At 64.7% G+C, this 56768-nt stretch carries 51 protein-coding genes and 1 riboswitch (2 of these 52 only partly in view); of the genes, 24 read left to right on the plus strand and 27 right to left on the minus strand.

Going from position 1 to position 56768, the window contains the following annotated elements:
• From QCE62_RS04590 to QCE62_RS04620, 7 genes are all read left to right on the plus strand, one after another.
• Positions 1-805 carry the 3' portion of an O-antigen ligase family protein gene (locus QCE62_RS04590; protein WP_309914844.1) on the plus strand. 473 nt of this gene lie to the left of the window's left edge, so 805 of the gene's 1278 nt are visible here — the last part of the coding sequence; the start codon falls outside the window, past its left edge; the stop codon is at positions 803-805.
• A gap of 180 nt (positions 806-985) precedes the next feature.
• Positions 986-2704 (plus strand): lipid A export permease/ATP-binding protein MsbA, encoded by a 1719-nt coding sequence (msbA, locus tag QCE62_RS04595; protein WP_404987350.1) that lies wholly within the window; start codon positions 986-988, stop codon positions 2702-2704.
• A gap of 112 nt (positions 2705-2816) precedes the next feature.
• Entirely contained in the window at positions 2817-3041 is a 225-nt protein-coding gene (locus tag QCE62_RS04600; RefSeq protein ID WP_309914849.1) for a hypothetical protein, read from the plus strand.
• 27 nt (positions 3042-3068) lie between these two features.
• Complete coding sequence (locus QCE62_RS04605; RefSeq protein WP_309914852.1) at positions 3069-3803, plus strand: hypothetical protein; 735 nt, start codon at positions 3069-3071, stop codon at positions 3801-3803.
• 9 nt (positions 3804-3812) lie between these two features.
• On the plus strand, positions 3813-4292 hold the full coding sequence (locus tag QCE62_RS04610; protein WP_309914855.1) for an Imm50 family immunity protein: 480 nt from the start codon (positions 3813-3815) through the stop codon (positions 4290-4292).
• Positions 4293-4683: 391 nt separating this feature from the next.
• Complete coding sequence (locus QCE62_RS04615) at positions 4684-5367, plus strand: RES domain-containing protein (RefSeq protein WP_309914857.1); 684 nt, start codon at positions 4684-4686, stop codon at positions 5365-5367.
• 3 nt (positions 5368-5370) lie between these two features.
• A complete protein-coding gene (locus QCE62_RS04620; protein WP_309914861.1) occupies positions 5371-5919 on the plus strand; it encodes a hypothetical protein in 549 nt (182 codons plus the stop codon).
• A 79-nt stretch (positions 5920-5998) separates the two neighbouring features.
• Here QCE62_RS04620 and rng read toward each other — a convergent pair whose 3' ends face one another.
• The 9 genes from rng to upp form a co-directional block, all read right to left on the minus strand.
• Complete coding sequence (gene rng, locus QCE62_RS04625) at positions 5999-7468, minus strand: ribonuclease G (RefSeq protein ID WP_309807836.1); 1470 nt, start codon at positions 7466-7468, stop codon at positions 5999-6001.
• Between the two features lie 7 nt (positions 7469-7475).
• A complete protein-coding gene (locus QCE62_RS04630; protein ID WP_409017786.1) occupies positions 7476-8093 on the minus strand; it encodes a Maf family protein in 618 nt (205 codons plus the stop codon).
• A 66-nt stretch (positions 8094-8159) separates the two neighbouring features.
• Positions 8160-8630, minus strand: a complete 471-nt coding sequence (gene rlmH / locus QCE62_RS04635) for a 23S rRNA (pseudouridine(1915)-N(3))-methyltransferase RlmH (RefSeq protein WP_309914864.1) — start codon at positions 8628-8630, stop codon at positions 8160-8162.
• Between the two features lie 40 nt (positions 8631-8670).
• Entirely contained in the window at positions 8671-9120 is a 450-nt protein-coding gene (rsfS, locus tag QCE62_RS04640; protein WP_309807839.1) for a ribosome silencing factor, read from the minus strand.
• Positions 9121-9133: 13 nt separating this feature from the next.
• Positions 9134-9862 (minus strand): nicotinate-nucleotide adenylyltransferase, encoded by a 729-nt coding sequence (locus QCE62_RS04645; protein WP_309914866.1) that lies wholly within the window; start codon positions 9860-9862, stop codon positions 9134-9136.
• A complete protein-coding gene (gene hemF, locus QCE62_RS04650) occupies positions 9853-10812 on the minus strand; it encodes an oxygen-dependent coproporphyrinogen oxidase (protein WP_309914870.1) in 960 nt (319 codons plus the stop codon). The genes QCE62_RS04645 and hemF overlap by 10 nt, the downstream gene beginning before the upstream one ends.
• A gap of 138 nt (positions 10813-10950) precedes the next feature.
• Positions 10951-12246: a phosphoribosylamine--glycine ligase gene (purD, locus tag QCE62_RS04655; protein WP_309807842.1), complete on the minus strand. Its 1296-nt coding sequence runs from the start codon at positions 12244-12246 to the stop codon at positions 10951-10953.
• Positions 12247-12529: 283 nt separating this feature from the next.
• Positions 12530-13258, minus strand: coding sequence for a YebC/PmpR family DNA-binding transcriptional regulator (locus QCE62_RS04660; protein ID WP_309807843.1), 729 nt, complete (start codon positions 13256-13258; stop codon positions 12530-12532).
• Between the two features lie 350 nt (positions 13259-13608).
• Positions 13609-14262, minus strand: a complete 654-nt coding sequence (upp, locus tag QCE62_RS04665; protein WP_309914871.1) for a uracil phosphoribosyltransferase — start codon at positions 14260-14262, stop codon at positions 13609-13611.
• A 313-nt stretch (positions 14263-14575) separates the two neighbouring features.
• On the opposite strand from upp, the gene QCE62_RS04670 reads away from it, so the two are divergent.
• The 5 genes from QCE62_RS04670 to QCE62_RS04690 all read left to right on the plus strand — a co-directional run bounded on the left by QCE62_RS04670 (position 14576) and on the right by QCE62_RS04690 (position 21277).
• A complete protein-coding gene (locus QCE62_RS04670) occupies positions 14576-15355 on the plus strand; it encodes an SDR family oxidoreductase (protein ID WP_309914874.1) in 780 nt (259 codons plus the stop codon).
• A 53-nt stretch (positions 15356-15408) separates the two neighbouring features.
• Positions 15409-15798, plus strand: coding sequence for a methylglyoxal synthase (locus QCE62_RS04675; RefSeq protein WP_309807847.1), 390 nt, complete (start codon positions 15409-15411; stop codon positions 15796-15798).
• 29 nt (positions 15799-15827) lie between these two features.
• On the plus strand, positions 15828-16802 hold the full coding sequence (locus QCE62_RS04680; RefSeq protein WP_309914878.1) for a quinone oxidoreductase: 975 nt from the start codon (positions 15828-15830) through the stop codon (positions 16800-16802).
• 43 nt (positions 16803-16845) lie between these two features.
• On the plus strand, positions 16846-17544 hold the full coding sequence (gene kdpE, locus QCE62_RS04685) for a two-component system response regulator KdpE (RefSeq protein WP_309914881.1): 699 nt from the start codon (positions 16846-16848) through the stop codon (positions 17542-17544).
• Positions 17545-17713: 169 nt separating this feature from the next.
• The gene (locus tag QCE62_RS04690) at positions 17714-21277 is read left to right on the plus strand and encodes an enterotoxin A family protein (protein ID WP_309914884.1); all 3564 of its coding nucleotides are present in this window, start codon (positions 17714-17716) and stop codon (positions 21275-21277) included.
• A 31-nt stretch (positions 21278-21308) separates the two neighbouring features.
• Here the strand turns inward: QCE62_RS04690 and QCE62_RS04695 are convergent, their stop codons facing one another.
• The 5 genes from QCE62_RS04695 to QCE62_RS04715 all read right to left on the minus strand — a co-directional run bounded on the left by QCE62_RS04695 (position 21309) and on the right by QCE62_RS04715 (position 31224).
• A complete protein-coding gene (locus QCE62_RS04695) occupies positions 21309-24644 on the minus strand; it encodes an efflux RND transporter permease subunit (protein ID WP_309914887.1) in 3336 nt (1111 codons plus the stop codon).
• A gap of 3 nt (positions 24645-24647) precedes the next feature.
• Positions 24648-27779: an MdtB/MuxB family multidrug efflux RND transporter permease subunit gene (locus QCE62_RS04700; RefSeq protein ID WP_309914890.1), complete on the minus strand. Its 3132-nt coding sequence runs from the start codon at positions 27777-27779 to the stop codon at positions 24648-24650.
• A 27-nt stretch (positions 27780-27806) separates the two neighbouring features.
• The gene (locus tag QCE62_RS04705; RefSeq protein ID WP_309914894.1) at positions 27807-29198 is read right to left on the minus strand and encodes an MdtA/MuxA family multidrug efflux RND transporter periplasmic adaptor subunit; all 1392 of its coding nucleotides are present in this window, start codon (positions 29196-29198) and stop codon (positions 27807-27809) included.
• Between the two features lie 381 nt (positions 29199-29579).
• A complete protein-coding gene (locus tag QCE62_RS04710) occupies positions 29580-30413 on the minus strand; it encodes an IclR family transcriptional regulator (RefSeq protein ID WP_309914896.1) in 834 nt (277 codons plus the stop codon).
• Between the two features lie 511 nt (positions 30414-30924).
• Positions 30925-31224, minus strand: coding sequence for a hypothetical protein (locus QCE62_RS04715; RefSeq protein WP_309914898.1), 300 nt, complete (start codon positions 31222-31224; stop codon positions 30925-30927).
• A 404-nt stretch (positions 31225-31628) separates the two neighbouring features.
• On the opposite strand from QCE62_RS04715, the gene QCE62_RS04720 reads away from it, so the two are divergent.
• Together QCE62_RS04720 and QCE62_RS04725 are read left to right on the plus strand one after the other, a co-directional pair.
• Positions 31629-32105, plus strand: a complete 477-nt coding sequence (locus QCE62_RS04720) for a hypothetical protein (RefSeq protein WP_309914900.1) — start codon at positions 31629-31631, stop codon at positions 32103-32105.
• Between the two features lie 145 nt (positions 32106-32250).
• Positions 32251-34959 carry a mechanosensitive ion channel family protein gene (locus QCE62_RS04725; protein ID WP_309914902.1) on the plus strand — a complete coding sequence of 903 codons (2709 nt, stop codon included), beginning with the start codon at positions 32251-32253 and terminating at the stop codon, positions 34957-34959.
• A 30-nt stretch (positions 34960-34989) separates the two neighbouring features.
• Here the strand turns inward: QCE62_RS04725 and QCE62_RS04730 are convergent, their stop codons facing one another.
• Positions 34990-35613 (minus strand): cysteine dioxygenase, encoded by a 624-nt coding sequence (locus QCE62_RS04730; protein WP_409017787.1) that lies wholly within the window; start codon positions 35611-35613, stop codon positions 34990-34992.
• Between the two features lie 92 nt (positions 35614-35705).
• Here QCE62_RS04730 and QCE62_RS04735 point away from each other — a divergent pair, with 92 nt between their 5' ends.
• Positions 35706-36176 (plus strand): Lrp/AsnC family transcriptional regulator, encoded by a 471-nt coding sequence (locus QCE62_RS04735; protein WP_309807861.1) that lies wholly within the window; start codon positions 35706-35708, stop codon positions 36174-36176.
• A gap of 117 nt (positions 36177-36293) precedes the next feature.
• Positions 36294-36500, plus strand: coding sequence for a hypothetical protein (locus QCE62_RS04740; RefSeq protein WP_309914905.1), 207 nt, complete (start codon positions 36294-36296; stop codon positions 36498-36500).
• Between the two features lie 30 nt (positions 36501-36530).
• Here QCE62_RS04740 and QCE62_RS04745 read toward each other — a convergent pair whose 3' ends face one another.
• On the minus strand, positions 36531-39071 hold the full coding sequence (locus tag QCE62_RS04745; RefSeq protein ID WP_309914907.1) for an FUSC family membrane protein: 2541 nt from the start codon (positions 39069-39071) through the stop codon (positions 36531-36533).
• A gap of 985 nt (positions 39072-40056) precedes the next feature.
• On the opposite strand from QCE62_RS04745, the gene arfB reads away from it, so the two are divergent.
• A complete protein-coding gene (arfB, locus tag QCE62_RS04750) occupies positions 40057-40470 on the plus strand; it encodes an alternative ribosome rescue aminoacyl-tRNA hydrolase ArfB (RefSeq protein ID WP_409017788.1) in 414 nt (137 codons plus the stop codon).
• 26 nt (positions 40471-40496) lie between these two features.
• Here the strand turns inward: arfB and QCE62_RS04755 are convergent, their stop codons facing one another.
• The 7 genes from QCE62_RS04755 to thiC all read right to left on the minus strand — a co-directional run bounded on the left by QCE62_RS04755 (position 40497) and on the right by thiC (position 47521).
• Entirely contained in the window at positions 40497-41024 is a 528-nt protein-coding gene (locus QCE62_RS04755; protein ID WP_309807869.1) for a hypothetical protein, read from the minus strand.
• 85 nt (positions 41025-41109) lie between these two features.
• Complete coding sequence (locus QCE62_RS04760) at positions 41110-42057, minus strand: DMT family transporter (RefSeq protein ID WP_309914912.1); 948 nt, start codon at positions 42055-42057, stop codon at positions 41110-41112.
• A 119-nt stretch (positions 42058-42176) separates the two neighbouring features.
• Positions 42177-43778, minus strand: a complete 1602-nt coding sequence (locus tag QCE62_RS04765; protein ID WP_309914916.1) for an L-lactate permease — start codon at positions 43776-43778, stop codon at positions 42177-42179.
• Positions 43779-44035: 257 nt separating this feature from the next.
• Positions 44036-44161, minus strand: coding sequence for a hypothetical protein (locus QCE62_RS04770; RefSeq protein ID WP_309914919.1), 126 nt, complete (start codon positions 44159-44161; stop codon positions 44036-44038).
• 259 nt (positions 44162-44420) lie between these two features.
• Positions 44421-44936 (minus strand): hypothetical protein, encoded by a 516-nt coding sequence (locus QCE62_RS04775; protein ID WP_309914922.1) that lies wholly within the window; start codon positions 44934-44936, stop codon positions 44421-44423.
• Between the two features lie 206 nt (positions 44937-45142).
• Positions 45143-45355, minus strand: a complete 213-nt coding sequence (locus tag QCE62_RS04780; protein WP_309914925.1) for a glycine zipper 2TM domain-containing protein — start codon at positions 45353-45355, stop codon at positions 45143-45145.
• Positions 45356-45589: 234 nt separating this feature from the next.
• Positions 45590-47521, minus strand: a complete 1932-nt coding sequence (gene thiC / locus QCE62_RS04785) for a phosphomethylpyrimidine synthase ThiC (protein ID WP_309914928.1) — start codon at positions 47519-47521, stop codon at positions 45590-45592.
• A 179-nt stretch (positions 47522-47700) separates the two neighbouring features.
• A riboswitch (TPP riboswitch) is annotated at positions 47701-47842 on the minus strand.
• 262 nt (positions 47843-48104) lie between these two features.
• Between thiC and QCE62_RS04790 the strand changes: the two genes are divergently transcribed.
• Complete coding sequence (locus tag QCE62_RS04790) at positions 48105-49046, plus strand: EamA family transporter (protein ID WP_309914931.1); 942 nt, start codon at positions 48105-48107, stop codon at positions 49044-49046.
• Between the two features lie 342 nt (positions 49047-49388).
• The gene (locus QCE62_RS04795) at positions 49389-50171 is read left to right on the plus strand and encodes a DUF4397 domain-containing protein (RefSeq protein ID WP_309807879.1); all 783 of its coding nucleotides are present in this window, start codon (positions 49389-49391) and stop codon (positions 50169-50171) included.
• Between the two features lie 323 nt (positions 50172-50494).
• Here the strand turns inward: QCE62_RS04795 and QCE62_RS04800 are convergent, their stop codons facing one another.
• The gene (locus tag QCE62_RS04800; RefSeq protein ID WP_309831493.1) at positions 50495-50629 is read right to left on the minus strand and encodes an entericidin A/B family lipoprotein; all 135 of its coding nucleotides are present in this window, start codon (positions 50627-50629) and stop codon (positions 50495-50497) included.
• 236 nt (positions 50630-50865) lie between these two features.
• Entirely contained in the window at positions 50866-52401 is a 1536-nt protein-coding gene (locus QCE62_RS04805) for a sensor histidine kinase (protein ID WP_309914933.1), read from the minus strand.
• Positions 52402-52548: 147 nt separating this feature from the next.
• On the opposite strand from QCE62_RS04805, the gene QCE62_RS04810 reads away from it, so the two are divergent.
• The 5 genes from QCE62_RS04810 (at position 52549) to QCE62_RS04830 (ending at position 55007) form a co-directional block, all read left to right on the plus strand.
• A complete protein-coding gene (locus tag QCE62_RS04810) occupies positions 52549-52725 on the plus strand; it encodes a DUF1328 domain-containing protein (protein ID WP_309807883.1) in 177 nt (58 codons plus the stop codon).
• 62 nt (positions 52726-52787) lie between these two features.
• Positions 52788-52949: a DUF1328 family protein gene (locus QCE62_RS04815; RefSeq protein WP_309914936.1), complete on the plus strand. Its 162-nt coding sequence runs from the start codon at positions 52788-52790 to the stop codon at positions 52947-52949.
• A 182-nt stretch (positions 52950-53131) separates the two neighbouring features.
• The gene (locus QCE62_RS04820) at positions 53132-53707 is read left to right on the plus strand and encodes a ferritin-like domain-containing protein (RefSeq protein WP_309914940.1); all 576 of its coding nucleotides are present in this window, start codon (positions 53132-53134) and stop codon (positions 53705-53707) included.
• 136 nt (positions 53708-53843) lie between these two features.
• Entirely contained in the window at positions 53844-54476 is a 633-nt protein-coding gene (locus QCE62_RS04825) for a response regulator transcription factor (protein WP_309807885.1), read from the plus strand.
• A gap of 90 nt (positions 54477-54566) precedes the next feature.
• Entirely contained in the window at positions 54567-55007 is a 441-nt protein-coding gene (locus tag QCE62_RS04830) for a response regulator (protein ID WP_309914943.1), read from the plus strand.
• 7 nt (positions 55008-55014) lie between these two features.
• Here the strand turns inward: QCE62_RS04830 and QCE62_RS04835 are convergent, their stop codons facing one another.
• Together QCE62_RS04835 and QCE62_RS04840 are read right to left on the minus strand one after the other, a co-directional pair.
• The gene (locus tag QCE62_RS04835) at positions 55015-56274 is read right to left on the minus strand and encodes an MFS transporter (protein ID WP_309914945.1); all 1260 of its coding nucleotides are present in this window, start codon (positions 56272-56274) and stop codon (positions 55015-55017) included.
• 65 nt (positions 56275-56339) lie between these two features.
• Positions 56340-56768 carry the 3' portion of a phosphodiesterase gene (locus QCE62_RS04840; protein WP_309914949.1) on the minus strand. It continues 372 nt past the right edge of the window, so 429 of the gene's 801 nt are visible here — the last part of the coding sequence; the start codon falls outside the window, past its right edge — the gene reads right to left on this strand; the stop codon is at positions 56340-56342.

The following is a 56768-nucleotide window of genomic DNA, read 5'->3' on the forward strand; positions in this document are numbered from 1 at the left end:
GCTGCTGCTCGGCTTCCTTTCGGCGATGACGATCCGCTGGGACGACTATCCGAATGCGCTCGTCCGGCGTCTGGGTATCGCGGTGAAGCTGCTGGGGCTGGCGGGCGGCGTCTACGCATCCTATCTGTCGGGCACGCGCGGCGGCTGGCTGGCGATTCCGCTGTTTCTCGCGCTGTGCTCGCTGAATTTCGGCTGGGTGAAGCACGCGAAGCACTGGCTCGTTGCGCTGCTGGTCGTGGCGCTGGCGATGGCCGCGCTCTTCGCGTCGCCGCTGGGACGCGAGCGCGTCCTGGCCACGCAGTCGGATGTCACGCAACTGGCGGAAGGCTCGACCGCCTACAGCTCGATCGGGGCGCGTCTGTTGCTGTGGCGCGCGTCGATTCACCTGTTCGAAGCGCATCCGCTGACGGGCGTCGGCAAGGGGCATCTGGAGTCGTCCTTGCGCGATCTGGCGAAGCAGGGCGAAGTGCCGGCCTATATCGTCAACCAGCGGGCCCACAGCGAGTTCTTCTCGACCATCGCGGAACTGGGCGCGCTGGGCGTCGTGTGCCTGGGTTTGCTGTATGCCGGGCCGCTGCTGTACTTCGTGCGCTACCGGAGATCGCCGCACCGCGATGTATCGACGGCCGCTTACTGCGGAATGGCCGTGTCCGGGTCGGTTATCATCTTCGGTTTGAGCATCGACGTGTTCACGGTGGTGATGAGCACCGCACTCATCGCGCTCATCTGGGCCGTGCTGCTCGCGGTCATCACGCACGATACGCGCGAGCCGCGCGGGAAACCGGGACGCGGTCCGATCGGTTGAGCGGGTTGAGCGGCATCGGGCCCGGCGGCCTTCGCTCACAGACACCTACACCACACACCAACACGCGCCGCGCGGCAGGACGAGTCAGCCGCCGGGCGAAGTGGAGATACGCTCTTGAACAAGCAAGCAAGTTTGCGCAAGCCGATCGGCGGCACGGAAAGTTCGTCGCCGACGGCAGTCATGAAACGGCTATGGCCGTATATCCGCCCGCTGATGGGCATGGTGCTGCTGGGCCTGCTCACGATGGGCATCGTCGCGGCGAGCGAGGCCGGCATTCCGATGCTGCTCAAGCCGCTGCTCGATCACGGCTTCGGTTCGAAGGGCAGCGACCACGCGAAATGGCTCGTGCCGGCGGCCGTGATCGGCCTCGCGCTCGTGCGCGGCTCGGCGCAATATGCGTCGGGCTACTTCCTCTCCTATGTGACGAACAAGATCCTGCTGCAGCTGCGGCTCGAAATGTTCAACCGCATGATCCACACCAGCGCGGGCTTCTTTCAGCGCGAAACGGCGAGCACGATCATCAACGCCGTCGTCTTCGAGGTGAACCAGATCCTGAGCGTGCTGTCGAGCGTCGTCGTGACGCTGGTGCGCGATTCGCTGACGGTCGTGTTTCTGCTCGGCTATCTGTTCATCCTGAACTGGCGCCTGACACTGATCGTCGCGGTGATCCTGCCGGCCATCGGCTGGCTCGTCAGCAAGATCAACCGGCGTCTGCGCCGCCTGAATCGCGAGCATCAGACGCTCACCAACGAGCTCTCGTATATCGTCGAGGAGACGGTCGGCGGCTACAAGGTCGTGAAGGTGCATAACGGCGAGCCGTATGAGATCGGCCGCTTCACCGAGATGAGCCACCGTCTGCGCGGCTATGCCATGCGCATGCAGGTCTCCGGCGGACTCGCGCAGCCGTTGACGCAGTTTCTCGCGTCGATCGCGCTCGCCATCGTCATCACCATTGCAGTGGTGCAGTCAGCGAGCGACCAGACGACGGTGGGCGGTTTCGTGGCCTTCGTCACGTCGATGCTGCTTGTGATCTCGCCGCTCAAGCATCTGATCGACATCAATCAGCCGTTGCAGCGCGGCATGACCGCGGCGGAGCTGATCTTCGGGCTGATCGACGAGCCGGCCGAACCTGCGGGCGGCGGCAAGCCGCTCGAGCGCGCGCGCGGCGAAGTGGAGTTTCGCGACGTGACCTTCGCGTATGGCTCGTCCGACCGGCCGACGCTCGATCGCGTGTCGTTCAAGGTCGCGCCGGGCGAGATGGTGGCGCTGGCGGGTCCGTCGGGCAGCGGCAAGACGACGCTCGTGAACCTGTTGCCGCGCTTCTTCGATCCGCGCGGCGGACAGGTGCTCGTCGACGGCGTGCCGCTCTCCGATTACAAGCTGCACGACCTGCGCGGCCAGCTTGCGATGGTCAGCCAGGATGTCGTGCTGTTCAACGACACGATTGCGGCGAACGTCGCGTACGGGCAGACGCCGGATCGCGACCGGGTGATGTCGGCGCTGACGGCGGCCAATCTTGCGGATGTGGTGAATGCGTTGCCGGAGGGGATCGATACCTTGATCGGCGGCAATGGCATGCGCTTGTCGGGTGGGCAGCGTCAGCGTCTGGCGATTGCGCGCGCCATCTACAAGGACGCGCCGATCCTGATTCTCGACGAGGCGACGTCGGCGCTCGACTCGGAGTCGGAGCGGCATGTGCAGTCGGCGCTCGAGACGCTGATGAAGGGGCGCACGACGCTGGTGATCGCGCATCGGCTGTCGACCATCGAGCGCGCGGACCGTATTCTCGTGATGGAGGCGGGGCGCATTGCCGAGCAGGGCAGTCATGCCGAATTGCTGCGCAAGGATGGCTTGTATGCACATCTGCACCGGATCCAGTATCAGCAGCAGGCGGCTTGATCGGGTGGGATGAGCGTGGAAATTTGCTGCGTAGAAACATAAGAAATATCGCGTTCACACGCGACGCGGCAAACGGGATGATGACGGCTTTTACACGGGTCGGATCAATCCTATGGCTTATTACCGGTTCCCTCAGTATCTGGATCAGAGCGACCACGCGGCATTCGGCGCGCTCTACGATCCCGGCCACGCGACGCCGTTTTCCGGCATCTACCGATGTGAAACGTGCGGTCACAATGCCGTGTCCACCGAAGGGCATCCGCTGCCGCCGCAGAATCATCATCAGCATCCGAGCTGGGAGGAGATTCGCTGGCGGTTGATCGTGGCGGCGCATTGAGGGGTAGCGGTGAGGACTGAAGTCAGATTGTGGGATCTGGCCTTGACCGTGTGTCGTCGTCGCGATGCGCGCTTGATCGCTCGTAGCGATGAGGAACTCGCCAGCGTCAGCGCGCGATTGTTTCTTGCCGACAAATTCAGATGGTCGAGCGATCCAGAGGTTGTTGCCCAACTGTGTGAGTTGCTTGACTTGCGCAAACAGGATCAGTTTCGTGCCGTGCTTGAGATAGAGTTGGCAGTCGAGTCGGGTGAGCTTGTGACAATTCCCGATGCGCCCAGCAGTGCGCTGAGTGCGCACCGCGACTCAGCCAACGAGCCTCGTCCGCGCTCCGTCACATTCACGCCTTCCCAGTTGTTTCCGAAGCGGCAAAGCGTGCCCGTGAAAGTTGCAGCGTATGAGCCGCCTCCACCGCGCCGATATTCAAGGAATGATTTCTTCGCGATTATGGCGGCGAATCCGGGTGATGTACTTCCTGATGGGACGATCGCAACGGCGTTCAGCGAGGCGGAGCCATTCGGCTTTGTGCCAAGAGCTCCGAGCGATGATGTATTTGAGGTGACCGCACGCGGAATGCGAATCACGGGGAATGAGCCGGGCGGATTCCGCGTGAATCTGAATGGTCTCGACGTGGACTATTTCGATTCCAATGGCAATCTGTGCGCGCAATATCATGGTAGCCATGGCGGACCGCATGGCCATAATTTCTCCGGCGGGGTTCGAGACGACGCACATCTTCCGATGTCATCGATCAAATGCGAGTGAGGTACGCCGATGAGTCAATCAGGAAACAAGACTTGGGGTTGGGAACTGGCAACGAATGCGGACGCGTTGGTGACGCATCTGGGAGGGTATCCGTCTTTCCATGACGCAGCAGTACGTTCTTTATGTATGAGAAGGTGGCGCAAGACGCGCAAGGGGCTCGATGGTCGAGACCTTCCTGACGGGATCATGCGGACCATGGTGGACGTGCGGCTCGAAGTGCTTCACAACTGCTATGGGCCGCCGCCTACCACCGGGCGCGTGGATCGAATGGTTGTGATCGATTGTCTCGATGTGCGGCAATCGGAGATTGATGTCGACGCCATGCTCGAAGAAGCGACGATCATGGAGATGACGTTGTCGCGCGTGGACGGATTGATCAAGCTCGATCTGCTGCCGAACGTCGGCCTTGATGTGAGATTGACATGCGTGCAGGTCTCCATTATCGACATGCTGCCTTATGTCCGCTCGTCTGCGGGGAAGGCTGAATGATGTTGCTTCGTGTCGACAAGGGCCGGACGTATTGAAGAGTCGCGACTCGCATAATCCAGGCCCACCATCATCAGCGGAGGGGCAGATTTCGCACGCTCAATGAGATACTTCGGTATGCATCTCGAAGCGGCGAGAAAGAATGGAGCGCGGACAAGTCCACGGAAAGGGGGGTTCTTCGCCCAGCGAAGAACTGTCGGATCGCGTAATGAGGGTGGGACGCGCGCGGTGGAATCTCATGGAGTTTGCATAGTTTCGTCTTAAAGATCGATCTTATTCGTGCGCTGTTGAGTCAAGAGAATTTTGAAAAACTACAAACTTGACGATGCTTTTATCCATGGAATCGAGTTGCGCTAATTGTCGATTTCAGCTTAGAAAATCTAATGGGGACGAGATGATGGGTGAAACCGATGCCACCACGAGCTTTCTTCTTTGCTCAAAATGCTTCGTCGACGAAGGGCTGCGGATCGACTCTTGGAAAATCGGGGTTGAACAAGAGGGCGTGTGCCCAAATTGCAAAAGCTCTGGCGGAAGAAAACTGAGAAAAGAGCAGGTCTTGGCGATCGCGCACAGCTTCTTCGTTAGTGGTACGACGATCCGGTTCGACTATGGAGGGGCTCCTTGTGTGCAGTTCAATGAGCACCACTACGGCAACAGTAGCATTGCGCCATCGCCATGGCTTGACTACGATGTAAAAATCATTGAAGAGGCGGGAAAGATTGGATTCTTTCACTATGGGCCTCGTTACTGGATGCTTGGAGAGGTTGAGCCTCTGAAGGCCTTGCAAGATCCGTCGAGCCGTTGCGAGGTCATAAAGCGAATAGTGAGCGAATATCCCGTGCGGATGTTAGCTAAGGGTTCATTGTTCTATCGTGTGCGAGTGAATCCTCAGCGTCCGGCTGAGCCAGACGAGTACGACTGCCCTCCTTTGCAATTCGTGGGGAGAGGGCGGCTCGATTCGACTGGGTTCGGTGTTATGTATGGTTCACAGGACTTGGATATCTGCATTCATGAATGTCGCGTCACTGCGGAGGATGACATTTATGTTGCTACGTTGCAGCCAACTAAAGATCTGTGACTCTTGGATCTTACCGCTCTCCTCGATGAGGATGAGGTAACTGAGTATGAAAGTCTCGACATCGCAGTTCATATGCTTTTTCTTGCGAGTTCACATGCTTGTGAAATTACCCGAAAAATTGCCATAGCTGCTAGAGATGCAGGCTTCGACGGCGTTATCTATCCTTCCTATTACAGCCTGCTGCGTACTGGCGGTCTTCCCTTTGAAACTGTATATGGCATGTCGCGCCGCCTGATTCGCCCTCAGGCAGATGCATACGTAGAGTCCTATACCATACCCAATTTTGCCCTTTTTGGTCGACAAATCGAACAGGGTACGATCGCTCTAAAATGCATCAATCGCTTTGTCTTGACGCATATCGGTTATCAAGGGCTCTTCGGACCAGTGGTCTACTGGTCATGCACCGCGCTTGGCTTAGCCGTTGTGCAATCGGAACCGAATGCTTTTGTTAGCAAGCTGGGCGCCTTCGGAATAGGCCCCATCAGAGTTCATTTTTTTAACCCTCTGATGGAGTTGAGTTATTGTGGGAGTGACTTGTTCGATCGCTCCTGATATCGGCACGCTCATAGGTAATTTGTCAACCCTGATAACGAGTTTGCGAGCCCTTACGGCGGGACAAGATTGCAGAGTCCTACATCAACACAATGTCATACTGTTCCTGCGACAAATTACTTTCCACCTGCAACGACACGGGCTTGCCAATAAAATCCATCAGCATCGCCAGATGCTGCGATTCTTCCTCGAGAAACAGGTCGATGACCTGCTGCGACGCAACCACCCGAAACTCACGCGGATTGAACTGCCGCGACTCGCGCATGATCTCGCGCAGCACGTCGTAACACACCGTGCGCGGCGTCTTGACCTGTCCCTTGCCCTGACACACCGGACACGGCTCGCACAGCACATGCGCAAGCGATTCCCGCGTACGCTTGCGCGTCATTTCCACCAGACCGAGCTGCGAGAACCCATTGACCGTCACCCGCGTGCGATCGCGCGACAACGCTTTCTTCAGCTCGCCCAGCACCTGATCCCGATGCTCGACATTCTCCATGTCGATGAAGTCGATGATGATGATCCCGCCGAGATTTCTCAACCGCAGCTGCCGCGCGATCGTATGCGCGGCTTCGAGATTGGTCTTGAAAATGGTGTCGTCGAAATTGCGCGCGCCGACGTAACCGCCCGTGTTGACGTCGATGGTCGTCATCGCCTCGGTCTGATCGATCATCAGATAGCCGCCCGACTTCAGGTCCACGCGCCGCGACAACGCGCGCTGGATCTCCGCCTCGATGTTGTACAGATCGAAGAGCGGCCGCTCGCCGGTGTAGTGATGCAGACGCGACGCCACCGCCGGCGTGAACTCGGCCGCGAAGTCCGCGAGCATCTGATAGGTTTCGCGTGAATCGACCTGGATGCGCGTGGTTTCGTCGTTGACGAAATCGCGCAGCACGCGCTGGGACAGATTCAGATCCTGATACAACAGCGTGGTCGGCGGCACGCGCTGCGCCTGCGCGACGATGGTCGCCCAGGTCTTGCGCAGATAGGCAACGTCGGCGGCCAGTTCCTCGCTTGTCGCATCTTCGGCGATGGTGCGCACGATATAGCCGCCTTTCTCGTCTGCGGGCAATACGGCCGTGAGGCGCGCGCGCACGGCTTCGCGTTCCGCTTCGCTCTCGATTTTCTGCGAGATGCCGATATGCGGCTCCTGCGGCAGATAAACCAGCGTGCGCCCCGCGATGCTCACCTGCGTGGAGAGTCGCGCGCCCTTGGTGCCGATCGGGTCCTTCACGACCTGCACCATCAGCGACTGGCCTTCGAAGACGATCTTCTCGATCGGTACATGCGGCGTGGACGCATGCGATTCGCCCGCGATGCGCGGATGCCAGATATCGGCGACATGAAGAAACGCGGCGCGTTCGAGACCGATGTCGATGAACGCCGACTGCATGCCCGGCAGCACGCGCACGACGCGTCCCAGATAGACGTTGCCGACGCGCCCGCGCGACAGCGTGCGCTCGACGTGAAGTTCCTGAACCGCACCTTGCTGAACCAGTGCGACGCGGCATTCCTGCGGTGTGACGTTGATCAGGATTTCTTCGTTCATGGCCTGTTTAGAATTCGACGCGCGCCACGCGCAAGAGTGCTGCGGTTTCGAAAAGGGGCAGACCCATGATACCCGAATAGGACCCGTCGATTCGCTCGATGAACTCCGCCGCGCGGCCCTGGATGCCGTAGGCGCCGGCCTTGCCGAGCGGCTCGCCGGTGGCGGCGTAGCGCTGCAGCGCAGCACGGTCGGCGGCGGCGAACCGCACCGTCGAGCGCGACAGCGCAGGCGGGAGCAGCGTGCCGTGCGCATCGACGACCGCAAGCGCCGTCAGCACTTCATGCTCGCGGCCGGCAAGCCGTTCGAGCATCGCCACGGCGTCTTCCTCGTGCAGCGGCTTGCCGAGAATCAGACCGTCGATGGTCACCGTCGTATCGGCGACCAGGATCGGCGCTTCATGATGACCGCCCGCGAGCAGGCGTGCACGGGCCGCCTGCGCCTTCAGCGTACACACGCGCACGACATAGGCGGCGGCGTCTTCGCCGGGCAGCTCGGCTTCGAGCGCTTCGGCGTCTTCATCGGGGCGGGGCATCAGCAATTCGCAGCGCACGCCGAGCTGTGCGAGCAGCTCCTTGCGGCGCGGGCTTTGGGAGGCGAGATACAGGAAGGGATAAGTGGTGGGCATCGTCGATGGGATCAGGAAAGCGCACGCGAGCTTGCGCGGCCTTCGAGATTCAACCGCCGGTCCGCCTCACGCGCGATGATAAGGATGATTCTGTGTGATGCTCCACGCGCGGTAAAGCTGTTCGGCGAGCAGCACGCGCACCATGCCGTGTGGCAGGGTCAGACTCGACACGCGCAGCAGCAGTTCGGCGCGCGACTTCACGGCGGGATCGAGCCCGTCCGCGCCGCCGATCACGAATGCGACATCGCGGCCTTCCTGCTGCCAGCCGGGCAGGGCGTTCGCCAGTTGCATCGTGGTCCAGTCGCGGCCGCGTTCGTCCAGCGCGACGATCCGCGCATTCTTCGGCAACGCAGCTTCGATTCGCTGCTTCTCCGCCGCCATCACGCTCTCGGCGTTGCGTCCCGACGAGCGCTGCTCCGGCTTGATTTCCTTCAGCTCGATGCGCAATTCGGGCGGCATGCGCTTCGCATACTCGTCGAAGCCCTTCGTGATCCAGTCGGGCATCTTGTGTCCGACGGCCAGGATGACGAGCTTCATGAAACCGCGCCGATCACGTGACTCACGTGACTCACGCGGCTCAGGAAGCGCGCTTGCGGGCGACGCGCTTGACGGCCGGCTTCGCGTCTTCTTCGTCCTCGTCTTCGTCGTCGGCCGTGACGTTCGCGCCGCCGAACATGTTCGGTTTCTGGAGCTTCACGCGCACCGGCTTGTCGCCCCAGACTTCCTCGAGGTTGTAGTACTGGCGCAGCGCCGGTTGCAGGATGTGCACGACCGCGTCGCCGCAGTCCACCAGCACCCATTCGCCGACCTCTTCGCCTTCCGTGCTGACGATGTCGCCGCCCGCTTCCTTGACCTTCTCGCGCACGCTGTTGGCAAGCGCCTTGGTCTGCCGGTTCGACGTGCCGCTTGCCACGACCACGCGGTCGAACAGCGAAGTCAGGTGGGTGGTGTTGAAGACCTTGATGTCCTGCGCCTTGACGTCTTCCAGACCGTCGATGATCGCGCGTTGCAGCTTCTGAATTTCCATGATTGGGGTGTCTTTACCGTGTCCGGTACAGGTGATGTTGAACAATATAGTCCCATACTGACTCAGGGACTTCGGCGCGGGCGCGGTCATGCTGTTCCGCTGACGGGTCCGGCGCCTGTGTGTCGCGCATCGTGCGGGCTGCTTCGCGGATGGCCGTGGCGGACACGTCGAGCAGCAGACTTTCGTCGATGAGCATGTGACCGTGCGTGCTCGCCTGCAATGTCTCGGGCGAGGCACGGCGCAGTTCGAGCTCCGCGGCGACTTCGGCGGGCAGGGTGGCCACGTCGAAGCCGGCGCGCGTTTCCACGCACACGTGCGCATGCTCGAACAACTCACGCCACCGATGCCACGAGTTCAGCTTGACCAGCTGATCCGCGCCCATCAGCAGCGAGATCGACGCATCGGGACCTTCGCGTTCGCGCCAGCGCGCCAGGGTATCGACGGTATAGGTGTCGCCCTGGCGATCGATCTCGTCGGTCGCGACGGTCACGGTCGCGCCGGGTATCGAAAGCGAACGGGCCGCCGCGCGCGTCATGGCGAGTCTGTGCTCAGGCGCCGACACGCCTTCCTTCTGCCACGGCTGACCCGCCGGCAACAGCACAAGTTCGGTCAGCCGCAGCACCTCGGCGAAGCGCCGTGCCAGCGCCAGATGCCCGTTGTGGATGGGATCGAAGGTGCCGCCGAGCAGTCCGATACGCTTCGCGCACGGCGTGCCACGGCTCATGGCCGGGGTTAAAGCCATTCTCGCCGCACCAGAAAATCTTCCACTAGCTTGGCCTCCGGCGTGCCCGGTTCCGCGTTCCAGTCGTAACGCCAGTGCGCGGCAGGCGGCATCGACAGCAGGATCGACTCGGTGCGGCCGCCGCTCTGCAGACCGAAGTGCGTGCCGCGATCGAACACGAGATTGAATTCGACATAGCGGCCGCGCCGGTACGCCTGGAACTCGCGCTCGCGGTCGCTGTAGGGCGTGTCGCGGCGGCGCTCGATGATCGGCAGGTAGGCGTTCAGGAACGCGTCGCCGACGCTGCGCATCATCGCGAAGGACGCGTCGAAACCGGGCTCGGAGAAGTCGTCGAAGAAGATCCCGCCGATGCCGCGCTGTTCGTTGCGATGCTTCAGGTAGAAGTACTCGTCGCACCAGGTCTTGAAGCGCGGATACAACTGCGTGCCGAACGGATCGAGCGCGTTGCGACAGGTCTGGTGAAAATGCCGCGCGTCGTCCTCGTAGCCGTACACGGGCGTCAGATCCATGCCGCCGCCGAACCAGAAGATGGGCGCAACGCCCGCCTTCAGCGCCGTCAGCATGCGCACGTTCATGTGCACGGTCGGGCAGTGCGGATTGCGCGGATGCATGACCAGCGAGACGCCCAGCGCCTCGAAACCGCGGCCGGCCAGTTGCGGGCGCGCGGCGCTCGCGGAGGGCGGCAGCGCGTCGCCTTGCACGTCCGAGAAACCGATGCCGCCGCGCTCGAAGAATCCGCCGCCTTCCAGGATGCGGGTCACGCCGCCGCCGCGCAGATGCGCGCCGGGTTCGCGGGTCCAGGCATCGGTGCCGAAGGGCGTGCCGTCGAACGCGCCGAGCGCGTCGGCGATGCGCGTCTGCAAGCCCGTCAGGTAGGCGCGCACGGCCGCGATGTCGCAGGCTGTGCCGGATTCGCCGTGGGTCTGTGCGGTGCGGTTCGTTTCACTCATCGATTGCTGGACTACGCCGCTTCGGCGGCCATGAAAGGACGGGGCTCAGCCTCCGTCGCGCAACTCTCAAAAGCACGCTGCCGGACGCGAGGTCCGGCAGCGTGCGTACTCGTGCGGCACAGGCCGCGCAGGCCCGTATCAGCCGTGCTTTTCCGGCTTGTCGTGCTTGCGGTTCAGCGCGCGATAGCCGATGTCCCGACGGTACTGCATGCCGTCGAAGGAGATCTGGTTGACTGTATCGTAGACCACGGATTGCGCGCCGCGCACGGAATCCGCCAGTCCGACCACGCACAGCACGCGTCCGCCGGAGGTGGTCAGCTTGCCGTCGGCGAGCGTCGTGCCCGCATGGAAAGTCACGGATTGCTCGCTTTCCGCCGGAATGCCGTTGATCCGATCGCCCTTGCGCGGCGTCTCCGGATAGTTGTGCGCCGCCAGCACCACGCCCAGCGCCGTGCGCCGGTCCCAGTCGAGTTCCACGGCGTCGAGCTTGCCGTCGATCGCCATTTCCACGACCTTCGAGAAGTCGCCCTTGAGACGCGCCATGATCGGCTGGGTCTCGGGGTCGCCCATGCGGCAGTTGAATTCGAGCGTCTTCGGGTTGCCGTTGGCGTCGATCATCAGGCCCGCGTACAGGAAGCCCGTGAAGCGGATGCCTTCGCTTTCCATGCCGCGCACCGTCGGCTGGATGATCTCGCGCATCACGCGCGCATGCAGCTGCGGCGTGACGATCGGCGCGGGCGAATAGGCGCCCATGCCGCCCGTGTTGGGGCCGCGGTCGCCGTCGAGCAGGCGCTTGTGGTCCTGGCTGGAGGCGAGCGGCAGCACGTGCTTGCCGTCCACCATCACGATGAAGCTGGCTTCCTCGCCCGCCAGGAATTCCTCGATCACGACGCGCGCGCCGGCATCGCCCAGCTTGTTGTCGGCGAGCATGGAATCGACGGCGCCGTGCGCTTCTTCCAGCGTCATCGCCACCACGACGCCCTTGCCGGCGGCGAGGCCGTCGGCCTTGATGACGATCGGCGCGCCTTTCGTATCGATGTAGGCGTGGGCCGCGGCGGCGTCGGAGAAGGTTTCGTACTCGGCGGTGGGGATGCTGTGGCGCTTCATGAACGCCTTGGCGAAATCCTTCGAGCTTTCGAGCTGCGCGGCTTCCTTGCTCGGCCCGAAGATCTTCAGCCCGCGCGAGCGGAACAGGTTGACGATGCCCGCGGCCAGCGGCTGCTCCGGGCCGACGAGCGTGAACGCGACATGTTCGCGCTCGACGAAATCGGCGAGTTCCGCCGGGTCCGTGATGTCGATGTTGCGCAGACGCTCGTCCTGCGCGGTGCCGCCGTTGCCCGGCGCCACATAGACGATCTGCACGCGCGGCGATTGCGCAAGCTTCCAAGCGAGTGCATGTTCGCGACCGCCGGAACCGACGACGAGTAACTTCATGTGAATCCCCGAAATCCTGACTAAAAGCGTAAAAACGAGCGATGAAGCAGCTTGAGAACAAGGCGGCGGGCGCATCGGTCCCGGACTGCACGGAGGGTCGCGCGCGGGCGTTCATCCCGTGCAGAAGGCGGTTCGCGCGGACCACGGCAGCGTCACGCGCCTTTCTCGGGGCGATGCCGCGCCGCATGCTTCCGGCGGCGCTGCTCCGGCCATCATGCCGAAGCGAAAGACGTTCCATGCACGGGCAAGGGCGCATTCACCTTGCCCCGCAGCGATCCGAAGCTCAGTCCTCGTTGATCGCCGCGTTGGTATGGACTTCCTGCACGTCGTCGAGATTTTCGAGCGCGTCGAGCAGTTTCTGCATTTTCACCGCGTCGTCGCCGCTGAATTCGACTTCGGTCTGCGGTTTCATCGTCACTTCGGCGAGTTCCGCCTTGAAGCCGGCGGCTTCGAGCGCGTCCTTCACCTTCTGGAAATCGTTCGGCGGGCAGATGACCTCGATGCTGCCGTCTTCGTTCGTGACCACGTCGTCGGCGCCGGCTTCGAGCGCGGCGTCCATCAGCGTGTCTTCCGGCGTGCCGGGCGCGAACAGGAACTGGCCGACGTGATCGAACATGAACGACACCGAGCCGTCCGTGCCCATGTTGCCGCCGAACTTCGAGAACGCATGGCGCACTTCCGCGACGGTGCGCGTGCGGTTGTCCGTCATCGTGTCGACGATGATCGCCGCGCCGCCGATGCCATAGCCTTCGTAACGGATTTCTTCGTAGTTGGCGCCGTCCACGCCGCCGACGCCGCGCTGGATGGCGCGGTTGATGTTGTCCTTCGGCATGTTGGCGTCGTAGGCCTTGTCGATGGCCAGACGCAGGCGCGGGTTCGAATCGACCTCGCCGCCGCCCATGCGCGCCGCAACCTGGATTTCCTTGATGAGGCGTGTCCAGACCTTGCCTTTCTTTGCATCGGCCGCGGCTTTCTTATGCTTGATGTTGGCCCATTTCGAATGACCCGCCATTACCTTTCTCCATCGCGCGCGGGCTTGGCTCCGGCGCCTAGTGTGCTGTCGTGCTGAATGTGTGGTTCCGTGCCGTTGGCCGGTGCGGTCCGGCGTGGGCGTGTGACGGAATGGCGCGTGGACCGCCGAGGCGTTGTCCGGTGCTGCCGACCCGATCGGGAACAGACCGAAATTTTAGCATGGAGGCACCCGTCCCCAGTACCCATGCGCGCGAACCAAACCGGGAAAGCGGACCGAAACTGCACGAAATCCCGGCGATACGCGATGAAAAAACGCAAATTCGTTCGTATACGCAAACCGCCGCGCAGGGGGCGCGGCGGTTGCAGGATCAGCGCTAGCTGGAGAAAAGCTCAGTTTTTCGTGCCGAACAGGCGATCCCCGGCGTCGCCCAGGCCCGGGACGATGTACGCGTGGTCGTTGAGATGCGAATCGAGCGAGGCGACGTACAGCTTGACGTCCGGATGCGCGTCCTGGAACACTTTCACGCCTTCGGGCGCCGCGACCAGCGCGACGAACACGATGTTCTCGCTCTGCACCTTGCGGCGTTTCATCACGTCGACGGCGTGAACCGCCGAGTAGCCGGTGGCGACCATCGGATCGCACAGGATGAAGACGCGCTCTTCCAGATCCGGCGGCAGGCGCACGAGGTATTCGACCGGGCGGTGGTCGTCCGCGCGATACACGCCGATATGGCCGACCCGCGCCGACGGCACCAGGTCCAGCAAGCCGTCCGACATGCCGATGCCCGCCCGCAGCACGGGCACGATCGCGAGTTTCTTGCCGGCGATCACCGGCGCGTCGATCTCGACGAGCGGCGTGGCCACGCGCTTGGTCGTCAGCGGCAGGTTGCGGGTGATTTCATAGCCCATCAGCAGCGTGATTTCCCGCAGCAGTTCGCGGAAGGTGCGCGTGGACGTGTCCTTGTCGCGCATGTGCGTGAGCTTGTGCTGGATCAGCGGGTGATCGAGGATGAAGAGATTGGGAAAGCGGCTGTCTTGTGTCATGGGTCTCGCGCGTGCTGCGCGTCCTGCTCGTGTGATGGGCTGCCGGGTCACGTCGGGTGCGATACGGCGGGTCCGGCGCGATTTCGAAGCGCTCTGGCGCCGGCGGCGCCTCGCGCGGACAGTGGCGACAGTTTACCGAAAAGGCCGCCCCAGCCTAAGAAGAATCGCGCGCCGTCGAATGCCTGCGCCGAAGCAGCCGCCGACGTTGCCGCCCCGATTCTTCTAGAATTGCGCGATGGATGAACCCGGGCGGCGAGGGCGGGGCGCAATCGGCGTCCGCCCTGCCTGCCGAACGATCACGGAGAACAGCACGATGGACATGGGAATCGCAGGGCGCACGGCGCTCGTGTGCGCGGCAAGCAAGGGACTGGGGCGCGGCTGCGCGGAAGCGCTCGCCGCTGAAGGCGTCAACCTGGTGATCACCGCGCGCACCGCGGAGACGCTCGAAGCGACCGCCGCGCATATCCGCGCGCAATACGGCGTGGACGTGAAGACCGTCGCGGGCGACATCACGACGCCCGCCGGCCACGCCGCCGCGCTCGCCGCCTGCCCCGCGCCGGACATTCTCGTGAACAACGCGGGCGGGCCGCCGCCGGGCGACTTCCGCACCTTCACGCACGAGATGTGGATCAAGGCGCTGGAAGGCAACATGCTGACGCCGATCGAACTGATGAAGGCGACCATCGACGGGATGATCGGGCGCGGCTTCGGGCGCATCGTGAACATCACGAGTTCCTCGGTGAAGGCGCCGATCGACGTGCTCGGTCTCTCGAACGGCGCGCGTTCGGGACTGACCGGTTTCGTCGCCGGGGTGGCGCGCAAGGTCGCCGCGACGGGCGTCACCATCAACAACCTGCTGCCGGGCACGTTCGACACGGACCGCATCGGCGTGACGATGGAAGCGCAGGCCAAGGCGCAGAACGTCTCCATCGACGACATCCGCGCGCGCCGCGCTGAGAGTTTGCCGGCCGGACGCTTCGGCACGCCGGAGGAATTCGGCCGCGCCTGTGCGTTCCTGTGCAGCGTGCATGCGGGCTACATCACCGGACAGAACCTGCTGATCGACGGCGGCGCCTATCCGGGCACTTACTGAAACATCAGAAACATCAGAAACACCATAACGACAACGACAGGAGGATGGAGCACATGAGCACACGCGTCGCGCTGATCGCGCACGACATGAAGAAGGACGACATCGTCACGCTGGCGGGCGAGTTCGCCGCCACGCTCGCGCAATGCAGCCTCGTGGCCACGGGCACGACGGGCGGCCGCATCGCTGCGGCGCACGGGCTCGAGGTCGAGCGCAAACTGTCCGGCCCGCACGGCGGCGATTTGCAGATCGGCGCGGAGCTGGCCGAAGGGCGCGTCGACATGGTGATCTTCCTGCGCGACCCGATGACGCCGCAGCCGCACGAGCCGGACATCAATGCGCTGGTGCGCGCCTGCGACGTGCACAACGTGCCGTGCGCGACCAACATCGCGACGGCGCGCATGCTGCTCGACGACTTGCGCCTGCGCTTCGCGCGGGCGTCCTGAACCCGACACGTGACGGAGGTGAACGAGCGATGACCAAGGCAATCCGATTCGACAAGGCAGGCGGCCCGGAAGTGATGAAGTGGGTTGACGTGGAGGTGGGCGCGCCGGGCAAGGGCGAGATCCGCGTCAGGCATCATGCGGTGGGGCTGAATTTCATCGACGTGTATTTCCGCACCGGCCTGTATCCGATGCCGTTGCCCGGCGGGCTCGGCATGGAAGGCGCGGGCGAGATCACGGCGGTGGGCGAGGGCGTCACGCAGTTCAAGCCGGGCGACCGCGTGGCCTACGCGTCGCGTCCGCCGGGCGCGTATGCCGAAGAGCGCGTGATGGCGGCGGATTATGTCGTCAAGCTGCCGGATGCAATCGGCTATGAAGACGCCGCGTCGATCATGCTGCAAGGACTGACCGCGCAGTATCTGCTGCGCCGGACCTATCGCGTGAAGCCGGGCGATACCGTGCTGATCCACGCGGCGGCGGGCGGTGTCGGCATGATCGCGTGCCAGTGGGCCAAGGCGCTGGGCGCGACCGTGATCGGCACCGTGGGTTCGGACGAGAAGGCCGAACTCGCGAAGGCGCACGGCTGCGACCATCCGATCGTCTACACCCGCGACAACTTCACGCAGCGCGTGCGCGAGATCACCAACGGCGCGGGCGTGCCGGTGGTCTACGACTCGATCGGCAAGGACACGTATATCGCCTCGCTCGACTGCCTCGCGCCGCTGGGCCTGTTCGTGAGCTTCGGCAATTCGTCGGGGCCGTTGCCGCCGATCGATTCGTCCGAGTTCGCCGGACGAGGCTCGCTGTTCTTCACGCGTCCGACGCTCTTCAGCTACATCGCCAAACGCAGCGATCTCGACACCATGGCGGCGGAACTGTTCGAGGTGGTCGCTTCGGGCAAGGTCAAGACCAACGTGCGCCAGCGTTATGCGCTGTCGGAAGCGGGCCGCGCGCACGAAGACCTCGAGGCGCGCCGCACCACCGGTTCGACCATCCTGCTTCCCTGATGCGGAAGCGGGACGGTTCGTGAACACCATGAACGACTGAAACATGAACGAGCCGTCCCCGACCGTCGTCCTCATAGAAGACGACAAACAGATCCGCCGCTTCGTGCGCGTCTCGCTGGAGGCGCAGGGCATGAGCGTGCACGAAGCGCTCAGCGGGCAGCAGGGGCTCGTCGAGGCGGCGACGCGCAAGCCCGACCTCGTGATCGTCGATCTCGGCCTGCCGGATGTCGACGGCATCGACGTGATCCGCGAACTGCGCGGCTGGAGCGGGCTGCCGATCATCGTGCTGTCGGCGCGCACGCAGGAAGAGCAGAAGGTCGCCGCGCTCGATGCCGGCGCCGACGATTACCTCACCAAACCCTTCGGCGTCTCCGAACTGCTCGCGCGGATCCGTGCCCATCTGCGGCGGCGCAATCAGGCGCCGGCCAGCGAAACGCCTGCCGTCAGCTTCGGCGACGTGAGCGTCGATCTCGCCATGCGGCGCGTGACCCGCAACGGCGAGAGCGTGCATCTGACGCCGCTCGAATACCGCCTGCTCGCGGCGCTGGTGCGGCATGCGGGCCGCGTGCTGACGCATCGGCAGTTGCTGCTCGACGTGTGGGGACCGTCGCATGTCGAGAGCCCGCACTACCTGCGCATCTACATGGCGCATCTGCGTCAGAAGCTCGAACGCGATCCGGCGCAGCCCGAGCACATCGTGACTGAAACGGGCGTCGGCTACCGGCTCGTGGGCGTGCAGTAACGCGGTCCTGACCCGCTCCTTATTCCCAGCCGCAGGTGATGCAGGGTTAGCGCATGCGGCGGGTGCGCGGCGTCTACACTCGGCCAGCAGTCCCTTGAGCGCTGTCGGCCCTGTTGCACAACCTGCCTGACGATCCGAAGCGCTCCCTCGCGTTGCCTGGGAGAAAGTGATGGGCGTTTCCCGTGTCAGCGGCGCCAGCCCGGGCGCCGGGTCGTTTGCGGCTGCCGAACCGGATGCGTCGCCGCGCGCAGGGACGTCGGACGCGCAAGGCGCAGCGCCGGAGCCGCGCGACAGTCCTCAGAACGCGGCCGATTCAGCCGATGCGCGCGAGCCTGCGGATGCCGGTTCGTCTGCGTTGGCCAATGAAGCGGGAACGCCGGCGGACGAATCGAAAGAAACGAACGACGCGAACGAAGCGAACGAAGCGAACGAAGCGAACAAGACCGATCGGCCGGTTCAGTCGACCGCGTCCCAGCTCCAGGCAAGCCGGCGCGAGGACGACGTCGTGCCGGCGGCCACGCCGCCGCTGCCACGCGCCGACGTCCAGGCCGGCTCCCTGCCTTCCAGCGCCGCCGCAACCGAAGATGCGCACTCGCGCGTGAAGCGCGGCGCCTGCCAGGGCACGCCCAGCACGGATATTTTTCGCGAGCGGCGCGGCGGCGATCGGTTGCGGGCGAGAGCTGCAGATTGCGTCAAGTTCGATCAGGCCGACTATCGCAAAAAGTGCGGTTATCCGGAGACGGGCGCGTGCGACGGCATCGTCCTCGAAGCGATGCGACGCGTGGACCGAAGTGCGGAACGGCCCGATCGGACTTTGTTCTCGGAAGTGCAGGGCATGCGCCTCGACGCGGACGCCGATTCGAACTCGCCCGCGCACCGGGACTTCTGCGAGCATGTCGACAACTTCCAGACCAACGCGTACAGGCTCGGTTTCAGCCACTACACGCCGCTCGTGCCCAACAATCTCAGAGCGCGGTATGCGGCGCCCTCCGACCGGCTGCGCGCCATGCGCGACGACTTCGCGCTGTTGCAGCCCGCCGACATGGCGTACCTTCAAATCGGCATGGAGGCGTTCGGCACCCTGCAGGAACGGGGGCATGCGCTGCTCGTGCAACGCGGTGAAAGCGACAGCTGGACCATCTTCGACCCCAACAACGGCGCCTTCCGCTACGGCAGCCGGATCGAAATGCAGCGTTCGCTCGAAGGTTATCTCGATGTCGCGTTTTCCGGCACCGAATGGCGGGCCTCGCCGGTGCAGATGCAGGTCTATTCGCGGCATGGACTGGACGGATCGGCACCCGCGCCCGTGCTCGCATCCCGTCCGGGCACCCCGGGCTCCAATCCGCCGGAGTCGGACTACGACTACCAGCTGTACGCGGACACCGCGCTCCGGCCCTATCCGCTGACGCCCGCCGCGATCTTCGAGGGCGCGCGCCAGCCGCTTGCGGGCGTCGACCGCAACGAGGCGCTGGCGAGCTACGCGTTGCGGATGGTCGGCGATTACGGGATGCCGGATTTTCGCGACGCCCTCGAGCCGCTCGACCCGCGCGCGCTCGATCAGGCGCGCCGCCTGCAACTGCTCGACACCCTGCGCCGCCAGCACGGCAGCACGCCGATGGCTTCGTCCGTCGACGTGGCGCGCTTCATCCGGCATGCCGGCGACAGCGCAATCGGCAGCGCGGACCAGTTGATCAACGATCTCGCAACGCAGTTCGGTTCGAGCTACTTCGCCGACAGCGCCACGCGCGGTTCACGCAACACCATGGTCGTGATCGATCTCGCGCGCCAGACGCCGCCCGCGGACGGATCGGCCAGCGGTTTCGCCCGGAGCGATCCGCTCCTGATCCGGAGGATCACGCCGGGCAACGATTACCGCACCGACCGTTACGAGCTGCTTGCACCGGACTACGGCGTCTTTGATTACGCGGACTTCGAACACATGAGTTCGGCCGTGCGGCGCGCGTTTCTTTCCGGCCGTCATACGGAGGGCGGCGTGCGGGGCGCCGCGACGACCTGGTATGCGGAGAACGCCGGCGACACGCCGGCAGGCCAGGCCGCACTGTCCAATCCGCACGACACGCTCAATCTCTCCTTTCCGGTCGTGCCGGTGGCGGACTTGCCGCCGCCCGTCGCAACCGCGGTCAATCCGCCTTCCGGCGCCTATCCGCACGCGGATTTCAAGCGCGCAGGGGAGCGCACGCCGCGGAACGCCGAGCCGGATTTCCTGTTCAGGCCGTCGACGCTGACGCCGCTCGAGATGAGCACCGAAGGCGGCTTTCACGTGCTCGCGACGTCGCTCAAGGATGTCAATCTGGTCACGCACGACTTCGATGTCGGCTCCGGCAAACGCGACCTCGACAGCGCCGGTTATCTCGCCACGTTCGCGAATCCGGGCGTCGCGCTCGACCGTCTCAAACGACTCGGGCGCAGCGGCTTCGTCTACGTGATCTCGCCCGGTCCCAACCTCGTGGACGTCAATGCCACGCTGGGCCGCCACGCGAGCGCGCCGGACAATCGCGAGTTCGCCGCGATGGGCACCATCGACTCGACGCAGGTCATCGGATGGTGGGAAACCAAGGATGGCGTCATGTCTGATTTCAAGGACAATCCGGCCTACCGATGGGACGTGTACGGGGCGCAGCGCACCGCCGGCGCGCAGCCGCAACTCGCGCGCTTCCCGATGAACTCGAAGGCGTGGCAGGAGCCGGCGTACCAACCGTTCGTCGTGCCGGTCGTGCGCGACGGCAAGGTGGTTGGTCATGCGCCGAAGGACAACCCCAACTTTCTCCAGGCCAATTTTTATGGCGATGCCCTCCAGCGGCTCGACGACGCCAGCCGCAGACAGGCCGCGCACGAGGAATATCGAGGACCGATGACGTTGCACGCGTACGGCGGCGGCGTGGATCATCCGGCCATCCTCTACGCGGACGCGTCGGACAATGTCTACGTGAACTGGACCTATCGCGCGAGCACCCAGTACCCCGGCAACATCAAGCGGTTCGTGATGGGGTCGGACGGGCGATTCCACTATCCGCGCGACTGGAACAAGACGTTGCGGGTCGGTTCGGATGGCTACGTGTATGTGGGCGCCGTGCCATCGTCACCGAGCCTCAACGGCGTCTTCCGCCATGACAACGGACGCCTGGTGCATGCCGAAGACGGCAAGTACCTGACCGTGGGTCACACCGTCTATGTGCCCTTCGTCACCACGGCGTTCGAAGGAGCCCGCTCGACGTGGAAGCTGACCGGCGAGGGCGGCGTGCCGGTGACGCCGCCCGCCTCGAACCGGAACTCGTACAGCTATGCCCGCGACACTGGAACCAGCGAGGAGCTGTACCGCTTCGATCAGCGTCCGGAATCGCTCTTGCCCCCCGGCACGACGCATTTTGTGACCCACATTCCGACGCTCGGCATCAAGGGCAAGTTTCTCGACTGGATGAATCACCGGCATAGAGATTTGCCCGCCACGATCGACTGGCTGGAACGGAACAATGCGGCTTTCCTCTTCCGGGACGGCTTCTATGCTTTCGGCGTCGGCGACAACATGCTGGAAGTGCGCACGCTCGGCGGCCGCCGCGCTTACTGGATCGTGCGCGATCCGAAGACGGGGAGCATCGCCGAACTGCCGCAAACGCACATCGCGTCCAACTATTCCGTGCGTGCCGACGTCTGGGAAGGCATCGAGGCGCGGGCGCGACTACGCGAGCGGCTCCGTTCGATACTTTCGAATTGAGCGCCGCGCGCGGAACCTTGCCGCCCGCGCGTCATTCCGCTGCGCCCGCCGGACGCGCGCGGCCTTGGCGGCGCGCCCGCCGGGCTTCCGCGCGGATGCGGAAGCGGTCCATGTAGAGATAGACGACCGGCGTGGTGTAGAGGGTGAGCATCTGGCTGACGATCAGCCCGCCGACGATCGCGATGCCGAGCGGCGCGCGCATCTCGGATCCCTCGCCGGTGCCGAAGGCGAGCGGCAGCGCGCCGAGCAGGGCGGCGGCGGTCGTCATCATGATCGGGCGGAAGCGCAGCAGGCACGCCTCGCGGATCGCGTCGCGCGGCGTGGCTGCGCCGTGGCGCGTGGCCTCGATCGCGAAATCGACCATCATGATCGCGTTCTTCTTCACGATGCCGATCAGCAGGATCACCGCAATGAAGGCGATGATGCTGAACTCCGTCTTGAAGAGCAGCAGCGCGAGCAGCGCGCCGATGCCCGCCGAGGGCAGCGTCGAGAGAATCGTGATCGGATGGATATAGCTCTCGTACAGCATGCCGAGCACGATATACACCGCCGCAAGCGCCGTGAGGATCAGGATGGGCAGCGTGCTGACCGACTGCTGGAACGCCTGCGCCGTGCCCTGGAAACTGCCGTGGATTGTCTGCGGCATGCCGATCGCGGCCATGGTCTCGTAGATCGCGGCGGTGGCGTCGGAGAGCGACTTGCCGGGCGGCAGGTTGAACGAGATGGTCGAGGCGACGAACTGGCTCTGGTGATTCACCGACAGCGGCGTGTTGCCCGGCCCGAACTTCGCGATGGCGGACAACGGCACCATGGTTTCCTTCGACGTGGACACCGCCGCGCCCGACGATGAGCCGCTCTTTCCCGTGGCGGCGATCGCATTGGTGGCCGAGTTCTTCACCGCGGCCAGCGCGAGCGCCGCGCTGGTGTCCGTCGCGCTCGTGGAAGCGCCGCCCGCGCCGGTCGAACCGGTGGCCGAGGTCGAAGCCGTGGAGGTGGTGCTGGACGTGGTGGTGGATTGCGTCGAGGACGAACCGCTCGCCGTGCCGCCCGAGGTGCTGATCCAGATCTGCTTGAGCATCTCCGGGTCCTGCCAGTATTTCGGCGCGAGTTCCATGACGACGTGGTACTGCGACAGCGGGTTGTAGATGGTCGAGACCTGGCGCTGGCCGAATGCGTCATACAGCGTGTTGTCGATCTGCGCCGGCTTGATGCCGAGGCGCGCGGCCGTGGAACGGTCGAACGTGACCATCGATTCGAGTCCGCCCTGCTGCTGGTCGGAATTGACGTCGGCGAGTTCGGGGCGCTTCTGCAGCGCGTCGGTGAGAATCGGCCCCCACTTGTAGAGATCGGCGGTCGTGTCCGACAGCAGCGTGAACTGGTATTGCGCGTTGGATTGCCGCCCGCCCACGCGAATGTCCTGCACCGCCTGCAGGAAAGTGCGCGCGCCGGCGACATCGCCGAGCGGCGCACGCAGGCGGTTGATGACCTGATCGGCGGAGACCTTGCGCTCGCTCTTCGGCTTGAGCGAGATGAACATGAAGCCGCTGTTGGTCGAGCGCCCGCCCGTGAAGCCGGCGACGCTGTCCACCGCCGGATCGGCCTCGACGATCTTCATCATCTGCGAGAACTTGCCTTTCATGGCCTGGAACGACGTGCTCTGGTCCGCCTGAATGCCGCCGATGATGCGTCCCGTGTCCTGCTGCGGAAAGAAGCCCTTCGGCACGATCACGTAGAGGAACACGTTCAGGAGCACGGTGGCGAACAGCGTCATCAGGATCAGCCGCGGATGCGCGAGCGACCAGTCCAGCGTGCGCGTATAGCCGCCCTGCAGGCGCTGGAACTGGCGTTCGAGCCATTGCGCGATGCGGCCTTCCTGCCGGCGCTCGCCCGGTTCTTCGAGCAGGCGCGAGCACATCATCGGCGTGACGGTGAGCGACACGACCAGCGACACCGCAATGGCGAGCGACAGTGTCAGCGCGAACTCGCGGAACAGCCGCCCGATGATGCCGCCCATCAGCAGGATGGGCAGGAACACCGCCACCAGCGACACGCTGATCGACACCACCGTGAAGCCGACTTCGCGCGCGCCGATGATCGCGGCCTGCATGCGCGGCACGCCTTTCTCGACATGCCGCGTGATGTTCTCCAGCACAACGATGGCGTCGTCGACGACGAAGCCGGTCGCGATGGTCAGCGCCATCAGCGAGAGGTTGTCGAGCGAGAAGCCCAGCAGGTACATGGCCGCGAACGTGCCGATGATCGAGATCGGCACGGCGACGCTCGGGATCAGCGTCGCGCGCCAGTTGCGCAGGAACAGGAACACGACCATCACGACCAGCGCCACCGCGATCACGAGGGTCGCTTCGGTATCGTGCAGCGACGCCCGGATGGTGGTCGAGCGGTCGGCGGTCGGCGTGATCTGCACGTCGGCGGGCAGCGCGGCCTGCAATTGCGGGAGCATCGCCTTGACGCGGTCGATGGTCTCGATGATGTTCGCGCCTGGCTGGCGGTAGAGAATCACCAGCACCGCGCGCTTGTTGTTGATGAGACCGAGATTGCGCAGGTCTTCCACGGAATCGACCACTTCGCCGACGTCCGAGAGCTTCACCGCCGAACCGTTGCGGTACGCGATCACCAGGTCCTTGTACTGCGCGGCCTTGCTCGCCTGGTCGTTGGTGTAGAGCTGGATGTGCGTGCCCTTGAACTCGATCGCGCCTTTCGGGCTGTTCGCGTTCGCCGAGGCCAGCGCGGCGCGCACGTCTTCGAGTCCAATGCCGTAGTGGAACAGCGCGCCCGGCTCCAGTTCGACCCGCACCGCCGGATTCGCCGAGCCGCTCACGTCCACTTCGCCGACGCCCGGCACCGTGGACAAGGTCTGTTGCAGCACCGTCGCGGCGGAGTCGTAGAGCGCGCCCGGCGTGCGCGTGGGCGAGGACAGCGCGAGCACCAGAATGGGCGCGTCGGCCGGGTTCACCTTGTGGTAGGTCGGGTTGCTGCGCAACGCCGTGGGCAGGTCGGCCCGTGCTGCGTTGATGGCGGCCTGCACGTCGCGCGCGGCGCCGTCGATGTCGCGGTTCAGACCGAACTGGAGCGTGATGCGCGTCGTGCCGACCGAGCTCATCGAGGTCATTTCGCTGACGTCGGCGATGGTGCCGAGATGCCGTTCGAGCGGACTGGCCACGCTGGTCGCGACCGTCTCCGGGCTCGCGCCGGGCAGCGACGCCTGCACCGAGATGGTCGGGAAATCGACCTGCGGCAGCGGCGCGACCGGCAGCCGCACGAACGCGAACATGCCCGCGAGCGCAATGCCGATCGCGAGCAGCGTGGTCGCGACCGGCCGGTCGATGAAGATGCGCGACAGGTTCATGACTCAGCGTCCCTCACCGGCGGCGGGCGTGCGCGGCCCGTTCGTCGTGCCGCGATGAAAGCGCGCGCGCAGCTTGCGGGCGAGCGAATCGAAGCCGAGATAGATGACCGGCGTCGTGAACAGCGTCAGCAACTGCGACACGATCAGGCCGCCCACAATCGCGATGCCGAGCGGATGGCGCAGCTCCGAGCCCGCGCCCCAGCCGAGCATCAGCGGCAGCGCGCCGAGCAGCGCGGCCATGGTGGTCATGAGAATCGGCCGGAAGCGCAGCAGGCAGGCCTGGAAGATGGCTTCACGCGGCGGCTTGCCTTCCTCGCGCTCGGCTTCGAGCGCGAAGTCGATCATCATGATCGCGTTCTTCTTCACGATGCCGATCAGCAGCACGATGCCGATGATGCCGATGATGTCCAGGTCGTGCCCGGTGATCATCAGCGAGAGCAGCGCGCCGACGCCCGCCGAGGGCAGCGTCGAGAGAATGGTGATCGGATGGATGAAGCTCTCGTACAGCACGCCGAGCACGATATACATCGTGACGATGGCCGCGAGGATCAGGAACAGCTCGTTCGACAGCGACGCCTGGAACGCGAGCGCCGCGCCCTGGAAGCGGATCTGGAACGAGGCGGGCAGGCCGATGTCCTGCTTCGCCTGCTCGATGGCCTTCACGGCTTCGCCGAGCGACGCGCCCTTGGCGAGATTGAAGGACACGGTCGTGGCCGGGAACTGGCCCAGGTGCGTGACGAGCAGCGGCGCCGCGCGTTCGTGGAACTTGGCGATGGCCGAGAGCGGGACCTGTCCGTTGGTCGCGGTGGAGGAGGGCAGGTAAATGCCGTTGAGCGTGTCGCTGTAGTGGGCGTCGCTGGGCTCGGCCTCCAGGATCACGCGGTACTGGTTCGACTGCGTGAAGATGGTCGAGATGATGCGCTGGCCAAAGGCGTCGTACAGCGCGTTGTCGACGGTGGCCGGCGTGATGCCGAAGCGCGCGGCCGTCGCGCGGTCGATCTCGATATACACCGACTGGCCGTTCTGCTGCAGGTCGGTCGCGACATCGGTGAGCACCGAGGTGCCTTGCAGGCGCGCGACGAGCTTCGGCACCCATTCCGCGAACTCGGACGGATTCGGGTCGGTCAGCATGAACTGGTATTGCGTCGGACTGACGGTGGAGTCGATCGTCAGGTCCTGCACCGGCTGCATGTACAGCTTGATGCCCGGAATGTCCGCCACTTCGCCCTGAATGGTGCGGATCACGTCGCTCGACGTGTCGCTGCGGTCGTCGCGCGGCTTCAGGTTGATGAGCATGCGGCCGCTGTTCAGTGTGATGTTGGTGCCGTCCACGCCGATGAACGACGTCAGGCTTTCCACGTCCGGGTTCTGCAGGATCTTCTTCGCGAGCGCCTGCTGCTGGTCCGCCACGGCCTGGTAGGACGCGGCCTGCGGCGCCTGCGTGATGGCCTGGATCACGCCGGTGTCCTGCACCGGGAAGAAGCCTTTCGGAATGTAGATGTAGAGCACCGCCGTGAAGACCAGCGTCAGCACGAAGACGAACAAGGTGGCGTGCTGGCGGGCCAGCACCCAGTTCAGCGCCACGGCATAGCGCCCGATCACGTAGTCGATGAACCGGTGCGCGCGCGCCTCAAAGCGCTTGCTGTCCTTCGGCGGCGTGTGGCGCAGCAGCTTGGCGCACATCATCGGCACGAGCGTCAGCGACACCACCGCCGAAATCACGATGGTCACCGCGAGCGTGATCGCGAATTCGTGGAACAGGCGGCCCACGACATCGCCCATGAAGAGCAGCGGGATCAGCACGGCGATCAGCGAGACCGTCAGCGAGATGATGGTGAAGCCGATCTGCTTGCTGCCCTTGAGCGCGGCTTCGAGCGGCGATTCGCCTTCTTCCACGTAGCGCGCAATGTTCTCGATCATCACGATGGCGTCATCCACGACGAAGCCCGTCGCGATGGTCAGCGCCATCAGCGAGAGGTTGTCCAGCGAGAAGCCGCACAGGTACATGACCGCGAGCGTGCCGACCAGCGAGAGCGGCACCGAAAGGCTCGGGATGATGGTCGCGTAGACGTTGGCGAGGAACAGGTAGATGACCAGCACGACCAGCACGACCGAGAGCAGGAGCTCGAACTGCACGTCGCGCACGGACGCGCGGATGGTCGTCGTGCGGTCGGTGACCACGCGCACGTCGAGCGCCGCGGGCAGCGACTGCTGCAACTGCGGCAGGATCTGCTTGATGCTGTCCACCACCGCGATCACGTTCGCGCCTGGCTGGCGCTGCACGTTCAGGATGATCGCGGGCGTCGAATCGACCCACGCGCCGAGCTTGGTGTTCTCCGCGCCCTGCACGATGCTCGCGACGTCGGTGAGCATCACCGGGCGGCCGTTGCGGTAGGCGATCACCGCGCTCTTGTAGGCGTCGGCGTCGGTGAGCTGGTCGTTGGCGTTGATGGTGTAGGCGCGCGTCGGACCGTCGAAGTTGCCCTTCGGCGTGTTGACGTTGAGATTGGCGATGGTCGTGCGCAGGTCGTCGATATTGAGGCCATACGACGCCAGCGCGCGCGTGTTCGCCTGAATGCGCACCGCGGGGCGATTGCCGCCGCTGACCGACACCAGGCCCACGCCCGCCACCTGTGAAATCTTCTGTGCGAGGCGCGTGTCCGCGAGGTCCTGCACCTGCGTCAGCGGCAGGGTTTTCGAGCTGACGGCGAGCGTCATGATGGGCGCGTCGGCGGGATTCACCTTCGCGTAAATCGGCGGTGCGGGCAGGTCCGAGGGCAGCAGGTTGCCCGCCGCGTTGATCGCCGCCTGCACTTCCTGCTCGGCGATGTCGAGCGGCAGGTCCAGGCTGAATTGCAGCGTGATGACCGACGCGCCCGCGGAACTCTGCGACGACATCTGGTTCAGGCTTGCCATCTGGCCGAACTGCTTCTCCAGCGGCGCGGTGACGCTCGACGTCATGACGTCGGGCGAGGCGCCTGGATAAAAGGTCTGCACCTGGATGGTCGGATAGTCGACGGCGGGCAGCGCGGACAGCGGCAGGAAGCGCAGCGCGACCAGTCCGACCAGCATGATTGCCGCCATCAGGAGCGCCGTGCCGACCGGACGCAGAATAAAAAGACGAGATGGGTTCATGCGGTATTCGTGACCTGAAGCTCGGGGTTACTGCTGCGATTGCGTCTGCTGACGCCGATGCCCGCCGTGATGCGCGCCGGAAGCGCCAGAAGCGCCCGAAGCGGCAGAGGCGCCTGAAGCACCCGACGCACCCGAGGCGCCTGAAGCACCCGAAGCCGCGTTCGCCTTCTCGGCCGGGATGGTGATCTTTGCGCCTTCCTTGAGGCGGTCTGAACCGTCGATCACCACGCGCTCGCCCACTTGCAAGCCGGATTTGATGCTGGTGCGCTCGCCGTCCACCGGGCCGGCCTTCACGTTGCGCACGGTCACGGTGTTGTCCGGCTTGACGACATACACGAACGCGCCCGACGAGCCGTTCAACACCGCCGGCGTCGGCACGATGGTCGCGTTCTTGATGACATCGACGAGCAGCTTCGTGTTCACGAACTGATTCGGAAACAGCATGCCGCCCTTGTTGTCGAAGGTCGCGCGCAGCTTGACCGTGCCCGTGGTGGTGTCGATCTGGTTGTCCACCGTCTCCAGATAGCCGGATTCGAGCGCCGTGGTGTTGGCGCGGTCATAGGCCGTGACCGACATCTTCGTGCCCGCGTGCAGCGGCTTCAGGATGGCGGCGAGGTTGTCCTCGGACGTGGTGAAGATCACGCTGATCGGCTGCAGCTGCGTGATGACGACCACGCCGTTGGTGTCGCCGGTCGTCACGTAGTTGCCCGGATCGACCTGGCGCAGGCCCACGCGCCCCGACACCGGCGCCGTGATGCGCGCATAGGTCAGGTCGAGCTTGTAGGTATCGACGTTGGCCTGGTCGGACTTGACCGCGCCTTCGTATTGCTTCACGAGCGACGCCTGCGTGTCCACCTGCTGCTTCGCGATGGAGTCCTGCGACAGCAGCGTCTGGTAACGCTGCAGGTCGAGGCGCGCGGTCTGCAGCAGCGCTTCGTCGCGCGCGAGCTGGCCTTGCGCGTTGCGCAGCGAGATCTCGTACGGACGCGGGTCGATCTGCGCGAGCAGGTCGCCCTTCTTGACCATCTGCCCTTCCTGGAACGCGACATTCATCAGCGTGCCGTTCAGTTGCGTCTTCACCGTGACGTTGGCGAGCGGCGTGACGGTGCCCAGCGAGTCGATGACCACGGGCATCTCGCCTTGCGTGACGCTTGCGACATGTACCGGCTGCGGCTGGTTCGTCGCGTTCGCGGCGCCGCGCCGGCCGCCTTGCCGCGCTTCATGCTGGGCGCCCGGGGCGCTCGTGCCATTGCGGTTCCACGGATGCCACCAGGCCAGCGCGCCCGCGACGATCAGCACCGCGATGATCAGCGGCACGACTCTGCGACGGCGGGTGGTGGCATAAGGGTGAGCAGCCGGCGAAGCGGGCGAGGGAGGCGTCGGGCGCGGTTGCCCTGAAGGATTCTTGTGGTCGTCCATCTGTTCGGTGGCTGGGTCTTTCGATTCTGTCTTGCGAGGACGCGGATGAGGAATCAATCACGGTTCGGAGGCGCGCGGTGCGCGGCACGCGAATCGCCGGGCAGCGCAGGCTCCGGCGCATGACGGGACCGACGGGCGCGTCGGGGCAGCTACCCGCGAGCAAAGCCGTCGACCTTAGCAAGCTGCAAGCCCGGCGGGGCGCCGACACGCGCGAAGCATGATGCTACGTCCCGCGTCCGGACCCGTCCACCGGTCATTCTTTCGGCTGATTACGACTGTTACACGGGCGGGTTGGCAAGCTTTCGACGGCTTTCCACGAGCCTGCAACAGGCGCAGGCTTCCGGACACGGCGGGCCGCGTAGTTTAACCGGCCCGCGTGACTCAACCGGCGGCGTGGACGGCGGGCGCCGGATGCGTGCCGCCGATCTCGCGCACGATGTGCTCGACGCATTCGAGCAGCGCGGGCGCGACGGTGTCGATCAGTTTTTCGCGCGGGCATTGATAGGCAGCGCCGCCGCAATTGACCGCGTAGCGTTCCTCGGACGGACCCACGAAGCCCGCCGCGACCGCGTTCAGCCCGTCGTGCCACTCACCGACCGACATGGCAAAGCCGCGCTGCAGCGCGTCGTCGAGGCCGCGTTGCAGACTGCTGGCAATGGACGGCCATTCGTCGCCCGAGGCGGTCTGCAGGCTGCCGATAAGCGCGCGCCGGTCGGTTTCGGCCAGCGCCGCGAGGTAGGCGCGCCCGACAGACGTCCGGGTGAGATCCATCCGGCCGCCGACTTCGAGCCGCGAAACCAGGACGGCGGAGCGCGGACGGATGGCGTCGATGACGACCATTTCCAGACGGTCACGCACAGCGAGATGCACCGAAAGTCCGGTTCGCTCGGCAAGCTGTATCAGAAAGGGCCGCGCGCGAGCACGAATATCGAAATTGCGTAAGAATCCGTTGCTGAGCTCCAGCACGGAGGCGGTCAGGACGAAGCGTTCGCTGTCCGGAAGCCGGTACAGCAGGCCGGCGCCGACCAGCGTTGCGGTGATGCGCGATACGGTCGGCTTCGGAATGCCCGTCCAGTCGGTCAGTTCTCGGTTGCTGACGGGCGCGTCGGCGGCGGCGATGCGGCGCAATACGTCGAGGCCTCGCGCGAGCGCGGTGACTTCCTCGCCGTCTTTCTCTCGGGTTCTCTCTTTACCCGTGGACCGGTCATTTTGCATGTAAGCCTGTTTTTTATGAAACGTTGTTCCGAAGGTCGGGGGCGCGACATTCTACCGGGACAAATCTCAAAGCTTGCAAGCGATGCAAGTCATGACGATAAGCTGCATCAGCGATGAACTTTTTGGTACACCATGCTTTTTTCGGTAATAAAGTTGGGCAGTTGCCCGGAGTCAGAAATTTTGCTTGACTTGGGCAACGTTCCCATAAAAAATGGAATTGAATTTCGAAACTTGATAGCGACGTGCGCTTTTGCGCTTTCCGTTCTCAGACTTCGGGATACCGTCTCTCAGGTTCTAGCACGGCCCTCGGAATGGCTAGAACTTTTAAGGCGCTGCGGAAACGCAGCGCCTTTTTTTTGCCCGACGAGGTCTGATGCTTTGACCCGAATATACCTGCAAAGCAGCCCGGCGAGGGGAATGAAATGCCTGCTTTCATGCGTGCGGCGCCGTCCGGAACGCAAGCCTGGATGACGTCAGGCGGACAACGGGTCCACTGGACCGCCGCAAGCTTTCAGCTTCGATGGTTGAAGACGCGGCGCTGTTTCAGGATACGTCGGCCACGAAGCAGCCAATAAATGCTCGCGAGCGTCAGGAGCACGGCGACGCACATGACGAACAACGGCGAGATGCGTTCGGGCGCTGGCGGGCTGGTAGCCACGAACAACGCCGTGAAGAGTGCGACGGCGGCCTGAAAGAAGGAGCGGGCGGCCACGCTGCGGCGCAGGCGGGGCGTAGTGAAGCGCGAAACCGGCGGGCGGGCGAACGGTTCGAACAGCATCATCCCTGCGGTGAGGGCGATGGCGATACTCATGAAAAACATGGTGGGAGACTTTCGTGAAGGGCGGGACGCGAGGAAATATATGCGAACCGCATAGCCTGCCAAAACTAGAAGTCTCCTAAATGTAGAAGAATTACTCTATCTGAAACGGTTTGCCTGATTTTTTCGAGAAATTGACTTACGGATGCTTCTCTGCGGATCTCGGCGACGGCCAGGGTTTTCCTTTGATGCAAGGTTGAGTGAAGTCGCTGGCGCAAGGATGTTTGCCGGCGTCGGGCAAGGCGCGTTCGACGAAGTCTGGACGGGACCAGCGTATGATGTGCGCCAGCTTTGATCCGGATTCCTCCCTTGCATCGGGCGGGCAAATACGGGGTTCTCAGCGTCGCGCGCCGCCGCGCACGCATTGCGACAAACGACAGACGACGGAAGGCAACACCATGCAGATGACTCCCTTGACCCGCATCGCGGTCGCGCTCGGAGCGCTCGCCTTGCTCGCGGCCTGCGAGAAGCACGACGCCACGGCCGGCCAGGCGGTCGGCGCATTCAATAATCTGGCGAGCCAGACGGGCCAGAAATTCGATCAGGCGGCGAGTTATGTCGGCCAGAAGGTCGATGCGGCGAAACAGTCGGCACAGCAGAATTTCGACAACGCCGGTTCGATGCCCGATATCTCCGCGAGCGGCGTCGCGGCCTCGGCGCGCGCCAACTTCGACAACGCGGCCAGCGCCACCCAGGCCGCGATCAACAACGCGGCGAGCGCGACCGGCGCGGGCCTGCAATCGGCGGGACGCAAATTGCAAGACTGGTCGACGCGTCCGGACGGCGCGCAGGCGGGCAGCCAGACGGGCGTCCAGGCATCCGGCGCGACGGCCAGTTCGGACCCGGGCAATGCGCGCGCCGAAATGGACAAATGACGCTTTCCCCCACGGAAAGCGGCTCCGTTCAAACGATCTGTCGAATCGGCATGCAACCGATGGCTAACATTCGGTTACGTCCGCATCGGACGGCCGGCAGTTCGCAGCCGCTAAACTGGCGGTCCTTTTGAAAACCGGTATCGTCATGAAGTCATGCAAACGCGCGCGTGACGGCGCGTGGGCGTTCGTCGCGATCTTCTGGCTGGCGACCTGCGCGCGCGTGCGGCGAGCGTCGCCAGCACCGCTGTTCGCTGTCCTGCAGTTCGCTGTCCTGCTGTCCGTCGTTTCCTTCGCGCATGCCGCACCCGCCCTCACGCTGCCTTCCTTCGAAGAGCTGATCAAGCCCGCGGCGCCTGCATCGGCGCCGGATGGGGCACCGAACGCAGTGGCGCCCACGGCGTCCGACGCCGACATGGTGCGCTCGCTTGACACGCTCATCGCCACGCTCGACAGCGACCGGCAACGCACCGCACTGGTCGCGCAACTCAAGCGCCTGCGCGACGCGAAGCGCGCGGCGCTGGCCGGCGTCTCCGCGCCAGGCGCCGGGGCTGCACCGGCCGGCGCTGAAATAGCGGACGCCAGCCCCGCCCCCGGCAGCAGCGCCGATGCCGCGAGCGGCGCCAGCGATGCGTCAACGGCGGCAGTCGCGCCGGCATCGTCGAATTCGTCGGCGGCGTCGGTCGTCGCGAAGATGGCGCAAAACGCCGGGCTGCTCGGCGCGATTGCCTCGGCGGTGACCAACATCGAAGCCGACGTCAGGCGCGGCAAGACGCCGCTCGCCTACTGGATCGGCCGCTTCAACGCAGCCGGCAACGAACTCTTCACGATCGTCACGAGCCAGAGCCGCGAGACCTTCGGCCGCACGCTCTTCAATTACTTCGCGACGCTAGCCGGCTGGGGCGTCTGCGCGTTCGTGCTGGTCTATTTTCAGCGCCGCGTGCAGGCGCGCTACGGCATCGACATGGGGCTGCATTCGAATCCGACGACGGGCGAACTGCTGCGCTTCACGTTGCGCCGCGTCGCGCCGTATCTGTTCGCATTCCTCGCGGCACTGAGCTTCACCCATTACATGCCGCTGTCGCTCGGCCGCACGCTGGCCATGGTGACCGCCTATGCGATCGTCGCGGGCGCGGTGTTCTCGGCCATCTGCCTGATCATGTTCTCGCTGTTCGGTTCGGCGCACCGGCGCGTGGCGGTCAACCTGCTGATCGTGCGCGCGCGCCGGCTGTTGTTCGTCATCGGCACGCTCGGCGCGCTCGGCGATGCCGCCGCGAACTACGACGTCGCCCAGCAGCTCGGCACCAATCTCTCGGCGCTCATCTCGACCTTCGCGAACATGGGCGCGGCCGGCCTGACTGCTTATTTCGCGCTGGCCTTCCAGCGGCCCGTCGCGCATCTGATCCGCAGCCGCAGCTACGAGCAGCGCAACACGCGCAAGGCCGCGACCGAAACCTTCGAGGTGGTCGCCTCGCTGTGGCAACTGCCGCTGTTGCTGCTGGCGTCGGCGTCGGTGGTGGCCACGCTGATGGGCATCGGCACGTCCGAGAACGTGTTGCAGATGGCGATCGCGACCGCCGGCCTGCTGGTCGTCGGCTTCTTCCTGTCGGCGATCGTCGTGCGCGTCACGCGTCCGAAGTCGCGCAAGCCGCGCCGGCAATCGGCGTATGTGCGCAGGCTCGTGAAGTTCGTCGGCACGATGATCGTGGTCGGCGTGTGGCTCGTGTTCCTCGAACTGTCGTCGCGCTTCTGGGGCTTCTCGCTCGCGCACATGGCCGAGGAGAGCGTGGCCGCGCGCGGCATCACGCATGCCGTCGCGATGATCGTGCTGACTTTCTTCGTCGTGTGGCTCGTGTGGATCCTGATCGACACGGGCATTCAGGAAGCGCTCAAGCCGGAATCGACGCGGCGCGGCGGACGCGGCCCGAGCATGCGCGCACGCACGATGCTGCCGCTCGTGCGCAACGTGGTGTTCGTGTTCCTGCTCACGGTGGCGGCCATCGTCACGGCGGCGAACCTCGGCTTGAACGTGACGCCGCTGCTGGCGGGCGCGGGGGTGATCGGCCTGGCGGTGGGTTTCGGCGCGCAGTCGCTGGTCGCCGACCTCATTACGGGTCTGTTCATCATCATCGAGGACACCATTTCAGTAGGCGATTCGATCGAAGTGGAGGGCGGTCATGCGGGCATCGTGGAAAGCCTGACGATCCGCACCGTGCGCCTGCGCGACGGCCAGGGCGCGGTCCATGCCATTCCGTTTTCGCAGATCAAGACGGTGAAGAACCTGTCGCGTGATTTCGCTTATGCGGTCTTCGAGGTGCGCGTGCCGTTCTCGGCCGATGTCGATGAAGTCACGCAGATGATCCGCGAAGTCGGCGCGGACCTGATGTCCGACTTCCGCTATCGGCTGGAGATGCTGGGTCCGGTGGAAGTGTGGGGACTCGACCGCTTCGATCCGAACTGGATGGTCGTGAAAGGCCAGATCAAGACGCGGCCGCTGCAGCAATGGAGTGTCGCGCGTGCGTTCAATCTGCGCATCAAGCGTAAGATGGACGAGGCCGGCATGGACATTCCGGTGCCGCAGATGCACGTGCAGATGACGCGCGACACGCTGTCCGGCGACGCGGCGGCGGCCGGGCACGAGCGCGCGCGGCGCATCTGGACTGGCGAGGCGCCGCCGGCGGAAGAACCCGAGGAGGCGATGGCGGGTCCGGAACCCGCGCGTCAGAGTCAGATGAAGAGCGAATCCGCAGCGCTGCGCGACATTTCGCACGATCCGCAGGCAGCGCCGCCGCCGACGGATCAATCGGTACAGATTCCGCCGCAGATTCCCACCGCATCCGAACCGGGGAAGGGCTGAGCGGCGTGCGTCTGCGGCGCTTTGAAGGCCTCAGGCGGCAAGCAGATCATTGACGTGCGTGGCGATCTCCGCGCCCGCGACGCCGTAGACGTGCAGCGAGATCGCGCGGGTGGCGGCATCGGCGGGATTGCCGAGTTGATGGATCGCGCCGCGTCCGGCTTCGACGCAGGACACCGCACCTGCCGGGCGCGCGTGACGGCGGACCGGCACCGCGCTTTGCGTATCCATGTCCCAGCGATACAGCGTTTCTTCCAGCGTGCCTTCGATGACCGCATAGCCGCACCATGTCAGATGGCCGTGCACCGGGCTGGCTTGCCCCGGCGCCCAGACCAGCGCGGCGATCGCGTAACGATTGAGCGGATCGGCGGCGAGCAGGTGGCGGCAGTAGCGCTGTGCGTCGGCGGCGCGTTGTTCGGGACGCAGCAGGTCGGGTGAGGCGATCGCGCGCCGCAGCGCCGCGCGCACGCGTTCTCCGAAGGCAGGGCGCGGGCTGGTCGAAGAGGCAGCGAAGGCGGCATCGAGTTCCTGGCACAGGGCGGCGAGCGCGTCGCCGGGCCGGGTTGGCATCGTTGCGAAAGGCCGCGCCGGGCGGCTGACGTGATCGGATTGCATGGAGTCGGTACCGTGATATTCGTTGAAAAAGGCACGGTTCATTTATACCGGCTTGCCTCCAGAATTGGTTTCCATATAATTCCGCTCGGACATCCAGAAAGAGAATAATTTCCTACCGGGGGTGCAGCATGGGAATGGACCTCATCGACCGCAAACTGCTCGAGCTGCTGCAGAACGACGTAACCATGCCCATCGCCGAGCTGGCGCAGCGCGTGAACCTGTCGCAGACGCCGTGCTGGAAGCGCGTACAGCGCCTCAAGGAAACCGGCGTGATCCGCGCGCAAGTGGCGCTGTGCGATCCGAAGAAGCTGGGCGTGGGCACGACGGTGTTCGTCGCGGTCCGCACGAACCAGCACACGCAGACCTGGGCGGAAGATTTCACCCGTGCGGTGCGCGACATTCCGGAGGTCGTCGAGGTCTACCGGATGAGCGGCGAAACCGACTATCTGTTGCGCGTCGTGGTGTCCGACATCGACGATTACGATCGCGTCTACAAGACCCTGATTCGCGCGGTGCCGCTTTACGACGTCAGTTCGAGCTTCGCGATGGAGCAGATCAAGTATTCGACGGCGCTGCCGGTGCGGCCCACCGCCGAGTTTCCCTGACGTTCCTGAAGAAAGGCGCCGGCACGGCCCGTGCGGCATCTTTCCGCAATCCAGTTGAAAACCATCGCGGGTACCATGTCGGGTCTTTCCGAACCCGCGTCACGAAGCACATTGCCCATGAACGACGATCCCCGCCGCCCCGCCGGCAAACCCAGAAAGAATCCGACGCGCGCCATCAGCGTGTTCATCGTGGTGGTGGTGCTGATCGTCATCGGCACGGTGTTGTTCAATGCGATCCGCGAGAAGCGCGAGTTCGACCAGCAGAACACCTCCGCCGCGAGCGACGTGCGTCCCGCGTTGCCGTCGACGGGCGCATCCCAATAGCCGATGCCGCGGCGCGCCCGCTAGCGGGCGTTACACCGGCAAGCGGATCTGCGTCGCGTCCTTGCTGATCAGCGCCGACGCGCTCAGCATCTGCTTGCATTGATGCGCCAGCAGCTTGAGGTCGTGGAGCGCGTCGGGCGGCAGCGCCTGCGCGCGTTCGGCCTGGATGACCATCGCGTCGAGTTCGCGGCGCAGTTCCTTCAGCGCATCGCTCTGCGCCGGTGCCGCGTCGGGTTGAGGCGCGGCCGGCAGTTCGTCCTGCGCGGCGGCCAGATGCTCGCGAACCATGCCGAAGGTGCGCTGCACCGGCTCGAAGCGCTGACCATCCTGGCCCGAGCTTTCGTTGAGCGATTGCAACAGCGGCGCGGCCGCCGTGATCTGCGACGCGAGCACGTGGCTCTGCACCAGCAGGTCGTTCAACTCCGCCACGTAACGCTGCTGCGCCTTCGGTTCGAGCATCATGCGCTGGAAGGCCTGTGCCAGATTGGCGAAGGCGATGTGCACGTTCTTGCGCGCCAGCCGATAGCGGAAATCCCGGTCCAGTGCGGTGGCGGCGACCGTCGCGGCGGCGGACGCGCCCTTGCTGGCCGTCGCCGCCGTGCTCTCGCCGATGCTCACCGCCGCCAGCTTCTGCGCCGTTGCGTTGGCGGCCTTCACGGCCGAGTCCGCGACGACTTCGGGATCGAGCGGCGGCGTGGCGGCGACGGGCTCGTTCGCTGCTTCGGCGGTGGCGGGCGCGGCGACGGGCTGATCCGGGGATGACGCTGCGGCGGATGCGTTGGCGTCGGCGAACACGGCGGGATTGACTGCCGTCTCCGGCGCGGCGGCGCGCGCCTTGTCCGGCTGCGCGGATGCCTTGGCCTTCCACCACCAGCTCGCTTCCAGATAGTTGCGCGTGGCGGACAGGAGATCCTTCACGAGCTTGCCCATCAGCCGGTATTCCCAGTAGGGGAACAGATGGCTGGCCGCGATGGCGATGGCGCAGCCCACCACCGTATCGATCGCGCGCTCGCCGATCAACCTAAGGCTGCCGGGCGCGAGCAGATGGAACATCAACAGCACGTACGACGACGTGAACACGACGCTCGCCGCATAGTTGAACAGCAGCAGGCTGTAGCTCATCACCATCGACGCGAACATCACGATGAGCAGGATATGCGGCTCCTTGACGAACAGGATGAGCGCGATGGTCACGCCGCAGCCGATGGCCGTGCCGATGATCCGCTGCGTGTTGCGCTGTTTCGTCAGCGAGTAGCCGGGCTTCAGGATGATGACGGTGGTCATCACGATCCAGTAGGCGTTGGTGAGCGGCAGCAGCCGGCCGAGCCAGAAGCCCGCGCCGACGGCGATCGTCACGCGCAGCGCGTGTCTGAAGCTCGGCGACGACATCGTCAGGTTCGAGAAGATCTGCATGAACGGCACGCGCCGGCTGGATATGAAGCGTGACAGCGCGTGATCGATCTGGACTTCGGTTTCGGTGGGGCTGGCGTCGTCGCGGGTGCGGCGGCGCATCTTGTCGATGAGGCGCGTCGCGCTCCACAGGCGGCGGAACACGGCCGCCGCGGCCGCGTAGGCTTCCGGATTCTTCTCGGGCAGGCCGTTCTTGCGCATCAGTTCCAGTTCGTATTCGATCGCGCGCAGTTCCGCCTTCATGCTGATCTGCCGGCCGGCGGCATTGTTCTGCAGCACGGCGAGGCCGATTTCCTCGAGATCGGCGGCAGCCTTGCGCATCAGATCGCGATAGAAGATCAGCACGTCCGACCCTGCGAAGGTCTTGCGCACCAGCGGATAGTCGGTATGCGCGCCGACGAAGAACTCGTGCAGGTCCACCACGTTGATGAACAGGTTGAAGAGCCGGGCGCGGCGCGCGTCGAGCCGGCCGCTCTTCAGCTTGGGCAGGTTGCGCAGCACGATGTCGCGGGCGGCTTCCTGCCGCTCGACTGCGGCGATCTGCTTTTCGATCAGCTTGCGATAACACTCGTCGAGATCGGCGTCGCCGTCGTAGAAATCGGCGCGTGCGAGCAGGTATTCGGCGCAGCTGAAGATGCTCTCGGCGAGCGCCTGCTGCTCGATGCGATAGACCAGCAGCCGGCTCACGAGCGTGGCCCAGTAGGTGTACCAGAGACCGCCGAGCAGGATCCAGGAAGAATTGATGAGCGCCTGCAGCGGCGTGAAATGCTCTTCGAGCGTGACGACCATCATGAACAAAGTCGCGAAGCTGATCTGCGGCCAGCGGTTGCCGTAGACGACGATCAGCGAGAGTACGAAGGTCAGCGGCACGATGGTGAGCCAGAGCGTCAGGGGATGCGCGGTGGCGATGCCGGTGGCAAGCGAGGAGAGGAAGCCGATGAAGGTGCAGGCGAGCATCTCGTTGTGCTTGTGCCTGAGCGGGCCGGGCATGTCGACGACGCATGCGCCGAGGGCGCCGGTGGCGATCGTGAAGCCGAGTTCGCGGTTATGGAAGACGATGAGCATCAGGACCGCGGGCAGCGATACGCCGAGCGCGATGCGCAGGCCGCCGAAGAAGTACTGGCTGTAGATGAACTTCCTGATTTCGAACGAATAGCGCATCGAGTTTCTGGGTTTGACGGCTCGGCGGGGCGGGGTTCGACGGAGTCGGGTGAGTCTAACCCATGCGGGGTGGGTGGGGAGGCAGGTTCCATACCTGGGGGTTGTCGCTCTGGGTCTTCGCTTGGGTTTGCTTTGTGTTTGCCTGTGCTTCTATGGGCTTCCTGTGATCGCGTCGGTCTATTGGCACTGCCCCTCCCCGGGGCGGGGGTAACTTTCTTTGCCGCTGCAAAGAAAGTCACCAAAGAAAGCAGCTTTCTTACCGCCCAAGGTCCACCAGCATCACGACACAGAAATGCCTCACTGGTCCGGCACTAGCGAGTGCCCTCATAGGCCACACCGGGCTTGGATCGCGGACCCACTGTGACATCACACCATTGAACGAACTGGTGCAGCACCTGAGAGTTCCGGCCCAGCGCTACGCGCTGCCGGAGGGTATGTAAGGGAAACCAGTGGGAGGCAAGAGCAATGAGATGGATCCGTTAGCACGGAAGCACGGGCGGACCCGATTGACCGGTCGGCGGCGCGTAGCGCTGCGCCGGAGCTTTGAGGGGCTGTACCAGTTCGTTTGAGAGCGCGGCTGCACAGTGGGTCCGCGATCCACGCCCGGAGTGGCCTATGAGGGCACTCTCTACTGCAGTGCCAGAAACGTGGTTCTGTGTCGTGCCGCTAAATGACGCTGGGCGAGAAGAAAAGCTGCTTTCTTTGGTGACTTTCTTTGCAGCGGCAAAGAAAGTTACCCCCGCCCCGGGGAGGGGCAGTGCTAATAAACCTACGCGAACACAGGAAGTCCATAGAAGCGCAGGCGAACCCAAACCCAAACCCAAACCCAAACCCAAACCCAAACCAAAACCCCGAACGCGAAGACCCAGAGCGACAACCCCCGCTTTGCTATGCTGGCACTGACCAGCAATCAACCGAACCATCGCGCCGCAGGCATGAACCGCACCGACCCCCGCAAAAAACCCCGCCCGACAGGAGCGGACCAATGCCGATGACCGGAAGCCTAACCGTCCCGCCGAGCGAAGTAGAACTCACCGCCGTGCGTGCCCAGGGCGCGGGCGGCCAGAACGTCAACAAGGTATCGAGCGCGATTCACCTCCGCTTCGACATCCGCGCATCATCCCTGCCCGAACACATCAAGACGCGACTCCTCGCACTTTCCGACAGCCGCATCACGCGTGAAGGCGTCATCATCATCAAGTCGCAGGAACATCGCACGCAGGACATGAATCGCGCGGCCGCGCTCGCCCGTCTCGACGAACTCATCCACAGCGTCAGCGTCACGCGCCGCACACGCATCGCCACGAAGCCGACGCGCGGGTCGCAGCTGCGGCGCGTCGAAGGCAAGGTGAAGCGCGGCGCGATCAAGGCGGGCCGTGGCCCCGTGCGCGGCGAATAAGGCCGCCGAGACGGCCCAGGCACATTTCAGCCCCGCCGCAACCCAGGCGGCTGCCCAACACGCGGACCCAGAAAATAACGCTTCATCGTGTCGCCGCCCAGCACCCGGGCAAGCTCGGCAAAAACACAGTAATTGCCGATCATCAGCACGAGCAGGATTTGCACCGCCCAGAACTGCGGCCAGTTGATCTGCCCGATCAATTCATGATGCGCGGCGCCCAGACTGTGCGTCTCCTTCCAGAACTCGAACAGACGTTCGAGGTAATGCAGCAGCCCCGCGACGACCGTATAGATGAGCGTCTTCCACGCGGCATTCCAGATCAAGGGCCGCTCCGGATAGCGATTGATGAACGGCAGCATGTTGGCCAGCAAGACCGCCTTGCCGAGAATCAGCGACGCGACGATGACCGAGAACGAGGTCGGCAGCGAGATGCCGGTGCCCCTCACCATCAGCGCGCGGACGAGGATCACCACATGCAGCAGCACGAAGAAAAAGACGGTGGGCGGCACCATCTTGAGCATCTCGTGCTTGATACCGGCAAACGACATTCCCATGGCGGCGGCTCCGGGCGCAAGGCGCGAAAGATGACGCGGCTTCGCACGACCCTCGGCGAGCCGCGCGGCACAGGAAAAGTCTAGTTCACCGCGCGAGCTTGCGTCGGCGCAACGGCAGGCGTCCGAGCGCGCCAGTGGCGAGCGCGGTGCCCGCGAGCACGATCCCGCAGCCGGCAATCATCGCGAGCGAGACGGGTTCGCCGAGAAACCATGCGCCCCACAGGATGCCGAAGAGCGGAATCACGAAGGTCACCGTCATCGCACGCGCAGGACCGGCAACGGCGACCAGATGAAAGTAGATGAAGTAGGCGATACCCGTGCAGCCGATGCCCAGCGCCAGCACCGCGCCCCATGCCTGTCCGGATACCGGCGCCGCGGGCCACGTGAGACACGCGAGCGGCGCCAGCGTGAGGGTCGCGCCGAGCATGCTGCCGGCGGCGTTGGTGAGGGCATCGACGTCCAACAGATAACGCTTGGCGAAGTTGCCCGCCACGCCGTAAAGCGCAGCCGCCGCCAGCGCCGCGGCCGCTGCGAGCAGGCCCTGCACCGGCACGACGGAAGCGCCGCCCACGCCCGCAGCGTCCGGCGCGGAAGCGGGCGCAATCTGGTTCCACACGAGCACCAGCACGCCCGCGAAACCGATCGCCATGCCGATGGTGCGCACGGTCGTCAGGCGGTCCCTGAGCCACACATACGCCACCAGGGCGCCCCATAAAGGCGTGGTCGCGTTGATGACGGAAGTCGCGCCGGCCGAGAGCGTCAGCTCGGCATAGGCGAACAGGCAGAACGGCGCGGCGGAATTGAGAATGCCGACGACCAGCAACGGCAGCCAGCAGCGGCGCAGCGTCGCAAGCGTGGCGTCGAGTGGACGTCGCGCGAGCAGCATCGCCACGAGAAACAGCGCGCCGATGCCGACGCGCAGCGCCATCAGCGGCGCGACGCCGAACTCGACGACCCCCACGCGAATAAAGAGAAACGACGCGCCCCACAGGGCGGCGAGCACGATCAGTTGCAACACATTGGCGAGGGACATGGCGGGACGGACGTCGGGATTGCAACGAAAGTCCGCGCATGCTAACACCGGCTCGTACCCATCCGGTCATCCGCCGGAAGAGAGCGCAAGAACCGGTAGAAGCCGCCCCCGCCGCGTCGTCAATGCAGCGGAATCATCCACGTCAGCACGTTCTGCTGCAGCCATACGAGCACGCCCAGCAGCACCGTGAGCAGGATCGAATGCCAGAAGGTGCGCGCGAACACGAGACCCTCGCGTCCCTTGAGTTCCGTCGTGGCGACGCCCGTCGCAATGTTCTGCGGCGAGATCATCTTGCCCATCACGCCGCCCGACGAATTGGTCGCCGCCATCAGCACCGGATTGAGATTCAGCTGGTTCGCCGCCACCACCTGCAGGTTGCCGAACAGCGCGTTGCCCGAGGTATCGCTGCCCGACAGGAACACCGCTACCCAGCCGAGGAACGCCGAGACCAGCGGAAAGAACGCGCCCACCGACGCCACGCCCAGTCCGAGCGTGTAGTTCATCCCGGAGTAGTTCATCAGGTAAGCCAGTCCGACGATGGTCGCTACCGTGAGGATCGCGATGCGCGTCTGCACCCACGTATCGCCGATCGCCGCGGTGAAGTCGCGCGCGGGCAGCTTCACCAGCAGCGCGGTGATGATCGCCGCGACGAGGATCGCCGTGCCGGTCGCGAGCGGCTGGAAGTCCCAGATGGCGCCGTAGGGCTGGTTGTACAGCGTGATGAACACGGCCTTGTCGAGACCCGGCCAGGGGATCTTGATGTCGCCGATCAGGAAGATCTTGAGCACCGTCCACACGATCACCACCACCGACACGACGATCCACGGCACCCAGCCATGACCGCCCGAGAGCGTCGCACGCGTGTCGGACAGGCGGTCGACGTTGACGGCGAAGCGCTCGTCCGCGACCGGCTTCCACACGCGCAGGAACGCGATCGTCAGGATCAGAGAGACGAGCGAGGACAGCACGTCGGTCAGCGCATAGCTGATGAAGTTGGAGGTCACGAACTGCGTCAGCGCGAAGCTGCCGCCCGAGACGAGCAGCACCGGCCAGATGCGCAGCATGTTGCGAAACCCCGCATACACGCTGATCACATAGAACGGCAGCAACAGCGCGAACAGCGGCAACTGGCGGCCGACCATCTTTGCGAGGGCGTCGGTGGGCAGGTGCGTGACCGCGCCGAGCACCGTGATCGGCACGCCCAGCGCGCCGAAGGCGACCGGCGCGGTGTTGAAGATCAGCGTGAAGGTGAGGGCTTCGAGCGTCGGGAAGCCGAGCAGGATCAGCAGCGAACTGGTGATGGCGATCGGCGTGCCGAAACCGGAAATGCCTTCGAGCAGCGCGCCGAACGAGAAGCCGATCACGACAAGGACGATGCGACGGTCGTTCGGCAGGTTATCGACCATCCACAGGCGGAAGGCTTCGAAGCGTCCCGAGCGCTGCGCGATGTTGTACAGCAGGATGGCGGCGAACACGATCCACATGACCGGCCAGAGCGCGAAGACGGCGCCTGCCGCGACCGAATCGAGCGCCAGTCCCACCGGGAAATGCCAGCCCGCGACCGCGATGATCAGCCCGAGCACGAGACCCGCGAGCGAGGCCTGCCAGGCCGGGCGGCGCGCCCAGCCGAGCAGGACGAGCACGAGCAAGATGGGCAGCGCGGCGACGATGAACGATGCGAACAGCGAATGAGCGATCGGCGTGAGGATCTGATGGAACATCGCGTCTCCTTGCGGACATGAGCAGGAGCGGCGAGTTGGCTCGCCGCCGTGCGCGTCCCATCAATGCGAAAGCTGCGGGCGTCCGCGCTGCGGGCGTATTGACGCCTTAAGCGGGCGCATAACGCGCACACTAAGAATAGGGCGCGATCCGTTTGCGTCAAGGCGTGAATGCCCGCGCATTGCGGCGCGGCGGGCATCTGCGTGCCCTGACGCGCGCGTCGGCCGACGGATTAACCCGCGCCGATAACGCCGGGCGCTCAACCCTCGGCGACGTTGGGCACGACTTCGTCTCGTCGCGCGACGGGTGTCTGCCGGAACACCCAGATGGTCAGCAGGCCGAGCGAGGCGAGCATCCAGAGCAGGAAAAATACGAAGGCCATCATGTCCGACTCCCCGAGAACCGATGTTTTCGCAACGTTGATCCGCGTTGCGCGACGGCAAATGAGGGACACGACTAGCCAGTTTCGTGCCAAAGGTCTGGCGATATCCGCCAAGTCTCTGACGGAAAAGGAAAGTGCTCCAGCGCACGCAGGCCGTCGGCGCGCTGGAGTGCATCAGTTGGCCGGAAAATGTTGCAGGTTTGTTACTGGCAGGCCGAGTCGGCGCGGCGAGTCGCACGTCGCCGCGTGAGCGCGTTGGAATTCAGTGGCCATGTCCGCCGCCGCCACCGTGCCAACCGCCGCCGCCTTGCCACCCGTGGCCGTATCCACCGCCGCCGTGCCAGCCGCCGCCGCCGTGCCCCCCATGGCCGTAGTAGCCGCCGCCACGCCAGCCGCGGCCCCAGCAGCAACCACCGCCGCCCCAGTAGCCGAAGCTGAATGAAACCGGCGCATAGCCGTAATACGCCGGGTAGCCGCCATAGGCGGGGTAATAGGGGTAGCCGGCGTACGGGTAGGGATAGGTCTGGTAGTAATTCGAGTAGTTCGGATCGAGGGCGCCGATCGCGTATTCATACTGCGGTGGCAAGGTCGCTGAAGACGCAGTGGCTACCGTCGCGCCGGACGCCGGAACGGTGAACTCGCGCTGCGTGTAAGCGGTGCTGACAACTGGGTAAGGCGGATAGGCCGGGTAACCGTAGTAGCACCCGCCGAGAAGCGTTGCGGTGGCCGTAGCCGCGATGACGGCCGACCTTCGGAGAACGAGACGAGCGAATTCCATGATCCTGCTCCTGACGGTGTGTAACGCCCGGTGTAGATCGATGATGAAGCGTTGCTGCCGGGCGGGTCCGTCATGAATCAGCTTACTCGAACGGCGGCGCTGCGGTCGGCCGACGGTCGGAAGGGGAGATGACCGGGTGGCCGTTTGTGTCAGTTCTGAAACGTGGCGGCGAAACGACTGCGTTTCGCCGTACCGGGCAGGCCGGATTACTTCCCGACCTGATTGCCGATGATGCCGCCGACGGCCGCGCCGCCGAGCGTCGAAAGTCCGCTGCCGCCGATGGCGGCGCCGCCCGCTGCCCCGACGCCTGCGCCGATCGCGGTATCCCGTTGACGCGTGCTCATGTCGCCGCAGGCTGTCAGGCCCCCGAGAAGCGCCACGACCGTTGCAGCGACGCCGATCTGTTTGATGTTTTTCATGTCGACTCTCCGAATACGATGTTGAGCGAAGCGGCGGCGGGGCGGCTTCCAGGCATCCGCAGGAGCCGCGACTGTCCCGACCGCTTCGTCGCTTGACCAGCAGGAAAAGTGCCTGATTCGTCTGGAGAGGCTCAAGCCTTATGGAACAAGGCCGGCGCCGGATGCGCCAGCAAAAAAGGCCCGACGCACACGAAGCGCGTCAGGCCGTTGATCGCTACTGAAAACGGTCCGGCATCAGGTCGGCTGATAGATCTCCGAACCCTTCTTCACGAATTCGATCGCCTTGGTTTCCATGCCTTTCGCCAGCGCATCCTGTTCGCTGAGGCCCTGTTTCGCCGCGAAATCGCGCACGTCCTGCGTGATCTTCATCGAGCAGAAATGCGGGCCGCACATCGAGCAGAAGTGCGCGACCTTGGCCGAATCCTTCGGCAGGGTTTCATCGTGGAATTCGCGCGCCTTGTCCGGGTCCAGGCCCAGATTGAACTGGTCTTCCCAGCGGAACTCGAAACGCGCCTTCGACAAGGCGTTGTCGCGCACCTGCGCGCCCGGATGCCCCTTGGCCAGATCGGCCGCGTGCGCCGCGAGCTTGTAGGTGATGATGCCTTCCTTGACGTCGTCCTTGTTCGGCAGGCCCAAGTGCTCCTTCGGCGTGACATAGCACAGCATCGCCGTGCCGAACCAGCCGATCATCGCCGCGCCGATGCCCGACGTGATGTGGTCGTAGCCCGGCGCAATGTCGGTCGTCAGCGGCCCGAGCGTGTAGAACGGCGCCTCGTCACACCATTGCAGCTGGAGATCCATATTCTCCTTGATGAGCTGCATCGGCACGTGGCCCGGACCTTCGATCATCACCTGCACGTCGTGCTTCCACGCCACCTGCGTGAGCTCGCCGAGCGTCTTCAGTTCGCCGAGCTGGGCTTCGTCGTTGGCGTCGTAGATCGAGCCGGGACGCAGGCCGTCGCCGAGCGAGAACGAGACGTCGTACTGCTTCATGATTTCGCAGATGTCTTCGAAGTGCTCGTAGATGAAGCTCTCGCGATGATGCGCGAGACACCATTTCGCCATGATCGAGCCGCCGCGCGACACGATGCCCGTCATCCGGTTGGCGGTCAGCGGCACGTATTGCAGGCGCACGCCGGCGTGGATCGTGAAATAGTCGACGCCCTGTTCCGCCTGCTCGATGAGCGTGTCGCGGAAGATTTCCCAGGTCAGGTCCTCGGCCTTGCCGTTGACCTTTTCGAGCGCCTGGTAGATGGGCACCGTGCCGATCGGCACCGGCGAATTGCGGATGATCCACTCGCGCGTTTCGTGAATGTGCTTGCCGGTGGAAAGGTCCATCACCGTGTCGCCGCCCCAGCGGATCGCCCAGGTCATCTTGTCGACTTCTTCGCCGATCGACGACGTCACCGCCGAATTGCCGATGTTCGCGTTGATCTTCACGAGGAAGTTGCGGCCGATGATCATCGGCTCGCTTTCCGGGTGATTGATGTTCGCCGGGATGATGGCGCGCCCGCGGGCCACTTCGTCGCGCACGAACTCGGGCGTGATCGCCTTCAGCGCGTCCTTGCCGAACGCCGCTGCACCGAAGGCCTGGCCCGGATGCTGGCGGCCCATCATGGCGGCGAGCTTCTCGCCGTTCGGGCCGCTCTGCTTCAGGCTTTCGAGGTATTCGGCGCGCCGCTGGTTTTCGCGGATCGCGATGTATTCCATCTCCGGCGTGATGATGCCGGCGCGCGCGTAGTGCATCTGCGATACGTTCTTGCCGGCGAGCGCGCGGCGCGGCTTGCGATGCAGGCCGGGGAAACGCAGTTCGGCGGTCTTGTCATCGGCGGCGCGCTCGCGGCCGAAGTCGCTGGAGAGGCCGGCGAGTTCTTCGGTGTCGCCGCGCTGTTCGATCCATGCGCCGCGCAGCGCGGGCAATCCCGAACGGATGTCGATCTTCGCTTCCGGGTCCGTGTAGGGGCCGGACGTGTCGTACACGTAGACGGGCGGATTCTTCTCGCCGCCGAAGCCGTCGGGGGTGTCGGACTGGGTGATTTCGCGCATCGGCACGCGGATGTCGGGCGTCGAACCGGTGACGTAGACCTTGCGCGAGTTCGGCAGCGGCGCGATGGCGGCGGCGTCGACGACGGCGTTTTCGGACAGGAACTTGGGATTGGCATTCATGTGCTGTTTCTCCTTGCGACAGAAGTGAGCGCGTGGGCGCTTGCTTCCGTCCCATGCGAAGCAATAGGGACGATATTTTTCAGCACGAGCGATGACGCCGCCCGAACTGACTCAGGAGCTAAACAGGAGGAACGAGATGGAAAGGTACGGGCTCGGAAGAGGTGGCCGGATGCGGCAGGCCATGGAGCCCGAACGCTTCCCTGCGCTGGCATTATCCAGATCAGGTTCAAAGGGTATTTCTCACCCACGCCGCACGAAGCGGTTCGGTCATGTCAGGCCGGCCAAACCGCGATGCGCAACGCAGGACCCCCGCGTTAGCAGCCGTGACATTACACCGCGGCGTGGCGTCTTGGCAACCATCGGCGAAATCCTTCGAATGGGCAGGGCGCTTACTGCATAATGGCGGGCGCCGCAAATTCCGGGTTTTCCCGGAGCGCTTGCGGCTCATCGTGCGACCCTTCCCGCGTACTCCGTTTATCCCGCATTTCCTCGTTCTGCCATGCCGTTGAGTCTGGTTTTTGCTGCTACGCTTTCGCCGGTTTTTGTCTCATCGATCCGGCGCGCAGCCGTCGCGGAGTAATGCATGTCCGCGCTTCCGCCGCCGCGCCTGCCATTCAGTTTTCCCGATCGTTTTCCGTTTCGTGCGCCGCGTTCCTTCAAGGGGCAGGTAGCGCTCGCGCTGGCCGTCGTCTACCTCGTCTGGGGCTCGACGTATCTCGGCATTCATCTCGCGCTCGAATCGTTTCCGCCGCTCTTGCTCGGCGGCCTGCGCAACCTGTGCGCGGGCATCGGGCTGTTCGCGCTCGCCGTGCATCGCAAGGCCGTGTGGCCGAGCGCGCGCGAAGTACGCAATGCGGCGCTTGTCGGCACCTTGCTTGAAGGGCTGTCGAGCGGAATGATGGCCTACGGCATGGGCACCGTCGGCACCGGCACTGCCGCCGTGATGGTCGCCACCGTGCCGCTCTTCGCGACCATCTTCACCGCGCTGTCGGGCCGGGGCGTCGCGCGCGGCGAATGGTTCGCGGTGGCGCTCGGCTTGATCGGCATCGTGTTGCTGAACCACGGCGATCCGTCGCCCAGTTCGACGGTCGGCACGCTCGCCATCCTGTGCGCCGCGATCTTCTGGGCAGGCGGCGCGCATCTGGCGGGCCGCCTGCCGCAGCCGTCCGATCTGCTGATGTCCACGGCGCTGCAGATCGGACTGGGCGGGCTTATTGCGACGGGCATCGCATTCGCCGCCGGTGAGCGGCTGACGCATGTCAGCCTCGGCGCGGGCGTGTCGTTCCTGTACCTGATGCTGATCGGTTCGATGGCCGCATATGTCGCGTACAACTTTCTGATCCGCCATACCAGCACGATCGTCGCAACGAGTTGCCTGTACGTGAATCCGGTGGTCGCCGTGCTGCTCGGCGCGGTGCTGCTGGGCGAGATCGTCACGCGCTGGACCGTCATTGCGACGGTCGTGATCCTGCTGTCGGTCGGGCTGTCTTTCTGGTTCGATCATCGCCGGCGCGGGCTGCTCTGAGCGCTTACTTTTTGTAAAAACCTCCACTTCGCGATGTTCTGCGCATGGCAGCGGCAGCTGCACGTCCGTTTCTCGCCTGCTCTCCCGAACAATTCCTCTAACAAATTCCAAAGCCTTGCTGCGCAAGGCTTTGCGGCACCCGCGCGGCGGGCGCGCACCGGCGCGGGGCATGGGCATTGCTCAGTGCAGGCACCGGAATGCGTGGCCTGAATTGCGCCGCCGAAACCGGCAAGGAAGGAAAACAGAAGGTCGGTCCGCGAGCGGGAAGGGGTAAACATCTGGACGTTCGCGCGTACCGGTCCGCGTAACGAGGTGGTCGAATACAACAAGGAAGGTGGAAACATGAAGCTCATCCGCACCGCAGCCGCGCTCGCCGCCGTTGCCTCCGTGCTGTCCGCTTGCGGCGGCAGTTCGGACGATCTGGGCAAGGAGATCGGCGTCACGCAGCCCCAGGTCCATTTCGTTCACGCGCTCCCTGGCGGGCCGAACGTCGACTTCTACGACAACGGCAAGATCCTCCAGTCGAACCTGGCTTATCCGACGGCGACCAATTTCGCCAACATCGACACGGGCCAGCACAACTTCTCGTACGCGGCCATCAACACGACGACGCAGCTCGCCACCGACACCAGCATCAACAACGCGGCGAAGGGTCACGAATACACGGTGATCGCGCTGCCGGACGCGGGCTTCCTGCCGTCGATCGCGGTGATCGACGATCCCTTCGACAAGGGTCTGCTTTCGGGCAGCGCGCGGGTGCGGGCCTTCAACGCATCGACGAACGCGCCAAACCTGGACCTGTATCTGATCGCGCCGGGCGCGAGCATCGCGAACGTGAGCCCGACGATGGCCGGCGTGTCCTACAAGAACGCCGTGCCCGCGACGAAGCAGGATTCGATCTACGTGTCGGGCGGCACGTATCAGCTGATCGCGACGCTGCCGGGTTCGAAGACGCCGGTCTATACGTCGGCTTCGTTCGATCTGGTCAATAACGCGGACTGGCTGATCACGACGCTTCCTTCGGGCAATGCGGCTTCGCAGCTCATTCCGGAGAAGATCCGTTTGCTGGTGGCGCAGGGCGGGAATACGCAGCAGCCGGTGCGGGAGTTGCCGGATACGCAGTAAGCCAGACGGTGGTTCGGAGGGAGGAGAACCGGTCGCTTGCGGCCGGTTTTTTATTTGGAGATTGGGGCTGATGACGCGGACTTGGAATCCGCGCGCCACCGGCGAATCGACTTAGACCCGCAAATCTGCTCAATCGTCAAAAAGTATCTGCTCAAAACCGAAGTATCTGCTCAAACTTCGAAAAATCTGTTCACGCGGCATCGAAGTTCTGCCCAAAAAAAATCCCGCCACGCAAAGCGGCGGGAAGACAGGGAACACGATCAACGCTATTAAACCTGCTGACGCAGGCGCCGCACTCCGGCGGCGCTCCGCGCGTCTTGCGCTTACTTGTGTTCTTCGGCGGAATTGCTGATGGCCTGGCCGCCCTTGGAGATGTCCTGGCCGGCGCCCGAAACCGTGTTGCAACCTGCGAGCATCGCCGTGCCGGCGAGCAGAAAAAGTGCGATAAGTCGAGTCATGTGTATTCCCCTTGAAGTTGAAATGCGTGACAGGAATCGCAATCGCGCATCGTGTCGGGTGGAAAGGCGCCTGTCTGACCGGTAGCAAAGTCAAAATTTCATGAGGCAGGTGCACCCAGCAATTTCAGCGCCCGACCCGCCGGTAGAAACAATCATAAAAAAGGCGCAGCAGACCGGCTGTAGGCAGAGCCGGGATTATCGTGTAGTCCCGCTCCGCATTTGGCGTGGGAATCGTCCTACGCCAGCGGTGTCATGTCGATGGCCTGATCCACCGCTCCCGCACTCCGTTCACGCGGCATCGACACGCTGATGATCGTGCCGCGCGGACTCGCCCGTTCGATTTCGAAGCGCCCGCCGCGCGCCGACACGCGCTGACGCATGCCTACCAGCCCGTGGGTCTGCGTGCGCTTCAGGTCCTGCGGCCGGATGCCGATGCCGTCGTCGCGTATCGTGAGCGACACCGTCTCCTCATCGAGCGCAAGCGCCACGCGGATGCCGCTCGCATGCGCGTATTTCGCCGCATTGGTGAGGCTTTCCTGCGCGACGCGGAACAGCGCAATCTCGACCGCTTCCCCGAGCTTCACGTCTTCCCCGGGCAGCGCGAGTTCGAGGCTCCAGCCGTTGCGTTGCGCGGCTTCGTCGGCGAGCGAGCGCAGGGCGGTCACGAGCCCGAAGTTGGTCAGCACGGTCGGCCGCATGTCCTCGATGATGCGACGCTTCAGCGCAATGCCCTGATCCAGATTGCCGAGTGCGCGCGTGAGCTTGTCGGCCATCGCGGGCTCGGCGTCCCTGAGCTTGCCTCGAACCCAGGCCACGTCCATCTTGCTGGCGGTGAGGATCGAGCCGAGTTCGTCGTGCAGTTCGCGCGCGAGCTCCGTCTTTTCGTTCTCGCTGACGGATTGCAGATGCCACGCCAGCGCTTCCAGCTGCCGCGTGCGCGCGAAGACCAGTTGATCGAGTTCTTCCTGCTGCGTAATGAGCGCTTTCTGCACGCGCGCCTGCTTGTCGAGCTGGATGCCGAGATTGCGGAACAGCAACAGGAACAACACGATGTTCAGCGCGCAAAGCGCCCCGACACACAGCGTGGAGATGCGCTGGTCGGCGCGGCTGGCGTCGAGCGCGTGCTGCGCCCGTTGGTCCTCGTTGAGACGCAGCAGGGCCAGTGCGGCGTCGAGCGTCGCGCTCGTGTCGGGCGGCGGTAGCGCTTGCGTTTTCGCGCGCGCCGTGTCCTTCGATGCATCGGCGAGCCGCGCGCTGCCTTGGGCGATTTCATCGACGGCGGCGGCGCGGACTTGCGCGAAGCTCGCGAGCGCGGTGTCGTCGCCGATGCGCCGGTAGTACGCGTCCAGCGAGGCGAGCGTGCGCTGCATACGGCTCGCGGTATCCCGGAAATGCGTCTGGAAGACGGCGGCCGGATCGAGGGCGAAGCCGCGTTCGTCGGCGACGAGCGTCGCGATGTCGGCGGCCAGCGTCGACAGTTGCGCCGTCGCGCCCTTGGCGTCGAGCGCCGTCTCATATTCGGCGGCAATCCGCATGCGTCCCGACTCGAGGATTACGAGGCCGCCTACCGTGATGACGATCGCCACCGTCATCGCCACGGCCCAGCTGTAGCGGCGCATCCATTCATTGACGCGCGCGGCGCGGCGCGCCAGTCCGGCGGGCGCCGGCCTGTCGGGCGCGGCGGCTGCGTCGGATGCGTCCGACCGGGCGGTTGCAAGCGGCGCCTTGTCTTCCAGCAGTTCAGACGGCAGGGCGGGCGGGACTTGGCTCATGGCGTGATCGAAGGAATCGGGGCGAAAACAACAACGGTTGAAAGCGTATGTCGGTGGATTCCCACAGCAAAAAAGGAGCCAGCCCGAGTGCGCGCCCGCGGCGCCGCGACTAGCATGGTCCGGTCATCACTCATACGGGGAACGATCATGCTGAAGTGGGCCTTGTTTTTCGCGATCGTGGCCGTGATTGCCGGTTTGCTCGGTTTCACGGGCGTCGCTGCCGGCGCTGCCGCCATCGCCAAGTTCATATTTGTGTTGTTCCTGATTCTCTGCGTCGTGTTCCTGGTGCTGGGGTTTGTAGTCACGAAAAAAGTCGTCGACTAGCGGGGCTTCTTTCCTGAGCCGCTGAACCCGGTCACGTTGAACCCGTTCATCGAGGAGGTCCCATGCTTCACTACGCAGCCGTCTTCTTCGTCATAGCGATCATCGCCGCCGTGTTCGGCTTCACGGGCATCGCGGCGGGTGCGGCGGAGATTGCCAAGATCCTGTTCTTCATTTTTCTGGTGGTGTTCGTCGTTACCTTGCTGCTTGGCGTCCTCCGGACCTGACGGTCCGCCCGACAGCCGTCCCGGACGGGGTTTTCGACCGTCGTCCGGTGGATCCGGGGGAGCGGGCATGCAGCATGCATCGGCGTATGTGTTTGGATAGCAGGGCGCTATGCGGTCTTTCATGAAGAAGGCCTTCCTGCTCCAGCCATCGACACCTCAACTCATTCACAGGAGCGAAACACATGTCCAAATCGTCTGCTGTCAAAGCTGCGCCCCAAGCGTCGTCCGACCCGTTCGTGCTCGACCTCGACAAGATCCGCGCCGATGCGCGCCAGCACATGGACGAAGGTCCCGTCACGGCAAGCTACGGCGCCGATCGCGAGACCGTGCTGAAGCTGCTGAACGACTCGCTGGCCACCGAGATCGTCTGCGTGCTGCGCTACAAGCGCCACTATTTCATGGCGAAGGGCATCCATTCGGAAGCCGTCGCGCAGGAGTTCCTCGAACACGCGAACGAGGAACAGGAACACGCCGATACGCTCGCCGAGCGCATCGTGCAACTGGGCGGCGAGCCGAATTTCGCGCCTGACGGCCTGGCCTCGCGCTCGCACTCGCAGTACAGCGAAGGCAAGGACCTGATCGACATGATTCGCGAGAACCTGATTGCCGAGCGGATCGCCATCGACACGTATCGCGAGATCATTCGCTATCTCGGCGACAAGGACGTCACGACGCGCCGTCTCTTCGAGGATATTCTCGCCGTCGAGGAAGAACACGCCGACGACATGGCGGACCTGCTCGAAGGCCGCAACGGTTGATGCCGGCGATGCCCGCGTTGGCTGCACGCCGTGCCGGATGGGTCATCCGGCGCGGTGTGCGCCGTCGCGTGTGCATGGCGTGCGTACAATGAGCCTCCACCTTCACACAGAGCGTCCGGCAGCACGGATGGCGCGCATGATTCGAGTTCTCATAGCTGACGACCACGCGATCGTCCGCAGCGGTTTTCGCCAGTTCGTCGCCGACGAGCCCGACATGGAAGTTGCCGCCGAGGCCGCGAGCGGCGACGAGGCCATCGCGCTCGTGCGCGCGCAGGCGTTCGATGTCGTCTTGCTCGACATTGCCATGCCCGACAAGAACGGCGTGGATACCTTGCGTGTCATCAAGCAGATTCGGCCGGAGCAGGGCGTGCTGATGCTGTCGGGCTATCCGGAGAGCCAGTACGCGATCAACCTGCTCAAGGCGGGCGCGAACGGTTATCTGAACAAGGACGCCGCGCCCGACGAGATCGTCCGGGCGATCCGCACGGTGGCGCGCGGGCATCGCTACCTGTCGGAGTTCATCGCCGACGCGCTGGCCGACAAGCTCGACAAGCCCGCCGCGGAACGGCCGCACGAACTGCTCTCGGAGCGCGAATTCCAGATCTTCTGCAAGCTCGCGGGCGGCCAGATTCCGACGGAAATCGCGCAGGAACTGCATCTTTCGGTCAAGACCGTGAGTACCTACCGGGCGCGGGTGCTGGAGAAAATGCGGCTGGCCAACAATGCCGACCTCACGTATTACGCGATCAAGAACGGCCTGATCGAATAGCGGCGCTGCATGCGGGATCCAGGCGCTGCGCGAAGCAAACGCGCGGCTCGTGCCCAGGGTGCAGCGCATTTCAGCCGGAGGACGCCCGACGTGGGCAATCACATCACCACCGACGACCGGGCACGCCACGCAGCGCCGCATCAGACGCCGCTCGCGGTGCTGCTGATCGAGGATTCGCCGCTGATCCGGCGCAGCCTCACGGAGGCCATCGATGCGCTCGGACCGTGGCGCGTGGCCGCCTGCGCCGATGCGCCCGAGGACGCCATCGCGCTGCTGTCGGCGCAGCGCTTCGACGCGGTGATCGTCGACCTGCAGCTGAAGCGCGGGTCGGGCATCGACGTGCTTGCTTGGCTCAGCCAGGCCGGCGCGGGTTATCTGCAGGACGCCTTCGTCGCGGTGCTGACCAATCACGCGCTGCCCGCGTATCGCGAACGATGCCTGCATTACGGCGTGGATCGCTTCTTCGACAAATCACTCGAATTCGACCGCGTGCTCGACGCGCTGCATGACTACGCGCGCGAACGCGGCTGAAGCGTGTTCATTGCGGGCGACTGTCCGCTGGACCCTCTGACCTTTCCTGCTGACCCTTCGGTGTTTCCTGCTGACCCTCCGGTGCGCTGCCACGCCTGCGCCAGTGACTCAGCCCCGCGAGGCCGGTGGCCGCGAGTCCGGCGAGACAGACGCCGATCCAGCCGAGCGTATGCCAGGCGAGCGACGCGAGCGCGGAACCCAGCGAGCCGCCGATGAAGTACGCCACCATGTAGACGGTGTTGACGCGGCTGCGCGCTGCGGGCTTGAGCGCATAGATGCGTGACTGGTTCGAGATCTGCGCGGCCTGCACGCCGACATCGAGCACGATCACGCCGATCACCAGCCCGATGATGCTGCGTCCCGACACCGCGAACACGACGAACGACAGCGCGGTCAGCCCGATGCACAGCGAGATCACGGCGCGCGGTCCGCGCCGGTCGGCCGACTTGCCCGCGAGCGGCGCCGCCAGCGCGCCCGCCGCGCCGACGATGCCGAACAGGCCGGCCGCCTGCGGTCCCATGTGGAACGGCTCGCCGGCCAGCAGCAGCGTGAGCACCGACCAGAACATGCTGAACGCGGCGAACAGCGCGCCGCCGGTGAGCGCCGCCTCGCGCAGCGCGGGGCTTTCCCTTGTCAGATGCCACATCGAGCCGAGCAGCTTGCTGTAGGAGAGCGTCGAGGTGGGACGGCTGCGCGGCAGGCGCGCGATCACGACGACCGCCAGCGCGACGCACGCGAACACCGACGCCCCAAAGACCGCGCGCCAGCCGAAGTACTGCGCGACGAAGCCCGACACGGTGCGCGCGAGCAGGATGCCGAGCAGGAGGCCGCTCATCACGGTGCCGACCGCGTGGCCGCGCTCGGCGGCGGGCGCGAGTTCGGCGGCGAAGGGCACGGCCTGTTGCGCGATGGTCGATGCCACGCCGATCGCGAGGCTTGCGGCAATCAGCACGGCAAGCGTGCCGGCGAAGCACGCGACCACGAGCGAGACGCCGAGCGCCGCGAGTTGCAGCAGGATCAGCAGACGCCGGTCGAAGCGGTCGCCGAGCGGTGCGAGCACGAGCATGCCGAGCGCGTAGCCGAGCTGGGTCGCGGCCGGCACCGCGCCGATCAGCCACGCGCTGCGCGGAAACGCGGCGCGGAAGTCGTCGAGCAGCGGCTGATTGAAATAGATGTTGGCGACCGAAACGCCGGCAATGGTCGCGAGCAGCCACAGCGTGGCGCGCGAATAGGATGAATCGTGAGAGTGCGGTGGCGAAGTCGACATGACGGGCGGGCGCGGGAAGCCAGCCGCCGATGATACTCAAGCCCCGCGCATGCCGCTCGCCGCGGCTAGAACGGCTGCGGCCCGCCGCCCTGATCGACGCTCATGCAGTGCGTGACGAGTCCCGTCTCCTTGCGCCACAGATGCAGGCCGAAGGCGGGCGGCTCCATGACGAACGCCTCCGGCGCGCCGGGCTTCAGTTGCAGCGCGACCTGGTGCGCCGTGGACGGCGCGCACCACGCCAGCGTGCCGCCGAAGCGCACGCTGATCGCACGATGCACATGACCGCACACGATGCGCTCCACGTTCGGATGGCGGCGCAGCAGCGCGTCGAGCGCGCGGCTGTCGTCGGGGGCGAGCCGGATCTCGTCCATGAAGTCGATGCCGCAGGCGAACGGCGGATGATGCATGCCCATCAGCACGGGCCGCTCCGGGCAGGCGTCGAGTTGCGCTTCGAGCCACGCCAGGCGGGCGGGGCACAGCCGTCCGGAACCGTG

The organism is Caballeronia sp. LZ033, from assembly GCF_031451265.1.
In the GTDB taxonomy this organism is placed as follows: Bacteria; Pseudomonadota; Gammaproteobacteria; order Burkholderiales; family Burkholderiaceae; genus Caballeronia.

Excerpts from the sequence above, each read along its gene's own strand:
- msbA (WP_404987350.1), top strand. The coding sequence starts at position 986 with ATGAAACGGCTATGGCCGTATATCCGCCCGCTGATGGGCATGGTGCTG.
- QCE62_RS04600 (WP_309914849.1), top strand. The coding sequence starts at position 2,817 with ATGGCTTATTACCGGTTCCCTCAGTATCTGGATCAGAGCGACCACGCG.
- QCE62_RS04610 (WP_309914855.1), top strand. The coding sequence starts at position 3,813 with ATGAGTCAATCAGGAAACAAGACTTGGGGTTGGGAACTGGCAACGAAT.
- QCE62_RS04615 (WP_309914857.1), top strand. The coding sequence starts at position 4,684 with ATGATGGGTGAAACCGATGCCACCACGAGCTTTCTTCTTTGCTCAAAA.
- rng (WP_309807836.1), bottom strand. The coding sequence starts at position 7,468 with ATGAACGAAGAAATCCTGATCAACGTCACACCGCAGGAATGCCGCGTC.
- QCE62_RS04630 (WP_409017786.1), bottom strand. The coding sequence starts at position 8,093 with ATGCCCACCACTTATCCCTTCCTGTATCTCGCCTCCCAAAGCCCGCGC.
- rlmH (WP_309914864.1), bottom strand. The coding sequence starts at position 8,630 with ATGAAGCTCGTCATCCTGGCCGTCGGACACAAGATGCCCGACTGGATC.
- rsfS (WP_309807839.1), bottom strand. The coding sequence starts at position 9,120 with ATGGAAATTCAGAAGCTGCAACGCGCGATCATCGACGGTCTGGAAGAC.
- QCE62_RS04645 (WP_309914866.1), bottom strand. The coding sequence starts at position 9,862 with ATGGCTTTAACCCCGGCCATGAGCCGTGGCACGCCGTGCGCGAAGCGT.
- hemF (WP_309914870.1), bottom strand. The coding sequence starts at position 10,812 with ATGAGTGAAACGAACCGCACCGCACAGACCCACGGCGAATCCGGCACA.
- purD (WP_309807842.1), bottom strand. The coding sequence starts at position 12,246 with ATGAAGTTACTCGTCGTCGGTTCCGGCGGTCGCGAACATGCACTCGCT.
- QCE62_RS04660 (WP_309807843.1), bottom strand. The coding sequence starts at position 13,258 with ATGGCGGGTCATTCGAAATGGGCCAACATCAAGCATAAGAAAGCCGCG.
- upp (WP_309914871.1), bottom strand. The coding sequence starts at position 14,262 with ATGACACAAGACAGCCGCTTTCCCAATCTCTTCATCCTCGATCACCCG.
- QCE62_RS04670 (WP_309914874.1), top strand. The coding sequence starts at position 14,576 with ATGGACATGGGAATCGCAGGGCGCACGGCGCTCGTGTGCGCGGCAAGC.
- QCE62_RS04675 (WP_309807847.1), top strand. The coding sequence starts at position 15,409 with ATGAGCACACGCGTCGCGCTGATCGCGCACGACATGAAGAAGGACGAC.
- QCE62_RS04680 (WP_309914878.1), top strand. The coding sequence starts at position 15,828 with ATGACCAAGGCAATCCGATTCGACAAGGCAGGCGGCCCGGAAGTGATG.
- kdpE (WP_309914881.1), top strand. The coding sequence starts at position 16,846 with ATGAACGAGCCGTCCCCGACCGTCGTCCTCATAGAAGACGACAAACAG.
- QCE62_RS04690 (WP_309914884.1), top strand. The coding sequence starts at position 17,714 with ATGGGCGTTTCCCGTGTCAGCGGCGCCAGCCCGGGCGCCGGGTCGTTT.
- QCE62_RS04695 (WP_309914887.1), bottom strand. The coding sequence starts at position 24,644 with ATGAACCTGTCGCGCATCTTCATCGACCGGCCGGTCGCGACCACGCTG.
- QCE62_RS04700 (WP_309914890.1), bottom strand. The coding sequence starts at position 27,779 with ATGAACCCATCTCGTCTTTTTATTCTGCGTCCGGTCGGCACGGCGCTC.
- QCE62_RS04705 (WP_309914894.1), bottom strand. The coding sequence starts at position 29,198 with ATGGACGACCACAAGAATCCTTCAGGGCAACCGCGCCCGACGCCTCCC.
- QCE62_RS04710 (WP_309914896.1), bottom strand. The coding sequence starts at position 30,413 with ATGCAAAATGACCGGTCCACGGGTAAAGAGAGAACCCGAGAGAAAGAC.
- QCE62_RS04715 (WP_309914898.1), bottom strand. The coding sequence starts at position 31,224 with ATGAGTATCGCCATCGCCCTCACCGCAGGGATGATGCTGTTCGAACCG.
- QCE62_RS04720 (WP_309914900.1), top strand. The coding sequence starts at position 31,629 with ATGCAGATGACTCCCTTGACCCGCATCGCGGTCGCGCTCGGAGCGCTC.
- QCE62_RS04725 (WP_309914902.1), top strand. The coding sequence starts at position 32,251 with ATGAAGTCATGCAAACGCGCGCGTGACGGCGCGTGGGCGTTCGTCGCG.
- QCE62_RS04730 (WP_409017787.1), bottom strand. The coding sequence starts at position 35,613 with ATGAACCGTGCCTTTTTCAACGAATATCACGGTACCGACTCCATGCAA.
- QCE62_RS04735 (WP_309807861.1), top strand. The coding sequence starts at position 35,706 with ATGGACCTCATCGACCGCAAACTGCTCGAGCTGCTGCAGAACGACGTA.
- QCE62_RS04740 (WP_309914905.1), top strand. The coding sequence starts at position 36,294 with ATGAACGACGATCCCCGCCGCCCCGCCGGCAAACCCAGAAAGAATCCG.
- QCE62_RS04745 (WP_309914907.1), bottom strand. The coding sequence starts at position 39,071 with ATGCGCTATTCGTTCGAAATCAGGAAGTTCATCTACAGCCAGTACTTC.
- arfB (WP_409017788.1), top strand. The coding sequence starts at position 40,057 with ATGCCGATGACCGGAAGCCTAACCGTCCCGCCGAGCGAAGTAGAACTC.
- QCE62_RS04755 (WP_309807869.1), bottom strand. The coding sequence starts at position 41,024 with ATGGGAATGTCGTTTGCCGGTATCAAGCACGAGATGCTCAAGATGGTG.
- QCE62_RS04760 (WP_309914912.1), bottom strand. The coding sequence starts at position 42,057 with ATGTCCCTCGCCAATGTGTTGCAACTGATCGTGCTCGCCGCCCTGTGG.
- QCE62_RS04765 (WP_309914916.1), bottom strand. The coding sequence starts at position 43,778 with ATGTTCCATCAGATCCTCACGCCGATCGCTCATTCGCTGTTCGCATCG.
- QCE62_RS04770 (WP_309914919.1), bottom strand. The coding sequence starts at position 44,161 with ATGATGGCCTTCGTATTTTTCCTGCTCTGGATGCTCGCCTCGCTCGGC.
- QCE62_RS04775 (WP_309914922.1), bottom strand. The coding sequence starts at position 44,936 with ATGGAATTCGCTCGTCTCGTTCTCCGAAGGTCGGCCGTCATCGCGGCT.
- QCE62_RS04780 (WP_309914925.1), bottom strand. The coding sequence starts at position 45,355 with ATGAAAAACATCAAACAGATCGGCGTCGCTGCAACGGTCGTGGCGCTT.
- thiC (WP_309914928.1), bottom strand. The coding sequence starts at position 47,521 with ATGAATGCCAATCCCAAGTTCCTGTCCGAAAACGCCGTCGTCGACGCC.
- QCE62_RS04790 (WP_309914931.1), top strand. The coding sequence starts at position 48,105 with ATGTCCGCGCTTCCGCCGCCGCGCCTGCCATTCAGTTTTCCCGATCGT.
- QCE62_RS04795 (WP_309807879.1), top strand. The coding sequence starts at position 49,389 with ATGAAGCTCATCCGCACCGCAGCCGCGCTCGCCGCCGTTGCCTCCGTG.
- QCE62_RS04800 (WP_309831493.1), bottom strand. The coding sequence starts at position 50,629 with ATGACTCGACTTATCGCACTTTTTCTGCTCGCCGGCACGGCGATGCTC.
- QCE62_RS04805 (WP_309914933.1), bottom strand. The coding sequence starts at position 52,401 with ATGAGCCAAGTCCCGCCCGCCCTGCCGTCTGAACTGCTGGAAGACAAG.
- QCE62_RS04810 (WP_309807883.1), top strand. The coding sequence starts at position 52,549 with ATGCTGAAGTGGGCCTTGTTTTTCGCGATCGTGGCCGTGATTGCCGGT.
- QCE62_RS04815 (WP_309914936.1), top strand. The coding sequence starts at position 52,788 with ATGCTTCACTACGCAGCCGTCTTCTTCGTCATAGCGATCATCGCCGCC.
- QCE62_RS04820 (WP_309914940.1), top strand. The coding sequence starts at position 53,132 with ATGTCCAAATCGTCTGCTGTCAAAGCTGCGCCCCAAGCGTCGTCCGAC.
- QCE62_RS04825 (WP_309807885.1), top strand. The coding sequence starts at position 53,844 with ATGATTCGAGTTCTCATAGCTGACGACCACGCGATCGTCCGCAGCGGT.
- QCE62_RS04835 (WP_309914945.1), bottom strand. The coding sequence starts at position 56,274 with ATGTCGACTTCGCCACCGCACTCTCACGATTCATCCTATTCGCGCGCC.